This is a genomic window from Pseudundibacterium arcticum, assembly GCF_042646465.1.
GTDB lineage: Bacteria > Pseudomonadota > Gammaproteobacteria > Burkholderiales > Burkholderiaceae_D > Undibacterium_A > Undibacterium_A arcticum.
Map to the genome: position 1 here is coordinate 1 of NZ_JBHRTP010000109.1, position 50,059 is coordinate 50,059.

Below are 50,059 nucleotides of genomic sequence, written 5' to 3' on the forward strand. Positions count from 1 at the left end.
TGGCGTGGAATGCGTGTCCAGTTTGCGCTGGACCGCGTGTCCAGTTTGCGGCGGATTAGGCGTCCAGTTTGGCTGGATTACGCACATTGGCGCACAAACGGAATTTTGCTTGCACGTCGCCGTCAAGACAGCCAAAAACTGCAGCCACCTTAAATTCGCCACGATCATCCTTATCGTCCGTTGAAGAAAAGAAAGCACCTATCCGGCCGTGGGAGTGAATATCCACGATCAAATGTTCGCCTTCTTCGAGCGCCGGTCGATCGAACGCAACATAGTCGTTGCGCGCCACCTTCGGCGCCAACTTGACCAGCTTCCATTCGTCCGTCCGTTCGTTCCAGACGATCCACGCAGCGCACTCGAGCGGGCATTGCTGTTTTGCAAACTGCACAAAATCCAGCAATAGTGATTGCGCTGCAGGGCGGACCTGCAGCGCCTTCTCGACGACACCGTAAGGCATGGCTACCTTGGTCTGTTGCACCAAGGGCCAACGCATGTACAGCCACGGGCGCCGCGCTTCCAGCCACATCCCGTCAGCGGCCACCAGGAACCGATGCCCATTCGACTGCAAGGACTCCAGCTCCTGGAACTTTGGCACCATCAGTGTTGGCGAGACGCTTTGCAGCGCCGTATCGATAGGGTTAAGCATTGACTGACTCCTTTCCCCATTGAGCCAACATTGATTTCAACGTCCGTTTCGTACCCACCAAGCATTCAGTTGGGAACTCCTTGAACTTGCCGTCCAGCATGTCGCGCCAGAATGCAAACACGCCGGTTGGATACTTCACCAACCCATTCTTGGTTTGCACGTTTGGATGGGTAAATGCCGACTTGAAGAAGGCATTCGTCCATGCGTCCGGATTGGACGCTTGATTACCCTTAGGAAGGGCAGTCGATCCAGCGCAGATGTTTCCAGCTTCCCAGACGTTGAAATACGGCGCAACTGATATTGCTGCGTCGGCCGATGGGCGCTGGTTTTTGTCCAATGCGAACACAAACCACTTGTAGTTAATGATCGCGAACACCAGCGCCGGGTGTGGGACCACTGCAGCTCGTTTTCCCAATTCCTTGCAGGAAAACGAGATGCGACGCGACTGAGCCGGTACCCACCACACGAGACAGCGGTTATCTGCAGCCAAGATGTCGGGATGCAGGAGTTGCAGAGGTCTTGTGACATGCTGCTCGACGCCTTCAAACATCTGTAACAGCGCGTCCTTCGTGGCTGGTCGACCTTCCTTGATGATCGGCCCCGCTTTAGTAAGCGCGACGTCATGTATCGTGACCAAATCGGTCGACCCACGCCCTGAGCCGTACAGCAAAATGGCGTGATGCAGATCGTAGTTTGGGATTGATTGACGAATTGAAACTTCCATATGGACCTCCTTAGGTAAGTTGGCAGGAGAGGGCATCCAGCAAGGCATCGACTGTTTTGAGCAGTCGACATCCATCCAGAATCCCATCCCACCATTGATTGAATTTGTGCGTATCGCTCAGATCCACGAACTCCATATGCATGGCGTCCGTGTAGTGATCAGAGCATTGGTTGCACATGTCATAGTAGTCATCGAGAATGCGTGACATTTGGTCCTCTTCCGAGAACCGAATTGCCGCCGTGTGATAGGCAGGTTCCGCATCCGAGTAACTGAATTTCCCAAGTTTGTGGGCTCCCTTTGTCCAGGCATCAGCAGCCTGGAGCGTAGCGTTCAAGACCGTCTTGGCCCACTGTGGGATCGACGTCTGATTGCTAATGCGGGTCACATCCTCCGGCGTAAGCTTCAGTTCTGGTGATACAAACCAGCCGGGTATGTTGGCCAACAGGGTTGCTTTGGTGATCCGATCGTCCGACTCTTCGTCATCTTCATCACCAAGTTCGTCTTCGTCGTCTTCTTCCAGGCCGTATAAGTAGGGCAAGGAGTCAACGGCGTAATCGAATGTGAACAGTCCCATGCCAGCCCATGCTGCGGCCTTGAGAACCGAATACACAGTCTGGCCGAGGCCTTCGGCAATGTCTTCCAATGCGCATAAGACTTTGCCGATGGTAATTATTGGCGAATGATCCAGATGAATTTGAAAGGTAATGCTGGCATTTTCGTCCAGCTCAACGTTGCGCTCACACCCCTCACCGATTTCTCCATCCGATATTGCAATGTAAGGTGTCAGCACTTTCAGGTTTCCAACGGCAGCCGCAATTTCCCGGGCGACTACCCTCTGGATCACGTCATCGATACTTTTCTTGGATCTGAGATCGACTGGTTTCATGATCCCGGTTTGGAAAAGTTGCCTTGCCAACTGAACAATCGAAGGATGAGCACCCATCGAGTACCGTGAAGGTATCGTGGTGCTCAACTTCGGAAGCGTCAGAAGAAAGGCGGGAGAATCTGTGGATTGGGCATTAGTACTTTCCCTTTCCGCGATTCCAAAAGCGATTTCATCACCTTTGAACATAATTCCTGCTCCTTAATGTCCACATGAAAAAGGGGGGCTATTCGCCCCCCTTTCCTGGTCCCGCCACCTGGTTCATCTAGCTTCTTGCGAAGCCATTGCTCGATGTCGGGTCCCATGTCAGCCCTTCGCGCCTTCCGTTCGGGTGAACGCATAGACGAGTTTGTCGGCCTTAACTACCGGTCCTTCAATCGTTGCATTGTTAAGTTCCGGATAGACTGCGGCGTACGTGTCTTTCACTTGTTCAACGGTGAAATGGGTCCCCGGATCGGGCATTTCGGTTCCGTTGTAGGTGAAAACGCGGATTGCTGCGCTGATAGCAAGTGCTGTCACTTGTGCATTGACGGTGGTCATTGTGATCCTCCTTTACGACATTTCGAAAAGGTTGGTTTCTTTCGGGACCGACGACGTCGACGATACGGCCGGGTCTCCCTGAGGTGACCCCGAAGCTGTACTGTCAGGCTCCTCATCAAAAGCGGTCAAGTCGGCGCGCACCGGTTCCAAAGTTGTCGGTTCAACATCGGCGCCGACTGGATCGGATGACGCGTGCAGGAACCAGCACCAACAGACTCCGAGAACAGTGCGGTCTGCAAATCCGAATTATGCGGACACGCCGCACATTCAGTTTTGTCGAAAATCGCACCAGTCATGCTCTTGGATACTTGACCGAGCATTTGCTTGATCGAGGCGACCGGAACTTGATTCTTGATGATGGCTTCCAGTGCCTTATCTTGCTGTTCACGGGTGGTCGTGGCGAGAAGTTCGGCATGCCCCAACTGAATTTTGCGTTCATTCAGGGCAATGCGTACCAACTCCGAGCAGTTCATGAGAGCCAGACGACTGTCCAGCTTCTGGCGCTTCCAACCTAGGCGGCTTGCAGCCTCTTCCCGATCGCCTTTGTAGCGAGCAAGAATCTTGGCAGCTGCTACCGCTTCCTCGGTCGGGGACATGTCTGCACGCTGAATATTCTCGACCAGAGCCAGCTCGTCGGCTTCGGCATCCGTCATTTCCTTAAGGAGATAAGGAATTTCGTATGTCTCACCGAAAATATTGAGAGCCGCACGATAACGACGTTCGCCGGCGACGATCTGGAGCTTGCCCTCGAAAGGACGTACCAGGATCGGTTGAATGACACCATTAGCTTTGACCGACGCTTCCATGTCGGCCATTTCAATAGGGTCAAAATAGGTCCGTGGATTGCGACCTTGAACAATCGAACTTAGTGGAGCTGTTGGTTGTTGTGATGACATCGATGTCTCCAAATGAATACGGAGACTCGATCCCCATCGGGGACAAAGTCCCCGAGTGGGTAAGTGGATGCTGAGAGCTCAGCTGCATTTTTCCGCAAAACAGCCGGAGAAAATTCTGTCCGATACCTATAACGGCATGAAACAGGATTCTCAAACAGGCAAAAATTGGAAGCATAAGGAAACTGCTTTGGGCAGCGATGCCGGAGCCGGCAAAAGAATGTGCTGAATTAGCCGTCAGCTCGAATAATTTTGATCTTGCCCGATCGACAGAAAAAAGTCAAATTGACATGTGTAAGCACTCCTGGCTTATGGCCAGGAGTGTCGTGGGATGAATCAAGCAATAACGCTATTTGCGATAGTGCCGACGAGATCCGCTCCTTCCAAAGAAAAGCGGCGGATCGCGATGCGATGACAGGAAAATCGCGTGTCCTGATCACATACTTGACCATACACCTTGAAATAATGATCAAGATAGCGGTCAAGCCTTTCGATATTCCGATTTCCATAGCCTTGTGCGTCCAAATAATCAATTGCGCACTTAGCAGGTAATGGCAGATAAATATAGGGAGTGGGTACCATGATTTTCCTCGTTCAAGAGATCAAGGGCCCGACCCACAAGGGACGAGCCCCCGTGGGTGTGTGATTGCTATGGCAAGACGATCAATTGTTGCCGCGTTGATGAAACATGATCATGAGAGTTTCATGGAGTTTCCAGGAGCCGCCAGTGGCAGGGCGTGCCTGCTGCATATCCCGCAAGGAGATATTGACGCCTGAAACCCCGTCATTTTTTGGGGTTCCCGTGCGTACCTGGATCACGTTCAATGTTGCCGGGTCAGCGGTGCAAGAAAACTTGTTCAAGAATGACCCTACGGTTCGTCCTTCCCAACTGGGAAACTCGAAATCGCTGTGCATCGAGTTCAAACAATCTCCGACCATTGGTTCTGCATCGTACAACTCGCGCGAGATGACCGTGTTGGCCGGAAGCTGACTGAGAATTTCTTGCGCCACCAGATTGCGTCGAATGGATACGGTTTGACGCAGGGTAAGACTGGTTGAAATTGATTCGGCATGCAAGGCTTCCACAAAAATACTCCTAGCAACCGAGGATCCCTCCACCGATTCCGACTCGAACAATTCTCCTTCCTTGTCGAAATCTCGCCAAACGCCCCCGTCTTCTGAGAGCGAATCGTTGCCATGGATTCCGATATACCAAACATCGTCGAGAGGCGATGCAGAGTTACGAATCTCACCGCCGCAGGAATCGCAAACTACCTGGGCTATGGCAGTCATGAATCGTTGGTATGACTCACAGCCATCAAGTTCTCCGATCGATTCCGGTCTTGTCAGCAGTTTAGAAACAAGTTCGGCCAACTGTGCGGCAGATATTTGCTTACTCATGAAAATCTCCTTCGTAATGATTGAAGGAGCCAGCCCTATAGGGACATGGCCCCAAAGGTGGATGAATATGCTGAAGGCTCAGCGCTGGTTTCCCAGGTTGCCGTGATCACGCTGGATCTCGATACCGCTTACGATCGCATCGCGAAGAACGATAGGATCGAAGTCCCCTTCATCTTCCATGGTTGCATTGACCAAATAGCGGTGTTGAATCGTTTTTATATGCTCTCCTAAAATTTTAGGCAGCAGCATCCCAGGACGGGATGCAATCCCGCCTGGGTAAAATGAAGTTGAAAGTTAGCCCGATACTTTTGTGTTTGCTTGACTTGCCGGCGCCGTGTTTTACACGGGTGATGGCCAGTCATACTTTTGCGCTAGTTCATCGGCATAGCTATTGGCGCTCTCAATTTTGCTGAAATCGCCGACACAGTCGAGGCCGCCTTCCTTCAGGTGGACGTATACCGAGTGGAACTCCGGGTCTTCGTCTACGATTTCGCAAAATGTACCGTCTGTCCCATCGGGTAGAGCGAAATTGCGAACTCCGTGAATTTCCAGTCCGTCGTACTGATCGTGACGATCACCGATGATCGAATCTGCATAGCGATCGTCAAGGTCGATGCATTTCGGCGCCACGTCATGATCAAATACAGGCAGGCCATTCAGCACGCTGGCGTCAGGATCGAATTTGATCCAGATGATGCCTTCGGTACGCGCTTTGGCAACGACGACCGCCAGATCTACTTCAACAGGCAAAGCGTCTCCATGGTTGGCGCAATAAACGAAGCCCCCATACTCGTAAGCGTAGGTGACACTGCTACATTCGCCATCCGTGAGCCGCGTAAGTGTTGCCGGCGTCAGGTGGAGGGTTGAGATCGCTGCGAGTGGTTCAATTGCGAATGAAAATGTATTGCTCATGGTTCCTCCAATAAAAAAGGGAAACCATGACCCAGCAGGGAAATAGTTCCCCCAATGGGTTGCGCAGAGAATCTGCAAGGATGATGCTGGTTCACTCCAGCTAGATGCGTCGTACGCAGTACGACATGAAGCTGAGAAATCATAGCCGACATGATTCCATAGTGCAACTGTCGGTAATTTCTATTAACTTTCACCAGTGAAAGTTGGCGTTAATTTTCTGTACAGATCAATGTTAGCTCTGGCCACACGCGATAATGATATGAAAACTTAGTGCCGACGCTTGCATTTCAGTCAATATCAGAAGGTGACTCCACTTTATCGTTTTCCCATAGTTGGTGGCCTTGAGTCTGGTTATGTCGTGCTTGGTGTTCGACATGAACATATCGCATCGTGGTCGAAATATTGGCGTGCCGCAAATTCTTTGACACCATTTTAATGTCGGCCCCTGGAACATTCACCTGATCGGTCGCAGAGGTATGCCGCATCCAATGGGTCGAGGCTCGCCTCAAGTTGTTGGCAGCCTCCAAGTTGCCGGTTTTCTCGGTGTGGATTGCAGCATTATTGAGTACCTGTTTTACCAATTTGTAGAGCGCGGAAGCTGTGATGGGGCGAAGTTTTCCCGACACGTCCGACACCATCGGAGTTTCGTCATCAGGGGACGGCAGGGGGGCAAGGCCGAGAGATGTGCGATAGGACATCAATTCAGCCATCATTTCTTCGTTCACAGGGACGTTACCCGTGACGCCACCCTTACCCTTTACTTTCCACCACCATTTGCCCTTGACACGGCGAATGCTGTTCATTTTGGCATTGACGAATTCGGATCGACGAACACCTGATAGGTACAGCGCTGAGAATATCCATCGAACGCGATCGTAGTGCTTTTTGTCGATTTTATTGCCGTCCTGCATTGTCTCGATGTAGCGACGGAGCGCGTCCAACGCATCTCGCTCCAAGAACCGCTCGAAAAAATCCTCCTGCTCCTCCTCTGGGGGCGGCAATTTACCAAGAAGGCGCCAGGGGTTGCCCGGAACGTAACCGGCATTGCAAAGGAACTCATACAAGCCAAAGATCTGCGTGCACGTTTGGCGAATTGATGAGTCTTTGAGCGGTCCGACGAATGGCCGCCACTCTGGATTGTTCGAGCCGTCTTTCATGTGGCGAGGCTTGGATGGGCCGCACCAGTGTTCTGCCGGCTGCGGATCTCGAAGAAATTCCCGGTAATCCTCGCAATCGCTCTTCCGTACGGCACGAAGCGGAAGTCCACGTTCCGTAATCCACAAATAGAATCTTTCGGCATCTTTTCGGGCCGCGGCAACGGTGTTGGGACTGTGCGCATAGCGAGAGATCCATTCCTTGATGGCATCGACGTCATTCGTTGCGGAAATGAGTTGACCATCGACCGGCGCAGTGCCAAGGCTCAATGCGAAGTCTGGGGCCAATGGTAGCGAATTGCCAACTATTCCTGAAATCATATTTCCTTTCATTATCGCGACTCCTGACCATGGTTGATTCCGTCTGTCGTCGCATGAGTTACGCGTATGGCATCAAATATTGTCACTCCAGACATCAAAATGTTGTGAGGTGAGAATGTTTCACGCCGTTTTTTATCTCCTGACCACAATTATCGAAACTAATGCTGGTGCGGCTCGCAGCCCGGTTGTACACCCCTGAGACCGTGGAACATTTGGCGACACACGACATAGTGTAGGAGAAATTTTTCCATACGTCAAAATTATCACCATTATAAACATAATGGTGAAAAAAACAGGATTTACGATTATTTTAATATGATATTATTCATTCTTATTCATAGCCGCAAAAAAATTTGTCTTTCTGACATTGCATGCGTTCACACAATTGAGAGGCTTCTATGGCCAGAGAAACGAATACGCGCGAATTAGTTCGCGAAATCGCCGAGGCGGCACTGATACGAGGCGAAAAACCGACACAAGCCATGGTCAGGCGTCAGATCCTGGAGCAGCATGGACGGACGGCGAGTCCGAACGTTGTGACTGAAGAATTGAACAGCTTCCTAATCGATTCTGCGAGCGTCAACGCCAAACGCTTTTCTTTGCCGGGCCTGCCGGCCGCGGTTTCCGAATCGGTCACCGCCCTGTGGACGATCGCATGCGACCATGCAAACGATTTGGTAGCCGACAAAGTCCGCCTGGCCGAACAACGTGAAATTGCGGCCGAACAGGCTATTCAATCCGTTGAAAGTCAGCTCGTAATCGAAAGGATGAATTCTATCGGTCTGAAACACGATCTCGAACTTGTAGATCAGGCGCTCAATCAAAAGGCCCTCACCGTAACCGAGCTGCAAAACGAGTTGCATGAGACCCGTGCCAAGCTTGAAGCTGCCGTCGAGCGCAACAGTGATCTAGTGGCCGACAAAATCCGTGGTGAGGCATCTGCAGTCCAACGCATCACTGAAATTGAAACAAATTCGCGGCGTGAACTGGAGCGGGTACGTACTGAGCATGAAAAGGTGATCGAGCATTTGACCACCGCCCATCAACAAGAGGCACAGACCTGGGACGGCTTACGCAAGCACTTGCTGAATCAGACGGACCAAATCCGTCAAGCGGCAAAGAACGCGGATGAAAGCCAGCGTGCCAGGATCGCCGATTTGGAAGTTCGCACTGGCCTGCTCACCCGAAAAGCAAACGATGCACAGGACGAATCAAGTAAGCTGCGCGGCGCCCTTGAAGCTTTGCAAACGCAACTGGTCAAGGTGGAGTCTGGCGAGAAAGCTGCGCGTGAAGCCCTGCTTCGCGCCGAACTGTTTGGAAAAGGTCAGATCGCGGAAATCGGAAGATGGTTAGCTGGCGCATCGCCCGGGGTACAGCAGGCATTTTTAAATGAGTTTGAAAAGTGATGGTGATGGACCTTAATCCCTCTGGATACACCATAAAATTACTCGATCATCGGCGACATTGGTTGATTCCCGCCCTTGAGAAACCACGCCACGATCAAGGTCACGCGCATCGGTTCAATCTTCAGGAATTTGACTTGATGGCGCCATGCTTTAGCGCAAAGCCAAGGATCTCGCCATCGGAAGCGGGGCCCCAAACTTTATTTGCAAGCCACTTGTAGAAAGAAATCAGATGTCGATACGGTGGCATGGACGCGAAGTTGATGCGCTCTGATGGCTCTGTAACCCCGTCATTGAACTCTTCCACAAATCCCTTCTGCATGTCGGCCGGGACTTCATTAAAGTAGCCTTCCGCATCCTTGTTTCGCTGAGCGTTGAATTCTTCAAGGAGGCCAGCGATGATCGCATTTGTCTGTCCATCGTTCCTCGGTGAATCGCTCTTGACCTGATCCTTTGCGCGCTGATTCTCCAAGGCATTCTTGAAGTAAGCTCCGACGTTACGCAACTGCGGTAACGATGGGTCGCTTAAGCGCTTGACTGTATATTGGTAATGGGCCTCCAGGACATTATGCGAATACTTGGCCAATATCGCGACGCGTTCCTTTTCTTTGATGCCCCAGGCCTCCAGACGGGAGTCCCATTCCTCTGACTTTTTCCTATTCTCGTCGGTCACCAAGAAAATTGGCTTTTCCTGGACGATGAACTGCAGGTCTGCCACACGCCGCCCATCCTTGACTTCAATGAGCTCAATCGTTATGTCGCTACGAAGATTGATCTCCCTGATCGCGGGGAGTAGCTTATCTTTCTTGAAATATTTGTATTGATTCAGGGTCGACGTGGCATCGATGCTGCCGTAAATGGCCCATCGCCATTCGGTCCACGGCATCACCACGGTCTTTTTTACAGAGCGATAGCGAACGCACCACTCAAATAATGCCGTTGCGCAATCCAGACGGAGCTGACGCTGAATCCGCAGGTCGATTCGAGCGAAGATCTTCGGATCGAACAACATGGGCTTGATTTGAGGCGAGTATGAATAATAGACATGTTCCTTGTCCATCGCGACTGTCGGCAGCAGGATACACGACGCCCACATCTCGTTTCCGTCCTGGCTAAGAACATCCCACTGCACCGCGATCTTCTGCATTTGCATCAAGGTATCCTTGAAATGCTTGCGGTTCGGTGAGGTGTAATCGATCATATCCATCAATTCCGAACGACGGATCGAATACATACCATCCCGGCTGGTGCCGTCATGGGCATTCTTGAGCATGGCATTCCACATCAGCCGCTGCGTTCGCGTCATACTTCCATCGATGACGCCCATGTGTACAGCCTGAACCGGCTTTTTCAGGATCTGCGGTTTCAGCTGGAATATGTCCAGGGAAAACTGTTCCGAGTTCGCTTCTGGCTTCTTCGCCATGTCAGACCCTTAAAGGTGGAATTTTTATCGATTCTCCACCTATACATTTATTGCGTCAATCGAAACAAAATCGACCACCTTTGCCCATTCTGAGATCGCCACGGCGTAATCCACGAGCTGTAGTAGCTATCCACCAGGGTCTACGGCCGCCATCGGATCTACTTTCCTTTAGGTAGGCTCAAAATCCACCACCTATAGCAGAAGAAGAGCATATTTTTCGTGGTCCAAGACCGCCCCCCATCTAACTAAGGCTCAAAAACAACCACCTTTAGCGCTTTTTTACAAGATGCACTATCAAAAACCACCACTTTGCACGGGAGTTTTGCTCTATAACCCACACAAAAACGACCACCTATGAGCGGCGATCCATCGGCCACCGTGACACCGGAAAACGATAGGTTAGATTTAACCTATTAAATCAATTAGTTAGGCTAATTTTATCGTCGTTCTGACTGCTCAAAATCAACCACCTTTGACTTGAAAGCACCATCAAAATCGACCACCTTTCCCTGGTACAGACCCGCTCCGCCTATCAAAATCCACCACCTATGACGGTTTAAGCCCTACCTACCCTATCAAAAACTACCACCTAATTAAATTGTTCCGGACAAAATGCACCTCAAAAACCACCACCCTCGAATTTGGTGCCCGCTATCGCACAAAATCCACCACCTTTGGACTGTCTGAAGCAAATTAATTGCTTATTTATTAATTTAAAGGAGGGGTTTCTGGATAATTCCCGTCTATATTGATGCCGAGCAACCAGCAGAGGCTATCAAAAACCACCACCTTTCAGCGGAAAGCAGATGCGGAAACACGTACTTTTCCCGTGTTATTCGAGATAGAGTTAGATAAAATTTCCTGGAAGGAATTTTTAACCAGAAAAGTACCCGTTCAAGATCACTTATCCACAGGTGCAAACAAAAATGACCACCTAAAAACATATCAACTCACCTGTGTATACAAAAACGACCACCTCAAAACATATCCACCCACCATACCTATCAAAAAGCACCACCTTTCAAACAAAATCAACCACCTTACCCGGCTGGAACCCGCATGGGGATTACGTTTGCTCTGCGTAAATGTTGTTTAAACGAAGTAAAGGTTTACGTAAACTTTCTTAAACAACACGACGCTGTGTTGATAAAAAAAGCTTAACCAAACCACCACCTATAGCCACCGCTCGAACCAAGCGATCAGAAAAACCATCCTTGATCATCCTCCAGTGCATCGAACACAGGAGGTCATTTCTCAAATTTCTGCAAGCACCGGTGTTTTTAGACATTACCGAGAAAAAAAGGGGCGAAATGCCCCCTTTGTTGCCACTGTCTAACAACCCACGGTTTTATAGACGCCTTCTCTTAATGGGGGTGCATGATGCCGTGCGCTTCGGCGTAATCGCGCAGGGCGTCGTTCATGCGTGGCCTTGCATGCGTCGAGCACGTCGCTATCGAATCGGATATTGGTGGCAACCTGTTGCCACTTCCTGCAGGCCGTCCTCGCCCACCTCGCAACGTCAACCGCTTCCCATTCAGCGTCAGTCAATGGCCGCGCGTCCGGGTCGGACATTGCTGCCGCCGTGATGTCCACATCTTCTTTAGGGGTGGGGAGAATCGTCCCTGGTTTAAGTATCGGCATAGCGTCTTACCTCTCTATGTTCGTGGCATGGCGCAAGCGGTACCCACGATTGCTCCGCGGTGCAAGCGGTTGGATCTTCCGGAACGGATTCTGTGGCGTTCATGCCAAGTGGTCTGCCATTCACACTCAAGCGCATCATGGCCGGAGGTTATTTCTTGGCGAAGGGATTTGCGACAGTATCAGTCGGAACGATCTCGATCTGGCGTGGCAACGGACCGGACTGCAGTTCGGCCACTATGGCATCCAACAGCGCCTTCAGCTCCAGGGCGATCGCCAGTCCGGATTGATCTTTCGTGATCTGGGTCGAACCATAGATCGCGACCTGATCTACACGGTTTTCGATCTTCAGATCATCAATCTGCAAGGCTTCGGTTTCATTTTTGAATGGGGAAAAACCTTTCATGGGACTCCTTAAAATTAATCTAAAAACACGATTTATCTGTCGTTATTCGCGGAGAGGATGGAAATCTATCGCTCTCCAACCCAAATCCATATCTGCCCTTCCAGCATGATATTGCCAGCAAGCCGTTCTCGTTGTATCAGGCGCTCCGTGACGAGCATCGCCAGATCATCCTTGCGGGACACGCCCTGATCGTTAGCGATTCCTTCGAGTCCCGCCGCGTTAAACGGACTCTCTTGCATGCGCTCTCGGAGTTTGAGCAAGATCGAGGGAGAAATGCGGCTTCCAAGCACTTGCATGACGAATTCGGGTTAGGTGAAGGTGTGAGAGGTAATGACCCGACCGCTGGCGTCAGCAAGCTGGATCACCGCGCCGGCGGCAAATGCAACATTCCGGTCGGGGAAAGCGTCTGCTGCACTCTTTCCCATCATCGCTAGATAATCGGCATGCGTTCACAAGCGCCATGCCGGTTCGTTCTGGAAATTTTTGCAGTCGAGATTTTGGAAGATGATCGCCATCGAGCCTTCGTCGCCTTTCCAGATCCATTCACCGTTAAGGAGGACCTGGTGTGTATGTTGTGTTGACATCGTTATCTTTGTGCTAGCGCAGCAAGTGTTTGGCCAAGCGGTACGCGGTATAGCCGGCCGGCAGATATCCAGCGTGGTGTCGGCCCGAACCGTATTGGGAAACGTGCTCGGCCTGCGTGTTATAGCCATGCGGCGTTGGCTCGGGCAACGGCATCTTGCTGCGTTTGACCGATTCTGGCAATGAAGGAAACAGATTGATACCAATGCGCTGCTCTAGTTCCGCAATCGACACGGTTTGATAAGCCATCCCAGGGGCGTTGGGCGTGATGTAGGCGGCAGCCTGTCGATGGTGCGGGTCGTAGATCGCCTTGAAGATGCTGGTCGGTACGAACACGCGTCCATTGATGCGCTGGAGTGAATTGCCTTCGAATATTGGGCCGGTGATCACGTACAGATCCCGGCTTTCCGCCATAGTGCGCGTACTCGATTCGATGCCCTCCCAAAGGTGCCGGTTGTTGTCGGCGTTTTGAGGGATCATATTGGCGAGGGTAAAACTCTCGTTCTGCGCGCGAGCGGACGGCATGTCGCCGGACGGACTCATGTGGCCACGGTCATAGCCAGAACGTGAATAATCTCTCAGTTCGGCGCCAAACCCGCCCGGCAACGATTCTTCTGGATGGAAGGAATTGACGCGTTTTAACGATCGCGCCTGATACAGATTCGACCTGGTGAGGTGTTCGGCCGACCACAACGGGGTGCGGGTGACGCCCGAATGCATTACAGCGAACGCTTCAAAGCACAGCGGGGTCGTTTTGTCGGCCATGCCACGGTTCAGGATCTGTGGCACGGTGCCGTCGAAATATTGGGCATGGCATTGCGCTTGGGCGACGTTGGCCAGTCCGGCCAGTAGAAACAATGCAATGACGAGTAGTCGTAAATTCAATTGGTGCCTCCGTGAGTAAGTGAATCAACGGTATCAAGTAAATTTCGGTTGTCTAGTCGACTAACAATTTCGCATCCCTTTGACATGGCAGGCACGCCGGCCATGTCAAAGCAATCAAAATGAGGATCTGCCATTCGTGGGTTCACGAATGGCAAATCGGAAGTAACTGCGTCAGCGCAGGACACAGCAATTACAGTCCCATCCTGGACAGTGCGCGAGCAATGTCCGTTCGTGACGCTCCCCTGTCGTTGATATCGTGGATGGCCACCAACAGCGGTGTCGACGGCATCCCGAAGTTCATGCCCGCTCGGAAAATAGCTTGGCAGAATAGCCGGTTTCCTTCAGAGCTGGAAAGCGGCCGAGCAGCATGCCATCGAGACGTTTGTCGGCCTCAGCACATGGCTTGTAGTCATGAACCGCGAACTCTGCAAACTCAGACAAGGCTGCGGCGCCGTGGGTACAGCAAGCAAGCACCTGTTTCGAAAGATCAAGATTGAAATAAGTGCCGTAACACATTTCCAGCCCATTCCCGCCGCGCCGGATTGCCGACGACAGCGGACTTCGAGTGATGAGGTTGGTATGCATATTGGGCTCCTGTGGAAAAACGGAGCCCAGACCTCATCCGAGGTCTTTGCCCCGCGAAGGTTAATGAAAGGTGGTTGATTTTGATAGGCGAATCAGGCCGGAATCAGGCCGTGTTTTTCTTTCACGGAGCGGGCCATCGGTCCGTATTCCTGAAAGGAGATTTCCTTGCCGTTGAGACGACGAAGCAGGTCCAATATCTCGGTGCCTGCCGCCCATCGAGCCGTTGTGCTCATCCGGTCGAGTGCGCCGCGGTCTTCGCAGACATACCCGTTCTTGATCAGCGCTTCAACGGCGTCGATGAGAGACGAATACGATGAGTGACCGGTGAAACCGTCCTCATCAAACGTCTGCAACCGATATTTGCCCGGTTCGCTAGCATCGGGCAATACGAAGGCCCACAGCGTTGCAGCCCGATTGTGATACTCGACGCCAGAAGGGTCACCGGCATTGCGGGTCATGACCACGTTGTAGGGCCGGTTGAACTTGCTCGCAATTTGGTACAAGTGCTGCACGAACGGATCTGGATCTTGGGCGCCCAACGGATATTCGCGGCGCAACGACTGCATGTGTTGAGTGAAATACATAGCTGCTCCTGGAAGGATCGAGGAACATGCCCCTTCGGGGATGTCCCCGAAGGATTGAGAAAATGCTGGATGCCCAGCTGCATTTACCGTGCGAACGCACGAGAAAATCCTGTCCGATGCGTCGACGCATGGGGCATGACATTCAAAAAAAAACAGTGGAGTGATGCGGGAACTACTGGAGATCGGGCCGAAGGCTCGAAGGTGATAGGCTGAAATAGTCGTCAGCTCGACTGAGTGGATCATAGCACCACTCTTTTGACTCGCGCAAGCGGGACGGTACCGCTATTTCCGTGTCAGATAAATGTTGATCGACTTCTGTTTGTGCAAACCCAGGAATTCCGTTACCTCCTCAGGCGGGGTGCCGCCTTCGAGCTCGTTGACAGCGAATGCATTGCGCAAGGTTCGGCCGCCGTGACGCGCGACGTCGATGCCGGCGCGAGCAAAGGTTTTTTTCGCCTGACGATACAGCGTGGCCTTGTCCAGCCTGACGCCTTTCTCGTTGGCCGGGAACAGCATTTGGTCAGGCATGTCCATGCGCTTGCGTTCCTCAACCCAGGCCAGCACATCGGGCGCGGCAAAGGCACGCAATTGCGTCTGGTGCCAGCGGCTGGTGCCGTCATTTGACGCCGCTGACACTGTGACCCGGATCGAGCCGTTATCGTTTGGCAGGCCGATGTTTTCGATATACATGCCGATCACCTCGGACACCCGCAGGCCTGCGCCTAGCATCAGACAAAGCATGGCGCGATCGCGCCGGCGCTTCCAGTTCTTCGGGAAGTCATTGATCTCGGGCAGTGCCGCCATGAAGGCCGCGATCTGTTCCGGCGACAAGCTGACCAGGTGGGCGTCCCTCCCTAACCCGCCGTCCTGTTTGGACGCATGAAACATGGCGTCCTTGGCCGGATTCGGCACCAGCTTCAGGTGTTCATACATTCGCTCCAGCAAACGAAGGTAGGACTTGCGAATCGATCTACTACTGAGATCGCGTGCCTTGCCGCGCTTTCCGGACATGCGCTCTTCCATGAAGGCGTCGATATCGCTGGCTTTCACGTCCAGCAGATGCAGCTGCCGGTGTTCCAGCCAGCGCAGGTATTTGCCAAACATGGACAGATAGACCTTCACGGACGATTCGCGGATTGGGCGCGGTGCTTCCTTGACATCGGGATCGGTGTCGACATCGTTTTCTGGCTTCGTCTTGGGCGCCTGATTGCGGCGCCCAAGTTCCACAAAAGCCGTTGATTCGACAAATTCCTTGAAGCTGGCCAGCGGCGCGTTGCGCCATAGTTCGTGCAAATTGGGGTCGACAGCGGTCATGATCAGTTGTCCAGGTTCAAAGCGACATCGGTTGCGCGGTTTTGCCGAGGTTGCGGTAGAGCGCGGCCTTTTGTTCAAAAGTGAGGTTACCAACGGCGTCGAGGATCTTACCAACCGGACGCAGCGCCGGATCGGGCAAGAACACATTAGGTATCTCGCGCCGTTCAGCCGGCACCAAATCCTTCAGCGCGTCGAGTGCTTCCGGCCGCGGCAGGGTGGCCACCAGATCGATGATCCGGTCGACGTTCGCCGGCGTTGCGATATCGGCGGCAGAGGCCAGCACCCGCATGCTGGCATGACCAATGCGGCGCAGTTCCGCTACCGGCAGCTGCAGCTGCAGCACGAACACGCGCGCCACCCGCATGTATTGGCTGGCCGCTTTCGGCTCGATCCCCTCTTCGACCAGGAATCGTCGGAAACTGCTGCCATCGGTGCGTCCGGCCCATTCGCCGCTGTCTTCCAGCACGCAAAGTAAGGCGCCAAGCCGCAGCCGCTGCAGGCCCATCGAGCGCTGTACGGCTTTCAGTGCGTCGTAGGCCGAAGCAGCCGGATCGGGCGCGGTGGCGGGATGGTTAAGGCAAGGATCGGCAACGGTCATGGCATTCATACGCATATCAAATGGGCTTTCAGGATGACGTGGAATTTTCCTCTGTCAAGCGGCAAGGGTCGGCACCGTTCCGTATAGGACGCATTGGGTGCCTGATGTCCTCTATGGACATCAACTGCCCTGTGCGCCACTTGAAAAAGCAACTTCCCCTATTCTGGCAGTGGCACGGCAAGCACAAACAGGATTTCGTGCGCGATCGCGAACGGCAAAACCTGCTATGTGTCCACGGCTGGCGCATCCTGCGCTTTTCGGCCGGCATGATCTATCAGCAATTGCCTGAACAGCTCGAGCATGTTGCGCTGGCACTGGCTACCGGTCCCGCGCCGATCTTGCCAGATCGGGTCGACTGAATGGGTCACGACCGTACTTTACATCAAAATGCAATTAACGATCCAGCCGTCAGTGTCCTCCCCGGTCGTTTTACCGTCCCGATTTTTCCGACCCCTCCTTGATTGGCGGTTTTGATTTACCGCCTCGACTCTGATCCACCTTCCATCAGGATCACCGATCCGATCGATTTCTTTGGGCATCACCGTGTCGCCTCTTGTTGCGCGGTCCTAGAAGGCATAGAAAGCTAAGAAAACCCAGAAAGCGCTGTGGGTTCCGGTAACCGCAGGTTGCCGGTTAGAAAGACCAGAAAGCTTAGAAAACATAGAAAGCGCAGAAAGCGTTGGGCGGGGTCGATGTCGGCGGGACGGTCGCCGGAGGGAGGATGGGGTTGTTGTTGGTTAAAATCGACTAGATCGTTAATTGCATTTCGTTTTATTGTAATCATTTTGCCTTTTTGATCTTCTTGGCTTTCTTGTTACAGGGGTGGCGCTGCGCGCCTGGCCAGCTGGATGATTGGAGGTGATGTTCTATAGGGAAGCGAGGACTCTGCGTTGTCCCATTGAAACGATGTCGGCAAACCCCATCTGTCAAGACAGGGGGTCCCGGTGCGCTCTTTAATCAACGGGGCGGGAATGACCCCGCGATCGGGATGAACCAAGCTATTTGTGGCCATCCCCCCCAAAAAAAACCAATCTTCGCTCTCACAGTGCCTAATTGACAATTCGCGGTTTTAGTCAAAAACACCTATTAATGGCGGTGCATGATGCCATGCGCCTTGGCATATTCACGCAGAGCGTCGTTCATGCGTGTCTGCCAGCCTTCACCGGTGGCCTTGAATGCTTCGAGTACGTCTCGGTCATACCGCACATTGACTGCCACCTTGTTGTTGTCCCCAAGGGGACGGCCGCGCCCCCGCATTGGCTTAAATTGCGCCAACTGTTCATCGCTCAACGGCAGCGCATCTGGATCACTCAGCGCGGCGGCCGTGATCGCCGCATCCTCTTCCTCGGTCGGCATCACAATTTTACGTTTGCTCGACATAATATTTCGCCTCTCTCAAATTGGCCTTTCTCAGACTAATAATTCTGCGCGCCTCTTCCCGATCAACAAAGACAACGCAATAAACGCGATCACCAATCATGCCCAAAGCGCACTCGCGCACCTCGCCGTACTCGCGGCGGTCATCACGCCAAACCAGCGCGGTTTCCCAATCAATGATTCGGGCTTCCAAGAGCGATACCCCGTGCTTTTTGAGATTCACCTGGTTCTTGAGCGGGTCGAACGTAATTTCCATTTATATTATTGTATCCACATAAAATAATCGGATCAACTTTTTTTTGTATCCACATAAATTAGTTTTTGGGGGCAATGGAACAGTGAACTGACTTAAGGATTTTGAGGTTTTTGGGCTAATTTTGCATTTTTGGGGGATTGGCACAAGTAGCCAAGCAGTGAAAGGAGAACAGGGCAGAACGTCGAGTGATATTGCGACACTACAAAATAGGCAACATCCTCAACATCACAATCTAAACACGCATCCCCGCAGCTGGTAGGCGCTTTTGTACCATGCCCCTGTGTGCGGCTTGCTCGCGCTATCTGTAGCGGCTCGCGTTTGAAACCGGCCGTGCTCGCATTCGACGCCGATTTCGGCTCGAATTAACTGCAAATGACGGCAGGCCCGTGCTCACGCTATCTGCAAATAAGCTTGCATTCAACGGCGCCGGCTCGCATTCCATGGTCGTCGGCTCACGCTAATTGCAAATGACAGCTCATATCGGCAAGCCAGCCGTCAGCATGCGTTCGCGGATCTCGGCCGTACGTTTCGGTTCGAGTTGGTTGTTGAACAGCGCGCGAATCTCGGCGGCCTTGGCGTCGAATTGCTCGGTCATGTCCTTGAGCCGGTAGCCGTGGCGCGCCAGCGTCGGCTCCAGGTCGTCGAGCTGGCGCGACAATATCGTCTCCACTAATTCCGCCGTAACCGGATTCTCGCCAGTCTGGTAGCCAGCTTCGAGCGCCAATGTCAGGTGCAACTGAACTTGCAGTGGCGTGCGCAGCTTGGTGGCCAGCAAGTCGATAGCCTCGGTCGTCAGAATCGTCTCGGACTCGGTCTCGGTCTTGTTGCCGGTACAAGCACCGAGCAGCCAATGGATGTAGTCACGTTGACTGCCGGTGACGCCATCGAGCGTGAAGATGTCGGTACGATAGCCGATTTCCTCCATCGTCGGACGGCGCAAGTCGTTGCGCAATTTTGGATGGCCCGCCAGGATCACCGACAGCCGGCCACCGACATCTTCCGCGAGCTCCATCAAGCGTTTCAAGCCAATGAGCGTGTGTCCGTTCAGGTCGTGCGCTTCGTCGATGAACAGTGCCACCGGACGCTTCCCTTTTTTAAGAAGCTCTTGCAATTCCCTGTCTCGCCGCTCATTTTGCTTGGGAATCTGGACCAGCTTGTCCTGCGCCAGGTCGTAGTAAAGCGCCGTAATCAGGGTGGCGAGCTTGATGCTGTGCTTCTCCACCGAAATCGATTTTGCGACGATCACGCGATTTTCCTCTTTTAGGATTTGCTGCAAGCGGCGCAGCGTGACGGTCTTGCCGCTGCCCACGACACCACAGACTGCGATCAGGCGTCCTTGCATGATCGCGCCCTTGATATCCTTGATGAGCTGCTGGTGATGCTCGGTTTCGTAGTAGCCCGCCTGGCTAAATGCTTGCGTCAATCCGTAGTGCTCCATTACTTCAACTCGCATGTTCCCCTCCTGTTTTTTTATTACGGAAATAATCTCGTATACGCGCCAGTACGACGCTGCGGGTTAGGGTTTCGCCCAGCACTTGGTCAATGAAGGCCCGATCTGCCGGCGCGATCTTGGCCAGAGGCTGTGCCAGGTCGTCGGCGATAGCGAGTTTGGCTGCGATGACACTGACGAAATGGTATTCATGTGCTTCGGCGTCAAAAGGTTGATGCGGAAGCGATATGGCGGTCGCCGATGGCGAGAGACGCATATCGCTTCCAGCTAAAGCGCTGATTGGCAGGTCCAGTTGGTCGGCGAGCGCGCGGATGCGGTCGGCCCGCTCGTCCGCCTTGCCGCGCTTGAACGCGCGGTAGCGGTGTAGCGGGACCGGCCCGGACACAGGGCGGTACGGTCCGAATTTCTCGGCATCGAACTCGACATACATTTCGTCGTCGAACAAGCCCCACAGCAGAACGACGGTCTCACCGGCCATGTCCGGCTCCACCTGGTAGGCGGTGCCGCCGATGGCAATGCGCGCGTCGACGCCGACCTTGCGGCGCTCCGGTTCGCGCGCGAAGCGGCAGAACTGCTCCCACGCGCACATGTCGCGTACGCCCTCGGCCGGCAGGTTGGCCAGCCAATCGTCCAGTCGGGATGCTTCTCCGAACGATGGCTCTGGTCGTTGTAACGCAGCAGGTAGCGCATCAGCCACTCGTTGGCCTGGCGTTCCGTTTCCGGCTTGTGGAAATGGTAAAGCGTTTCGTGCGCCTCCTTCACCGTCCTGAATGGGCGCTCGACCTTGCCTTTCGAACGGGCCGTCGTGCGTGTTCCATCCGTCCAACCTCATCACCCGCCAGACCCTCGGCTGGGAACCCGCTCAGCCCAGCCTGCTCGCCGATTTGGACAACGGCCATTACTTCCCTGCCGGCTGATGAGCTGAGGCAGGGAGCCGAGTCGCAACGAGCCCGGCGGACAGCAATGTCGCGATGCCGTGATCCGTTCGACCAAAGGCTCTGTCCGACCCGGGGATGGCATGAGGGATGACGCACGCGGCTCGGCACACACGAAATATTAACCGGGGGATGCCCCGTTTAGAGACTACTAGCAATACCCCAACTCACGAGGAAACTGCACATGAACACTATCAGCATCATCGGCTCAGGAAGCATGGCCGCGGCGATCGGCGGCCGTATCGCCAAGGCTGGACACACCGTCGAGGTGGTCAGCCGCGACCCCGCCAAGGCGCAGGCGTTGGCCGACCAGCTTGCAGCCGGAGCGATCACGTACGGCGCCGCGCCAGCGGGCGACATCGTCATCCTCGCCGTGCCGTACAGCAGTGCGGCGTCGGCGGTGGCCGATTACGGGGACGCGCTCGACGGCAAGGTGATCATCGACATCACCAACCCGGTCGCCCCCGACCTCTCGGGCCTCGTTACCCCCAGCGGCAGTTCTGGTGCGCAGGAGATTGCCAAGGGCGCGCCCGCCGGCGCGCATGTCGTGAAGGCGTTCAACACCATCTTCGGCCACGTACTTGCCAAGGGTGGACGCCTCGACGCGTTCATCGCAGCCGACGATCCGGAGGCCAAGGCGCGCGTCTCAACGTTCCTCGATAGTCTCGGGCTGCGTCCGTTGGATGTCGGCGGCCTGCACATGGCCCAGACGCTCGAGGCGCTCGGCCTCCTGATGATCGGCCTGGCCAAAAACGGCGCCGGCACTTGGGACATCGCCATGAAAGTCGATATCGGCTGAATCACTGACACCACGTCCTCACCGGCAGGTCCACAACATACAACGATCAGATCGGACACGATCCGATGTAAGGAAAAGGAGAGATTTCAATGAACACAGGCGAGAATGTTCAGATTGTGAAGGATTTCTTCGCAGCAATCGGCCGCAGCGATAGGCAAGCTGTACGGGCGTTGTCTGCCGAAGATATTGAGTGGATCATTCCGGGCGAAGACTGGCCGCTGGCCGGCACTCGCCGCGGGCACGCGGGATTGGCGAATTTGCTTCAGACGTCATCCGAGACGATGGAAACTTCATTCATGGAGCCCCGCGAATTCGTAGCGCAGGGAGATCGGGTTCTGGTCGTCGGCTTCGCTAGGGGGAAAATCAAAGCCACGAATAGGACGTGGGAGGACCATTGGGTCTTCGCCATTACCGTTCGAAATGGCAAACTGACGAACATCCGGGAGTATATCGACACGCAAGCACTGGCGCGGGCCTCAGAGATGGCCGCAAGCCCCAGGCCCTGACCCATCGAGACCGATACCACACGAAACGATTCGTAAAGTCAGCGAAAACGTTGAACAGCGGCAACGCCTTGCCGAAGCACCGAATGGTCGGTAACCGACTGCGCAAAGGATTGATGATGCTTAATAATGAAGAAACCGTCAGAGAACTCTACGCCGCCGCGGAAGGGAGCGGGAGAGACATCGCGAAGTTTGTCTCCTTCTTCTCCGATGAAGAATATATGTACGACATTCCTTCCGGATTGAAGTTGCACGGGCAGGCTATTGGCGACGCTATCGACGCCTTCGCAAATGCATTTCCTGATGTTCACCGTGAGCTATTCAACATCTATGTCGCGGAGAACATCGTAGTCGTCGAGCTCGCAACTCGGGGGACGCATAAAGGTGAGCTCAGACTTGCCTCAGGGACTGTCGCTCCAACGGGCAAGGCAATAGATGTCCCGAGCTGCGATGTCTTTCACCTTGAGCGTGGAAAGGTCATATCCTTTAACTGCTACAACGCGGCTTCCGTACTGCAGCAGCAACTTGGCCTTGCCAGCAGCTGAGGGACTGTCCCAGCGGCCCCAGGGATATGCCCCGGCCGGCACCGATCTAAGCGCACTTTCGCGCTGGATGCCTGGTCAGGGAAATTCGGTTGTTGCCTCGCCCGAGGAGAGCGCACGAGACGAGTTTTCAAGGGCATTGCGCGAAGCCGGTTTGCAGGTAAGCGGCGCTCCCGTCATGGATGGTGTGAATTTTCGGCGTATAGGAGCCATTTCATTGTCTGCGTTAAGGCGCCACTAGATTGTCGGCGTAATGGTGCCACCAGATTTCCGGCGTAATGGCGCCACCGCATTGTCGGCGTAATGGCGCCAGCAGATCGTCGGCGTTAAGGCGCCACTTTGCCCGCCCTGAGCATTTTCAGCAGTCATCGTCCGACTCCTTCGCTTGGGCCAAATCACCAATTTCAGCGGGGACAAGGGAAGCACCATAGCCGAGGATTTCGACGAAGGTGACGACAGAGCGCTCGTAGGTCACCGGTTTATCCTGTTGCGAAAGCGGGTCCGGGTCCGCGGCAAGCCGGATCAGCCGCCGTCCTCCCCGAGGATGCCTTCGGCGGCGTCGCGGTCGACGAAACGCACTCGGACACCCGCCGCGCTCCCGCCGACAGGTCGAGAGGCGACAAGCGTGCCTTCGCGTCGGTCAGGTCGCACCAGTCGCCACCGGCACCTGTCAGGGCTTCACGAACCGATAGGCGAAGCGATCGGTCTCGCCCTTGATCGAGGGATCGAACACCTTGATCGAGTGCGGATCGTCCTTGTTCGCGAGCATGGTGCTTTCCGCGTCCAGTACGAAGCCGGCCGCCTCCACCTCCTCGCGAACGGATGCAGGCTCAATCCGATGCAGCGACTGGGCGTCGCTCGTGCCCGCCCCGACGGCGGCGGCGTGGTCTACGATGACGTAGGACCCACCGGGCTTTAGCCGCTCGTAGACAGCTCGATTGAAGTGGGCCGCCGTTGCGCCCCTGGCCTGGATCAGCGCGGTGTGGAGATCGTGGTAGAACAGGTGCAGCCATAGGACATCAGCAAGTTGGGTGGCCTCCGGCATCGCTACGAGGTCCGCCGAGACGACTTCGACGTTCTCTCGGCCCGGCTCCTTCGCGAGCGTCCGCATGCGGCCGACCGAATCGTTCTTCACGTGGGCGATCTCGGCCGGCACGAAGCTGTAGACCCGTCCTTCGGGTCCCACGATGTCGGAGAAGAGACGGGTCCAGTCGCCGTCGCCTGGGTAAACGTCGATGACGGTGGAGCCCGCATCGACTCGTGCGAATCGGATCAACTCGGATAGCTTGGATTGGTCGTACATCGGGATCTCCTTTACGGTTGGGCATTCGACGAGCGCGCGGCGTTTGGGGGGGGCAATCTGCGGCTTATCCACCGTCTACCCCGATCCGATCCAGGCCGCGTGACTGGAATGACTGAGGCGGTCGATGACGCCCCGCCCGGCTCGGCCGGACGGGGCGTCCGCGCTTATTCAGACGGCCGAGAGACCGCCGTCGACGGCCAGGTCGACCCGGTTCACGAAGCTCGAGTCGCCGAGGCGAGGAACACCGCCGCCGCGATCTCCTCGGGCCGGACCATCTGCCCAGCTGTTGAAGGTGCGAGCGGAGCGAAAAATCTGATCAAGCAACTGGTCGTTTAAAGCGGAAGTCATAGATAGACCCCATTCAGATCAAAGGATATTAGGCGGGATAACATCATGATATGCCATCACAATTCATCCGTCGAACTTGACCAGGTCCTTAAAGATCAGTTGACCCCAGCTATTTCCGCGCGCCTGCACAAGCAGTCCACCTTCCGAAAGCCCGCCAAGTTTGATCGGCGCGAAACCAAGTTTTTCCGCAAGCGCACCAATCTCCGCTGCGGCGCCGTCATCGTCGCTCGCCAGGAACACGACTCGCCTACCACCATGTACGGCCGGATCTTGGTCAAGGACGGCAGCGACCAAATGGTTGAAGCCCTTCACCAGTCTTGCACCAGTGAAGGCCTGCGCGACGACCTTGGCAGAAGAAGGTTGTCCACCCAGTTGCTCAGGGGACACGCCGTAGGCATTGGTCACATCGATGATGGTCTTTCCCTTCCAGGTCGGCAGCGCCTTCGCGACATCCTTGTGCGACTCGAAACGGACAGCCAAGAAGACGATGTCCGCCTTGACGGCTTCCGCCAGTGTTTTGGGAATGATCTCGGGTCCGATTGCGGCCGCGGCGGATGCAAAGCTTTCCGGGTCGCGCGTGGTTGCAACGGATACTTCCATGCCGTTGCGGGCAAACGCCTTGGCCAGGGCCTGGCCGATATTGCCGAAGCCGATAATTGCGTAGCTCATATATTCTCCTTGGGTTTAGCACGCCCTACGGGCTCCGAATATCGAATGGAGCGCCGTAGGGCGAAGCACGTCAGAGTTGCGCTAGGCCGCCGTCGACGGCGACCTCGCTGGCGGTCATGAAGCTGCTGTCCGACGACGCGAGAAAGGCAGCCGCCGCCCCGACCTCCGCCGGATCGCCCATGCGCTGGAGCGCAGTCATCGAGCCGTAGGCCTTCAGGCCCTCCTCGCCTAGCGCTTCCTTCGCGAGTTCGGTCGCAGTCGCCCCGGGCGACAGCACGTTTACTCGGATGCCGGTGCCCTTCAGGTCCTCCGCCCAGGTCCGCGCGAGGTTGCGCACTGCCGCCTTGCTCGCGCTGTAGGCGGTGAACGCCGGGGCGCCCGTGGTGCCGGCGCTCGATCCGGTCAGGATGATCGAACCGCCCTTGCCCATCAGCGGCAACGCCTTCTGGACCGTGAAGATCGTACCCTTCACATTGATGTCGAAGGTTTCATCAATGTGCTTGGCGGTGATCTCGCCGAGCCGAAGCTGGCTTCCTACCCCGGCATTGGCGAAGACGATGTCGAGGGTTCCGCGCTCGGCCTTCACCGCCGCGTAGAGTCGGTCGAGGTCGGCCTCATCCGAGACCGAACCCTTCACCGCGCGGGCATTGGGCCCGAGCTCAGCCACAGCGGCGTCGAGCGCTTCCTGCCGGCGGCCGAAGATGAAGACGAAGGCGCCCTCCTCGATGAAGCGCTTTGCTGCGGCGCGGCCGATGCCAGTAGCGCCGCCGGTGATCACGGCGGTCTTTCCATTCAGTCTGTTCATGTCATGCATCCTTCGTTGGAGTTGTACGGAAGCAGGGATCTGCTTACTTGAAACCAAGTATGGACTTGTGATATCCTAAGGTAAAGTATGCACCTTTTGGTAAGTATCAAAGAAAGAAAAGAATGACGACGCCTTCTCAAACCTGCGGTACCGGCGGCTTCTCCTGCGGGCTCGACGCCACGCTCCGCATCATCTCGGGCAAGTGGAAACCGCTGGTCCTGTTTTTCCTGCGCGACGGCCCGAAGCGCTACGGCGAGCTCAAGCGCTTGATCCAGGGAGTCAGCGACAAGGTGCTGATCCAGCAATTGAAGGATCTGGAGGCCGATCACGTGCTGGTGCGGACCGACTACAAGGAGGTGCCGCCGCGCGTGGACTACGCGCTGACCCCGCTCGGTCGCAGCTTGGCCGACGCGATCGTCCCGCTGTGCACCTGGGGAACCGAGAACATGGCGGAAATGGCAAGCATCTTCGCCAAGCGCGACACTTTGCCCTAGCAGGATGCTGAAGAACCGCTGAGTCGGACGACCCTCCGCATTCGTGGGAGGGCGGCAGGTCGAATTCTTCCGATCAGACTGTCAGGATGCGCGGTTTGGGCGCTCTTGCCCATGTTTTGTGGCAGCGATCTCTTCAGGCATCCCTAGACGCACGACGCCATGCCAAGTAGCTCCGTTTAAACGACCTCCGCCAGTTCTAAAAAACCTCCGTTGGACTCACGTTCTCCAGCACGACCATCGTGGCCAAGCGCTCGAGCAACGTCGACCAGGAGACACTTCGGCTGGTCGGCGAGGGAGTGGCGAGATACCGGCTCAAGGACATGACCGAGCAGTTTGACGCCAAAGCGGCCGAAATCCGCGCGATGTTCAGCAACCAGCTCAAACCGAAGCGGACGGCCGAAATCCGCGAGCGCATGCTGGCGGCGGGCTTGCCGATGTCATTTGCAGTTAGCTTGAGCCGGTAGGCATGGAATGCGAGCCAGCGCCGTCGATTGCAAGCTCATTTGCAGATAGTGTGAGCACAAGCCCTCCGTCATTTGCAGTTAATTCGAGCCGAAATCGGCGTCCAATGCGAGCACGGCCATTTTCGAACGCGAGCCGCTACAGCTATCGGCATAGCGCGCCTCGACGTCGGCTAGCTGCTGCTCGAACATTTCACCGTCCGGCGCATCGGCACGCAAATCTGGCGCTCGCCAAATCTGGTTTTTGCAGCGCCAACGCGAGCATCATTTCGTGATCACGATCGGCCCCCAGGCTGAGCATGTCGGCATCGCGCTCTTTGGGGTCCTTTTAATTCCCATGCGTAACCACGAGCTCGGGGTTATGCAACGGAAAACGAGTGGACCCCGTCATCCATTGAAAGTTTTACTACCCCGACCTGGGCATTGAATACGCTACACTGCCAATCCTGCTATTTTGTAGTCCGAGCCATTTCTAGTGACGCTGCTCCAACCAACGATCACGAGAATCCCGGCAAGCCGCTACCCTGCGTCAAAAACGAAACGGTAGTCAAAGCGTCAATTGACGCTGGTCGCAACTTCGCACATGAGAGGACCTAAAGTGGGGGATAAATTCATCATCTGGACATCGGAGGACTGGACGACCTTTGCAAAAGCATTCATGAAAACGTTCCCGGACAGAGATGCTAGTGATGCTCGTTTCAGGGTAAAACGAGCAGAATTCGACATGATCCAGAAAAAGATCTTTACCGCGGACAAACAGCGCGCGATTTTCAGCAGCGTCCTCGGTAAAGCCACCAAGCGCATTAAGCCGATCATTGAAGCGCTCAAAGTGGGCGAGCCGGTTGCCAAGGCGTCCCAATTGATCCGCATAATCTGGACTGACGCCGATTACCGGGCCGTTGCCAACAAGCTCCATCTGATGCGCCCAGACCTGAATTTGCTCTTTGCCGAGACGCCATCCGGCTTTTCTATCGCCGAATTCGACGAGGCCCAGACTGCGCTGCCACTGGAAAAAAGACGCCCTTCGTTGAGTTCGTCTTACTACGCAGCGAAGTTGAAAAAGGCGTATAAGCAGATCCAGGAAGGCACTGATGCGACCACCATCACCCGTATCGGCGCGCGAAGCGAATTCCTGACGATACAAGCAGAAGAGCAGAAAGAGGCCACGAAAAGCACGAAGATATTCTGGAATGAGGCCGATTGGGACAAGCTGGCTGCGACCATCCATCGGCGCAATCCGCATGCACAATACCTTGCTTCGGAAACCTTGATTGGACTGACGGCCGATGAACTCACCGATGCACAGCGCCATGGCCTGTCTGCAGACCGCCGCCGCTCTCCGAAGGCGATCTACAAGAGCATGACGAAAAACCGGGCCGAACTTATTGCGGCGTTCAGCAAGCTTCGAACCCGCCTCGAGACGGAAAAAACTTCGGTAGCGACGACAATCGAGGAAAAAGAAGAGAAAACGCCACAAGAGTTGGTACAAGCGGTTGCCACCCAACCAACCACCGCACCCAATCAACCCCAAGCCATGCTCCAGTCACAGCCCGCCGTTGCTGCGCAGCCGGCCACGCCGGTCGCATCATCCGCACCGTTGGCGACGCCGCCGCAACTGCAGGCCGCCAATCCCCTGGTGGAGGCGGCTCGTCCTTTCGTGGCAATGGTCGCGCAGGAATTGTCCAAGGCGCTGGCTGAGACATTTGGCGCCAAACTCTTTGAAATGATGCTGCAGGGCGAATTGACCGGAAAACTCCCCGCGCCCATTTCTGCGCCGGCCGCGGCACCCACATCATCGGGTCAGACCGTAGCCGATCCGGATGGCTCTGCCGTCAGTATCAAGAAAGGCGGCGTGCCGCCCTCCGGCGGTGCCACACCGGCAGCGGAAAATCATAAGCTGAATGAGCAAGCCTCGCACGCGGATTCAGACGACGAAGACGAGGATGACGACCGCCAGCCGCCGTTTGATCCGCGCCTGCCAGATCCTGCGCTGCAAACGCGAAGCTCCTTGTTTATCGAGCCGAACGAGGCACGGCCGCATTTTCACCGCCAAAAGTGGCCGCATAAAAAAGGGCGTTTCAAGAAACATTCTTAGGATCAGTGGCGTATTGTCTCGACATGCATAACGGAGAAAGAGTGATGGAAAAAGAGCAGCCAATTCCTCTCGAAAACTTAAAAGAAACACTTCGGGAGAAGCACATCCTTGCGGCCAATTCGATCCTTGCCCTTGCCCGCAACGAAATCAGCGCGACAGATGCGAGTGCAATAGCGGAGGACCTGAACTCTTTCATCAGAAAAGTAGAATTGGCGATTTCAAGCAAGTCTGCAAAATGAATACGGGAAATTCGGCCGCGATAAAGGTCAGCCGGCGGCGCGCCGGCGATGCTAAATATGTTTTGGTGAGGTCATGGAGCGTGCATCCCTGGCGCGCAGTATGACATGTGCACGCGCCAGTTCCTCGATGGTGGGTACCGCCCGCCGGAGTGCTGATGGCGCCGTGCGTTCGGACGATTTTCGGGGTTCTGCCAGACGCTCTCCGCTAACCACGCCTCAACGTAAAGTGATGCCGTTGGCGCGCAGCCAAAGGTTATTTAAATAGTTTATTCGGCCTTCGGTTTGCGTGACGCCCGTTGGGGTTTAACCGACTCTCGTAGCTCGGCAGCTATCCGCTGGTATTCTTCGGCCTGATGACGCCAATTTTCCGCCTCGCTGCGCATCATCGATGCTTGCGCGGTAGCATCTGCCAATTGCACTTGGGCGGCCTTGAGTTCACTCACGATCAAATCCCTATTTGCCGTGACGGCTTGCAGATTGCCTTCCAGCATACCGATTTTTTGCCGAAGACCACCAAGTTGGTCCTGGATCGCCGCCGTTTCCGAGCGGTGGCGCTCTGCGGCTTGATTGGCGGCCGCACGGACAGTATCCAACTCTTTCTGCAGCTTGGTGCCAGCACTTCGTTCACGATCGATCTCCAGCAGTGCCCGCGTTTCGGCTGCCCTGAAACGCTCATCGGCCAGTTGCGCCGCCGCGCGCAGCTTGTCCAGTTCTGCCGTGAAGTCCCGGCGCGCATCTTCGAGCCTCTGCTGATGCGCCGCATTTTCTGCCTTCGCCTGCTGCACTTGCGATTCGAGGGCGGCATTGGTGGCGCCATCGGCCGCTAGTTGTTGGCCAAGCGCTGCAATTCGCTCATTCGCCTGGTCGAGCGCCTGTTGTACCTTTTGGAACGTCTGGTGGGCCTTATCGCGATCGGCCTCGACTGCCGCAAGCGCCGCTTTCGCCTCAAACACCGCAACCTGCGCTTCACCTTGGAAGGAAGCCAAGGTTTCACGAGCCTGAGCCTGTGCCGCCGACCACAACGTCGCAATTAAGTCACCAGCTGCAGTTTTGAGCGCTTCGGGCAGATCCGGATGCTCGATCCGCACGCGGCTCTTTTCCCTGAGATCCTCCCAAAATTTATTGAGTGCTTCGGCCGGCGCGGTCATACTTCCCTTGCGCACGAGTTGATACAGCTTATTTGCCGTTGGCGTCATCCCATAGCGGAAGAACAGCAACACGCAGACCTCGCGATACAGATCCTGCGTCTGCGTAAACTCCTCGCGCAAGCGATCGATGTCTGCAAGAAGCTGTTTTTCAGTGGCGGCGGCGGTATCCATGGCGCGTTTTCGGCAAGTTGTATTGATAAATACTACTACGTATTACGTTAAATATACAACTTCCATTCCTGTAAATATGACATTACTGTTATAATGTCGAACATTATCGGAATGTGCCAATTCCAGATGCGTCAGCGCTCGTCATGCCTTCTGCCAATTTACATCCCGCTATGCTTCCCGCGCTCGCGACGATCGAAAGCATACAACTGCCCTCCCACACCGATGGCCGCGATGGCACCACCGGGCTACCGGCAATCGCCCGCAAATCGCTGCCAACCACGATGTCGATGCGATCAAGGCATGGCTCGCGCGCTTCCTCGATACCAAGACCACGTTCGACAATTACCGCAAGGAAGCTGAACGCCTGCTGCTCTGGTCGACCATCCAGCTGAGCAAGCCGCTATCGTCACTCACGCATGAGGATCTGCTGGTCTATCAACAGTTTCTGTCCGATCCGCAACCGGCGACGCAGTGGGTGATGCGCGATGGCCGCAAGTTCGCGCGCGCACATCCAGAGTGGCGGCCGTTTGCCGGCCCGCTCTCCCCTGCCAGCCAGCGCCAGGCGATCATCATTCTCAATACGCTGTTCTCGTGGCTGGTCAATGCCGGTTACCTGGCCGGCAACCCACTGTCGCTGTCGCGTCAGCGCGCCCGCAAGGCAAAACCACGCATCACCCGTTACCTCGATGAGGACTTATGGAACGAAGTAAAAATGACGATTGATTTGATGCCGAAGGAATCGGTTCGGGAACGCGAACATTACTATCGCGCACGGTGGCTGTTTTCTTTGCTGTACCTGTGTGGCTTGCGCATCTCGGAAGTCGTCGGTAACAACATGGGCGGTTTTTTCTGCCGTCGCGACAAGGATGGCGAGGAACGCTGGTGGCTCGAAATCCTGGGCAATGGCGATAAACTGAGGATCGTGCCAGCAACCAATGAGCTGATGGTCGAACTGGCGCGCTATCGCAGAGAAAAAGGCCTTGCACCTTTTCCATTACTTGGCGAACAGATTCCCCTTCTGTTACCGATCGGCGGCAAGCACCGCTCGATGACCCGAGGAGCGGTGCATTCAATCGTGAAGCAAGTTTTCGAAAATACAGCCGGCAGGCTCAGGCAGCGAGGACCGGAATGTGATGCGATTGCTGATCGGGTAGAACAAGCATCGGCGCATTGCGGCGTACGGCTGGATCCCACATGGCCAACAGCGACGTCGATCTGCGCCATGTTCGCGACAATCTGGGCCACGAATCGATCAGCACAACGAGCAATTACTTGCATTCATCCGATGACGAGCGGCACCGGGAGACCGAATTGCGACATAAGATTAAATGGTAGGACATGAACAACGATCAGCTCTACTGAGCACTGACAAGAGGATATCCACATGGACATAGCACTCCTTCTGGTTCGCTCCGCAGTTGCCATCCTCATCGCTACGGCGATCGCGCCGGCCGAGGCCGCCGGCGACCCGGCGCGGGGCGCCCACGCGTTCCAAGCCTGCGCCGCCTGCCATTCGGTCGAGCCTGGAGAGCACATGACGGGCCCCAGCCTTGCCCACGTGTGGGGCCGCAAGGCCGGCACGGCCGAAGGCTTTCCGCGCTTTTCCGACGCGCTCAAACGCTCCGGGGTCGTCTGGAACGCAGCGGCCCTCGACGCATGGCCGCGCAATCCAGCCGGCTTTATCCCGGGCAATCAGATGACGTTTCAGGGACTCCCGAACGGCCAAACGCGCAGCGAACTGATTGCCTATCTCAGGCTCATGTCCGAGGGCAAAGGCGCTGCTCCAAGCGGCGCGACGCCGGCGCTGCCGAACCTTAAAGCGGCGGACCCGAAGCGCCGCATCGCCGCCATGCGCTACTGCGGCGACACCTACTACGTCACGACAGCCTCCGGCCAGAAAATCGCCTTCTGGGAGTACAACCTGCGCTTCAAGACCGACTCGACCAAACACGGCCCAGCGCGCGGCCAATATCCTTGATGCGAGGCTGATCACGCGTCATAGCCGTGCATCACCTTAAGTTCCAAAAAAACGAAGCATGTCACTAGCCTATGTGTTGGTAACTCATAGGTTAGCTCCCTCAAACGATTTAGAAATGGATGAGCTTATTGTTTTCCATTTAGCCAAGGATAACGTGCTGTGTCGCTCCCCTCATAGTCGGGGTCAAGATAAATGAAGCAACGCTGGATCTTGAAATTTCGAATCTCGAAAACATCGCACCAACGACCCGCATGCGTCACGCCAGCACGCCAATCAACACCCGACTGGGTTTTGCCATAGCTTGTCCCCTCAACGACAACTAAGTCTCCCTGCTGGATGACATTCAGATATGCCATGTCATGTTTAAACTTGGCAACGACCAGCCCAAGATCCATAAACAATTTTTCAAACTGCAGACGGCCGCTAGCTATTCCCCATTTTGGGAAATAGACTTCGGCATTGTCGTCGAACAGATCGAAAACCCCCTCACCGCGATCCAGTCGCTTGAGATACTCGAATGCAACGGCCTTGCGCTGCTCATCAGTCATATTTGCGATTTCCATTTTTATCATCTCTCAATTAGTCAATCCGTAGTTACAACAAGAACTATGCAGTGGTGCCATGTCCGTCAAAAAATATTGCTTCACTCGTGTTCAGTCGCTCATTGTCATCGTTCCTATTGGAGCGACGACAGGAAGCGGATTAACTTTTTCCGCTTGGATGCATCATCCTGCGAATAAACCATGCCGCTTCCTGGAGCGACGACCTGGGTATCCGTGAGCCAGCGATCCAGCAATTTTTCGTCCCAGGTCTGTCCCTCCATCGCTTTCTTGAAACGTTCGGAGTAATTGAAGGCAACGGCTGTGCCCGCCTTGCGACCGATAATCCCGAACAGGTTAGGGCCTTGGCCGGGTGGCTCCCCTTTTCCAAAGGTATGGCACGAGCCGCAGTGGTTGACTGCCATCGCCTTTGCTGCAGCCAGATCATCTGCACCAAGTGCGTTGGAGTTGTATGAAATGGCACCCAAAGTCATTAATACGATCGCATACTGTTGAATCCTCTGGTACATACACGGCTCTCTAAAATTGGCAAACGCAATTTGCGCTGCATTTTGACAAAAATTGAAACTATGCTGATAGTGCCGATACGTCCCCCCGTACCAACACCCCCAGCGAAGTGGGTAAAACTACTTTTTGATCGGTTCAGCGTTTGCTGCATTCGCCGCGCGGTAAGCAAACGCCAGGATCGGCCCCAGTGTTGCGCCACCGGCCCAGTACGCACCGCCTGAAGCGGATGCCACACAGTTCCCGACGCCATAAAGACCGGGGATAGGTTTATCCTGATTGTCCAGAACCTTGCCGTCAGTGCTCGTCTTCGGTCCGCCCTTGGTATCGAGTGTGCCTCCGGTAACCAAGGCAGCATAGTACGGGCCGCTGTCGCTGAGCGGCCACATGGTCGCGTTCTTCCTGCTTGGCTCGTCTTTCACGTCGCCGTTAAAAAGCTGCTCCACGACCCTATCGCCGCGATGGAAATCGAGATCTTTACCGGTTTTGGCGAAATCGTTGAAACGGGTAATGCTTGCCTTGATATTCGAAACGAAGTCATCCGATAAGCGCATTCCGCCAATCACTCCCTGATATTTCTTCAGACGCGCGCTGATGCCGACTACAAGTTCCTCAATGGTGTTGCCCTTGATCACATGGCGATCGTCGGCCCCAGGTGGTACGATCAGCCGTCCATATTCGGAACTCGCGGAATGATCCTGGGAACGCTGGTCCCAGATCGACATGAGGACTAGATTCGGATATTCGGCTTTTTGCCCATCCCACTCAAAAAATTTTTGGGCCAACTCATTGTATTGAAGCTTTTCATCGACAACCCGCTTACCGTACTTGTTGACAAGGATCATCGAATCGCCCGCATTCGAGAACATACCGGACATGGAGCCATCGCGAGCGACCGCCTTCTCTAATGAGATCGGACACATCCAGGCATGGTTCATATTTCTCAGTTGAACCCCGAGTGTGCTGGAAATGCGAATAAAGTCGCCCTCATTTGATAGGGCAGCACATCCGCCATAGAGCGGGAAATTGAGGAAATTCTTGCGCAACTCAGGGTCATGTGTGAAACCACCTGTCGCAAAGATTACCCCCTTGCGCGCGCGTACTCTTAATATGCCTCCTTCGTCGGTCAGTGCTTCGACGCCAATCACCGCACCTTTGGCGTTTTGAATCACGCGCTGCACACGGTGGCCGGTCTTGATGACCACGCCATCGCGCTTCGCTGCAGCCGACAACGTGCGGGTGGCAACCTGACCGCCATCCGACATGCTTGCGGCGCCATCCTTCGGGAACAGCACACGACCGGTCTTTGCCTTGTCCTCCAGTTCAGCAAAATAATCGGGTACCGGGGCCACATGGCGGTACGGCAGCGCTCCTTTCTGGGAAAGCAATTCCGCTGCCGGCGAGGCACTGTCATAAATCGCCTCGCACATTGCGTATTCCCACTCCGTCAGGCCAAAGCGCGGATGGCTGGGATCGTAGTACTGTGGTGCGGTGAGGCGCGCCACATAACGCAGAAAATCCGGTTTCGGATCTTCCATACCCGCTGCCTTCATGGCCGCGTTGTTCGGCACCCAATACCAGTAGGCCGCCTTGAATGAGGTACCGCCGAGCGAAGCGGCTTTTTCCAGGACCATTACTTTATTGCCATGCCAGCGTGAAAAGAGCGCTGCAGGCAAGCCCCCGCCCCCGCCTCCGACTACTACGATGTCGTATTCAGCGTCGAAAGTTGCAGCTTGCGCCTCCGCAGCGCCGAGCGTCAGGCCCACGGCGGCGGTACCGACTCCGGCAGCCAGTCCCACTCCGCCTTTTTTAAGAAAATTGCGGCGCGAATTCTTGATAGCCTTCTCATCCATTTCAATGCTCCTTTTCTATTTTTAAAAATACCCATTCGTTGGCAACAATGAGGCAGTCCTGTCACCAGTAATGCCAGTACTGCACAAACAGGCCATCGGTCAAGGAGGTATTTTTTCCGTTCACGCTTTTTGCGTAATGCACAGACAACTGATCGTAGGTTTTTTGCTGGCGCCAGATGGAAGTCATCCCCGGCTTGAGTTGAAACAAGACACCGGCGCCAAGCGCAAGCTCCCTGCTGTCGGAGCCTCCGATTTCAACGCGCGTCAATTTATCGACTGTCCTTGTTGTCTTCTGGTAATCCATCGAGACGAACGGAATCGCAAACGGATCTGACGGTGGAGATATGCTGTAACCCAGTCTCAAATTGGCGTGCGTCGTATTGCCGGGCGCCAGATCGTCGACTCCCGTCTTGTGCGTTGTCCCGCGCAGGATGCCTCCGATCAGCAAATCAAGGTTCACGTTCCCCATCCACTGGTTGACGAATACAGAAGGCCAGAACGACCAGGTGTTGGTTGACACCTGCGAAGCGCCGATTGGCGCCTGAACATAGGCCTGCATCCCGACGGTAGTATTCGGCGCCGGGTTAGTCCAGGCGAGTCCGCCCACCAACGGATCCCCAATACCGCTAGCCGAGAATCCCGGCCCCTGAACGCGAATTTCAGGAACGGTAGCGCTAACAACAAATCCCCAATTGGGAAGAGCATCCAGCTTGAAGTAGTGCAGTCTTGACGACAGGCCGACAAAAGTATCGCCACCGGTTCCCGCTGCTTTTTTTCCGGAACTATCGAATACTTTCCTATCGTTGTTCCATTCAGCCTCCTGGCCGAACGAATCGTAGGGATCTTTAAAATCGGTACTAAATTGAAAACTCTGCGGGCGATTTCCCGCAAATGGGATACCGCCGGCGCTTGCATCCGTCGCTGCGCCGACAAATCCGAGGGTGGCCAAGGCAGCTGAAATGGCCGTGTACCTAACTCCTAATTGTCTGTCCCGTGATCGAGCATGCGATACCTGTGTTTGTGAGGTCGAAGAAAAATAGCTCATGTGTGTCTCCATGGTTTTATATTTAATTTTTAGTGCTTATTGAATTGGCCGCAATCTCACGAATATTTAGCAACGCCCTCCCTTCTCCATTTATTACAATTAAAGATAGCTGGATTACATTTCAAATATAAGAGTCGGTCATATCAGCGCTCTTTGATCCGAAGTCGGCGTTGTACCGGGAAAAACCTGACATCGTATTTTCTTTGTACGAACCCCCACAATCCTTCCTTGAACAGAAGCGTAATAACGATCGCAAGCAGCCCCAGTTCGACCAGATACCAGGTGCCATAGTCGGATAAGAATTTATTGAGTGCCCAGAAAATCACGGCACCGAGAATTGGTCCTTCGATCGTGCCAAGTCCGCCAATCATCACAATAAAAATCGAGAATGCGGTCCAATTCACGGAAAATGCAGCGTCTGGCGAAATCCGCAAATTGCCAAGAAAGTACAAAGCGCCAGCGAGACCTGCGCCGAACGCGGCGACAATATATACCGCAAGCTTGGTCGACTTGACGTCAATTCCTTGAGATTCGGACGCCGTTTCCGAGTCGCGGATTGCCAGCAAGGCTAAGCCTTGTTTGCTGCGTAAAAACCAATACGTCAGCCCTATCGTCGCCACCACGGCAGCCAGCGTCATCCAAAAGGTGACAGATTCACGCGTTGCTTTTTCAATGTCCTGTAATGCGGTCAGGCTCGTGCCAGACCCACCGCCAATGGCAGAAGCATTGGCAAACGAAAGCCGAAATACTTCCGCAATAACCCATGTACCGATCGCGAAATAGCCGCCCTGCAAACGAAATGCAAGCCTCGATACCGGGACGGCGATGAGCGCGGTAAGGACTGCTGCAAGCGGAACCGCAACGAACGGATTGACCGCCATCTTATTCGCCATGATGACCAGCATATAACCGCCGAATCCAAGGAAAGCCTGTTGACCGATCGAAACCATCCCACCGTAACCAGCCAACAGGTTCCACATGCTCGCAAAAATGAAATAGCACGCAATCTGGGTGAATTCGCGCATCCAACTTGGGTCAGCCCACCACGGCATGGAGCATGCGACCACAATCAGAATGACAGCAAAGCCTGCGCCAAGTTGACTAGCGCGCGTCTTTCGTTGAACCAAAAAATCGAATGTATTCATAGCGCTTCAATTACCTTGTAGTTATGCGTCTTCGCTATCACGGGTTTAATTCCATCAGCGTGTTTTAGGAAATAGCCCTTGCGGGCGAAAAACCAACATCAGCAAAAATGCGATATGGCCGAACCAGATTCCCCATCCCGGATCGATGCGAAATCCGATACCCTGCGTGGCGCCCAAGATAAGGCCTCCGGCAAACGTTCCCCAGAACGAGCCCATGCCGCCGATGATCACGGACTCGAACGCGTATAGCAATAATGCCGGACCGTCTGTCGGTGAAAAGGTCGTCCGCATGCCTTGCAAAGTGCCGGCAATGGCAATCAACACAAAGGCGATAGCAGTAGCCAGCGCATAAACGTGCTTTGAATCCAATCCCATCAGTTGCGCAATGTCTTTATCGTCCGAAGTGGCGCGAAACGCACGGCCGACGGCGGTTTTATCAAACAGCCATTGCATGCCGAATGCAATAATGATCGCCATCACAAAAATCATGAGCGGCAATACGCCAACCACCAAACCGCCAGCAAGCTGAATACTTTCGGTACTGAGCCCACCGGTCTCAATGGCGCGGGGATCGGAGGTGAACATCTCCGTGAGCACGTTTTGAATGACGATAGAAATGCCGAACGTCACGACCAGCGAGGGCAACGGATCTTTTCCCAATGTTCCGTTCAAAACAAATCGTTGCAATCCGTAACCAAATGCGAACGCGCACGGCAATAGCAGCAACATGGCAAGCCAGGGTGTCGAAGCGGTGTTGACACCAAAAATCGACAGCAGCGCGAAAGCAGAAAATGCTCCAAAAATAATGAAGTCGCCATGCGCCGTATTGGTGATTCGCATAACGCCGAACATCAGCGATTGGCCCATCGCGAACAATGCGTAGAGGCCGCCAAGCATGATGCCTTGCAGAAGAGTGTCGATCCAACTAATCATGTCGATTCTTTCCCATGCTTATATCCCGAAATACGCTTTTGAAAGCTGATCGTGGGTGAGCTGATCCGACTTACCGGTCAGCGATATTTTTCCTTCCTGCATGCAGTACAAGCGGTTCGACACTTGCTTTGCCGTGCCAACATCCTGCTCCACCACAATGACGCTTAATCCACCTGCCGTAATCGAAGGCATTGCATCGTAGATTTCCTTGACCACGATAGGGGCCAATCCTAGCGAAATCTCATCACAGATGAGTAACGTTGGATTGCTCATCAATGCCCGGCCTATTGCAACCATTTGCTGCTGTCCGCCAGATAACGCGGTGCTGGGGCTATTACGACGCTCTTTCAGGATCGGGAATAACTTGCACACCGTTTGCAGATTCCAGGGACCCGGCCGCTTGGCATATCCGCCGATCAGCAAGTTTTCTTCCACAGATAAGCTGGGGAAAAGACGACGTCCCTCCGGCACCATCGCAATGCCTCTTTTTACAATTTTCCCGGGTGCCATTCCGCCGATCGGCTCGCTGCCGAACTGCACAGCGTCTTTCGACGCCTTCAGCAGGCCCGTAATCGATTTCAAAAACGTCGATTTTCCTGCCCCATTCGCACCGATGACGGCAATCGTTTCACCGGCATGTATCTCAAAATCGACGCCAAAAAGCGCCTGAAAATCTCCATAGAATGCCGTCAGATCATTCGTCTTAAGAAGCGCGCTCATACTTCCAGCCCCATATACACGCGTTTGACGTCCGCATCGTTCATCACGGCATCCGGCAGCCCTTCCGCCAGCCTCGCCCCAAAATTGATGACGAGCAGACGATCGGCTACAGCGAGCAATGCATGCACCACATGTTCAATCCAGATCATGGTGATGCCTTGCGCCTTGATCTTCCTGATCTCGTCGACCAGCTGTTTCGCTTCATGCTCGGTCAGGCCTCCCGCAATCTCATCAAGCAACAAGAGTTTTGGTTGGGTCGACAATGCGCGTGCAAGCTCCAGCCGTTTGCGGTCCAGTAGTGTCAGACTGCCCGCCAATTGATTCGCCTTCTTCAATAGTCCGGTTTTTTCCAGGACGTCAACGCATACTGGATAAGCATCTTTCTCAGCCAGTCCGCCCCCAAATGTCGCCGCCACTAAACAATTCTCAAAGACCGTCATTGCGCCGTAGGGTTGGGGAATTTGATACGATCGGCCGATCCCTAAGCAGCAGCGTTTATGCGCAGGCAGCACAGAAATGTCTTGACCGCCGAACGTCACGCGTCCTCTATCTGCACGTACGTCGCCGGAGATGAGATTGAATAACGTCGTCTTGCCGGCGCCATTCGGCCCCAGAATGCCGAGCGTCTCGCCCTGCGCCACAGACAATGTAATGTTATCGGTGACGGTCAGCGCGCCGTAGCGCTTGCTGACGCCATCAAGTGTAAGGAGTGTCTTCATGTTGTAAATAATTAGCCGATTTATACGCTCGGCTTTATCTCTGTCCTGAAACTTCCAGGAAGAACGCCAGCTCGCTTGCTATGTTCCTCGCTACGAACTGGCGCGATATACCTACAAAGTCCTACGAAATCAGCTTCATTTTCCCGTTCGTTGGAATCGTCGGTGCCGCTGCATTATTGACAATAACCAATTCGTACTTATGCTTCTTTCCTTTGACCCATTGACCCAGCACCAACGGCGTCTTGGAAACATTTTTGAACGGGCCCTGGCCACCCCACTTAACCGGGCCGACGATGGTATTGATGCTGGTCGCGGCAATGGCGTCACGAATGGCCGGCTTGCTGGTATCTTTCGAGCGCTTCAATGCATCGACTGCCACCTCGAACAACGCGTGGGAAAAACCGATCGGCTGCGTCCACTGCTTCTTGCTTTGTTCTTCATACGCGCCACACAATTCCTTGGCGGACATACCGGTGAATGTCGACTTGAACGGATGCCATGGCGACCACCATACTTCTGTCGTCAAGCCATCGCCCAAGTCTCCCAGCGCGTCAATGGCACCAGGAAATAGCAACGCCTTGCCGAGCGTAATGACCTTCGGCTTGAATCCTTGCTGCTTCGCCTGCGTCAGAAATGTCTTGGCATCCGGCGGAATCATGACGCCAGTGACAATCTCGACGCCGTCCTTCTTGAACGCTGCAATCTGCGCGGAAAAATCCTGGTTCATATTCTGGTAGCGACCGGTGTCGGTCAACGAAAAGCCCATCTCGGCGAGCGGTTTGGGAAAGCCTAGATACTTGTCACCCCATGCGTTGCCGTCACCGTCGTTCGGGAACAAGCCACCAACTTTCTTATTGGTCTGAACCGATTTCCACCCGTTGGTAAAATTGGCGATGACATCTTCCAGTCCCCAGAACATGTGATAGGTCCACTTGAATGCCGTTTGCGGCTTGCCGCCTCGGCCAAAAAACCACGGTTGCCACGGTACGACGGTCGAGATGCAAGGCACTTCATTTAATTCGCAGGCATCTGATACCGGATTCGCGGTTTCCGGTGTCGACGACACCAGCATCAAGTCGATTTTTTCCTTCAGGATCAGGTCATTGGCTACTTCACCGGCACGATTCGGCGAGGATTGGCTATCTTTCAGGATTATTCTGACGGGTAATTTCTTGCCGGCGATCTCGATACCGCCTTTGAACTTTTCCTGCAAACTGGAGATTACCCATTTATCGGCTTCGCCGAATGCGGCCAACGGACCGGTTTGCGGCGATACGTAGCCGACCTTGATTTCTCTTGATTGCGCGAAAGCGGGAATCCTACCCAGAGCAGTAATTGCTGCGGCTGCACCTGCACTTTTCAGTACCGTACGGCGATGTTGATTAAATTTATTCATGGCTCCTCCTGGTGGGACTGAAAATTCTGCTTCGTACCTTGGCCGGTGCGCTAATCCTGGTGGACGACGGCGCAAAAAATCGCGCCGTGGCGACAGCCAGGCAAAGTGCCAGGCGCGAGATCGCCCACACCGGATGTCCGCTGGCTTTGACCAGCCACGCTGACATCGCGGTTTACGTGCGACCAGGCACGACGCAACTACATTGGTTCTTATGCTGAAATAAAAGGGGAAGGCGCGGCGTTAAACATAGCGTTTTCGCGTCCCCACGGCCGAGTCGATCGGCGGCTCTCAGTGGCATACGCGACTGGTGACATCAGTGCACATGCAGCAGCTACCATTGAGGTAGACAACGTATTTCTTATTTTCACGTCTCGCTCCAATTGATTTTAGTTTTGGTGCTTATTACACCTTTTTATTTGGTCAAATTGCTTGCTGCTTGCTCTATGCTGCCGGACGTTTCCCGTAATAGGCGTTCTCCAACAGAGCGCGAATTGCCGTCTTCTCAATGGGTCGGGGATTCCAGTACGCATTCTGGGTGGCGATGTCGGCACAACGATCCAGTTCACCCACCGCCATGCCGATGTCTGCCAGTGCGGTCGGCGCCCCCAATAGCGTCGCCAGGTCATACATGCCCTGCGCCGCGTCTGGTGTACCCAGTGCCTTTGCAATACGCCGCATCGCATCGGGTGCCGCTGATGTGTTATATGCAAGCGCATGCGGCAGCACGATGGTGTGCGTTTCCGCGTGTGGCAGGTTGTAGCTGCCGCCCAGCGTATGGCACAGCTTGTGATGTAATGCCATGCCGACGCTCCCCAGCACAGCGCCACACAGCCATGCCCCATACAGGCAATCACTGCGCGCATCGATATCTGCCGGATTAGCGATGACCTTCGGCAACCCCTGCGCCAGGGCGCGAATGCCCTCTTCCGCAAAGAGCGACATAATCGGATTGGCGTCCTGCGCGTAGAGTCCTTCCGCTGCGTGTGCGATTGCGTTAATGCCACTGGTGACTGACAAGCTCTTGGGAAGGCTGATAGTCAACTCAGGATCGTAAATCACCGTTTTTGGCAACACGCGGAAGTCGCGACCTGTTTTTTTCAAGCCTGCTTCGGTGATGCCGTAAATCGGCGTCATTTCGCTGCCCGCATACGTCGTTGGAATCGCGAGGATAGGCAGGGAAGATTCCAATACAATCGCCTTGCCCAAGCCTGTGGTCGAACCACCGCCGATGGCAATGGCACAATCCGCATTCAATTGCTGCGCGACTTCCCGTGCTTCCCTGGCGGTTTCGATCGGCACATGCATCACTGCACCGTCGAAGATACCGGCACAACGCGCGCCGATAATGTTTGCCACGCGCTCCGCATCGGCACGCTGCCCCGGTGTGCAAAGTATCAGAGCACGCTGCGCCCCCAGTAGATCGATTTCGCGTACTAAGTGTTGCAGACTGCCGGCGCCAAACACGACGCGCGGGATTTGGCCGTTGAAAACAAATTCCCGTAGAGACGATGTCATACCTGCTCCTTGTCGCCGAACATATTTATCGTGGATAGTACGGCGGCAGGTTCGCGTCGACATTGACCCATACCGACTTCGCTTGCGTGTATTCGCGCATCACTTCGAAACCCATCTCGCGTCCGTAGCCGGACTGCCCCACCCCGCCGAAGGGAGATCCAGGATGAACCCGTTTGTAGCAGTTGATCCAGACCATGCCAGACTTCATGTCACGGGCGATCTTGTGCGCGCGCTGTAAATTGTTGGTCCATAAACCTCCACCGAGACCGTATTCGGTACCATTTGCGATCGCCAGCGCTTCCTCATCGGTCTCGAACGTCGAGATGGTGACAAATGGGCCGAACACCTCTTCCTGACTGACACGATCAGTTGGTTTTGCGCGCACAATGGTGGGCTCGATGTAGCAGCCGTTTGCGAGATCCGGATTGGAAGGTGCCTTACCTCCTAGCAGAATCTCGCCACCTTCGGAACGTGCAACATCGCAGTAAGAGAGCACACGATCGCGCTGCTGTTGAGAGGTAAGCGGCCCCATCTCGGTATTTATATCGAGCGGATTGCCAAGTTTGATGGATGCAGCCAGCTTGGCGAATTTCTCAATGAATTCATCCTCAATGGATTTGTGCAAAACCAGCCGCGAACCGGCAATGCACGCTTGCCCCTGATTATGGAAAATCGCGAAGGCCGAACCATTGACAGCTGCTGTGAGGTTGGCATCGCCGAACACGATGTTCGCACCCTTGCCGCCGAGTTCAAGTTGTACCTTCTTCAAGTTACCGGCCGATGCTTGCACAATGCGACGACCAGTTGCGGTGGAGCCGGTGAAAGCAATTTTCGAAATATCCTCATGCTCAGCGATATACTGGCCAGCGATGTGGCCTAAGCCCGGCACGATATTGACCACGCCGGCAGGGAAGCCGACTTCGGCCATCAATTCCGCGATACGCAAAGTGGACAATGGAGTCAATTCCGCTGGTTTCATCACGATGCAGTTGCCGGCTGCCAGTGCCGGTGCCATTTTCCAGCTGGTAAACATCAGTGGAAAATTCCATGGCACCACTTGGCCGACAACACCGATCGGCTCGCGCAGCATATAGTTTAAGAAGCCTTCCTCGACCGGAATCACGGTGCCTTCGAGCTTGTCGGCCATGCCGCCAAAGTAGCGGAAGGTGATCGCGGTGCGCGGCACATCCAATCCTCTGGTATCGCGCAATGGATGCCCGGTATCGAGCGACTCTAACCTGGCGAGCTCGTCCGCGTTCGCTTCAATCGCGTCTGCGAGCTTCAACAGCAGGCGGCCACGATCCATCGCCGCCATGCGTGACCATTTCGGAAAAGCAGCTTTGGCCGCCGCCACGGCCTTGTCGATGTCGGCCTTACCCGCCATCGCGACCTGTGCGATGACCGAATTGTCATGCGGATTGAGGGTGGCGAGTGTCGCGCCGTCTTCGGCAGAAACGAACCTGCCGTTGATAAAAAGTTGGGTCTGCATTTGTTCTCCGTACACGTACTCGTTTTAAACAGGCAAAAGGGGGCCACGGATGGGCATACACCCATCCATTGTCTTAACTATGTTTAAGGATTAGCTTGCGCCGGCTTTAGAATGACACCGGATAGACAGGCGACTTGCCTTCCAAAATGTCGTGGACCACCTGCGGCGATCCATTTTCCCAAACGAGCAGCATGGAGCGTTTCGGCGAGAAGCCCTGGTGCCGGCAATCCGCCGGCATGGCAGCCATGTCGCCGGCCTTCATGACCACACGGGCGCGTGGTTCGGCGGTCATCTTGTCGCCGCAATCCCAAGTGATCTCATCGCACATCTGGAAGAACCATTCAACGCGATCGTTGCCATGAATGATAGGCAAGATGTACTCTTCGGTGGTCGGGCACATGTAGCTATGCTTGACGACCGAAGTAAATGAAGGATTCCAGACCACGTCGGAACGCGAAAGATACGCAAACAGGTTGAACGCGTGCACTTGATTTTCGAAGCCAGGCTCTGGATGCAGCTCTGGAGCATCTTGCGGCACGTCGGCAAAGGCACGATTAATTGGATAGCCCGTATTATCCGTGCGCATCCCGAGGTCGTCTTTTAAACCTACGCAACGTTCCGCCAATTGCCGCACACGTCGTACAGCGGCATTATTATTGCCATTCTTCCGACCATATGGCATGCCGGTTTCCTGGGGGGCGGCATACGGATCAAAACAGGCATTCGTCCAGTCTTCCAACATGTCGACGAAAGTCACACGAACCTGTTCCGTTGGAAAGTTCTGGAGCAGATCCACGTTCGCTTTTTTGTAATTCGCATTGTAAGTTCCCGCGAATACATCGACCGTCTTGTAGTGATTCGTGGTGCCAAAGACGTTGTCGAAATTAACCCACCCATAAAAAAATCCCCAGCCCACATCGCGCATTAGCGCACGCAGAAAATTTCCAACATCCAAGGTATGGGAGGCAGGCTTACCGTCCAGGGTGATCCATTTTATGTGCGCAAAGTATTCATCGCGTTCGAAGGTAAAGTCTCCCAATGTAAAGGCTTTATAGCCATATACCGGGTGCACGTCAGATGCCACTGTATTGAATTTAATCGGCGCATTCATCTCAAATTTCCTCAGGGATTAGTCAAAATCAAGCGGCCTGGCAGATATCGGCCCACTTCTCAACCGACAAGTCGCCCTTACATGTTTGCAGGACAATGACAGCAGGCTTTGCAGCACGGAATTGATACGCCACATTGGCCGGCAATAGCGCCTGGTGGCCACGTTTAATTTTCATCCATCCCATCGGCTGACCTGAAGGCTCGCCACCAACCGGCACCGCCCCGTTTTTTTCCTTGTCCTGTACCTGCTGAGTCGGATCGAGCTTGACTAAATAGATATCGACTTCCTTATCCATACACAAAGCGAACTCATCATGTGCGCAGGTATACCAAGGCGAAACCCCTTCAGCACGGATCGTTTCAAGCACATAGATTTGGTTGATACCGAAAACAATTTTTTCGTACGGTTTGGATTTCCCCGCGATCTCGAAGCAATTCGAAAATGCGTAATTCTTGGCGCTGTCATTGATGACTTGCACGCCACCCTTTTCGTAGTTCTCCAGTGCGCCAAACTTAGTTGTGTACTGCGTCATGATGCCTCCATTATTTCTTCTAAGAGCCTATAGTGTCCCGAGTTCGAAATTCGTCGAACCTCTAACTCAGGACACTCGGTATCCTTACTGGATAGCTTGCAGTCTAGGCAAAATAAGGGCGGCTGGGTAGCATGAGAAACGCAATCAGATTGTTTGCGATTTCAGAACAGTCGTAAGGATGAGAGGCGCTTCACTCCACAAGAGAGCGAGGCATTAGGCCTTGTTCTATCAAAGCCAAATCCCATGGCTGTTCGCTGGAAAATTTAGCCAGCAGACTTTCAATAAACAACTTGAGTTTGGCCCCGCCGCGATGCGTGCGAGGATAGACGACCGAGAGCCAGAACGAAGATAGCTGCCAATCGGGAAGAATAAGTTTGAGACTGCCGCTCAGTATCGGAGCTGCGGCTACCAGAGTCGGTATGCACACGATGCCGGCGTGCTCACAGGCGTATTCTTCCAGCAAATGAACGCTGTTGCTTAACAACACGGGTTTCAGATCGAGAACCACTTTTTCATTTGCGCCGTGAAACACCCATCGGTCGCGCGTTGGGTAGCCGGAATATAACCCGAGGCGATGCTCATAAAGATCGCGCGGATGCTGCGGAGTGCCATGGTGTTTCAGGTAGTCGGGTGATGCACAAAATATGCGGCGCACCGGGAACAACTGGCGCCCGATCAGCTCCTCGGATGAGGGGTTGAAAATCTGCAGCGCACAATCCACTCCTGCCTTGATAGGGTCGACCACGGCGTCGTTCACAAACAGTTCAAGAACAATATCCGGATATTTTTCCTGAAACTCACGCAGGTGTGCAGCCATATGACCTAGAACAAAACCCGGTAGCGCATGTACCTTCAAGCGGCCAACAAGAGACCCCTTCAGTTCGCGCATCTGATCGACCAGTTCGTCAGTCCTGTTGACCAGGTCGACGCAATCGCGCAGGTAGGCTTGTCCTACTTCGGAGAGTTGCACATTACGGGTACTGCGGTGAAACAGGGGCGCGCCGACATATTCTTCCAACTGCTGGATGCGCGTGGTGATTACAGACTTTGATATCCGCATCTGGCGCGCCGCTTCCGCAAAGCTTTGCGTCTCTGCAACGGTAACGAAAGCCTCTATTGAAAGAAATCTGTCCATAGATAAATAATAGTCTAGACAGGATTCAGTACGAAATCAAAATCCAGCGTGAAGAACGGCACATCGAGGCAGGTGCCATCCGGAGCAGTACCAGCTTTGTGCCGTACCCAATCGCCGATCAGGGAAGAGCGCACTCCAAAGACGGCATCGGAATCAAGATACTTGTCACCGTTGCGGAATACATGGGTAATCAGTGTCTGATAGTTCTCCGCCTTGATCAGGAAGTGCAAATGCGCAGGTCGCCACGGATGCCGCCCGAGCGCTTCGAGCATGCGCCCTACCGTGCCATCGTGTGGAATCGGATACGCTTCTGCACCAATGGTGCGAAAATAATATTCACCTTGTGGGCCGCTGTGGAAAGTTCCCCTGCCACGATGACTATCCTGATCCGCATATTGCACGTCGTACAAGCCGTCTGCATCCGCCTGCCAGACTTCCATCGAAGCGTTCGGAACCGATTTTCCGTCGATATCGCGCACGACGCCGCGTACGAAACACGGATCACCCTTGGCGCCATTGGCGATATCGTCACCAAGCGCATATTGCGGCGATCCTTCTACATGGAAAGGGCCGAATACGGTAGATTCGGTGCAACCTTCCGGTTTCCGGTTGTTAAGGGCTGTCACCAGCATCGACAGCCCTAGCGTGTCAGACAGCAGGATGAATTCCTGGCGCTTATCCGAACACATGTGTCCGGTATCGGTAAGGAACTGGATGCCGGCAAACCACTCTGCTTCGGTCAGTTTTACTTCGCGCGCAAAGGAATGCAGGTGCTGAACCAGGGAGCTCATGATTTCTCGCAGCCTCACATCCGGCATTGCGGCATGGCGCGCCAGGACCGCTTGGGTGATGTTGTCTTCGTTTAGATTGCGCATTGTCTCTTGCTCCTCTCCAGGCGTTATTTTTTTAACTCGGATCTCATATGGGCTGCCAAATAATGAAAAAAGATCGCAATGAAGTATGCGCCGTCAAAAATCAGACGGAAAACGGAAAATTTACCACTGTATGATCGAAATTTTCGAAGATCAGGCTTGGAAGCCCTGCAGATCATTGACGCCATCGACCTTCGCGGCTCGTTTTCGGCGGCCGGTAAAGAATTGCACCGGGCGTTGGTGCACGGATAGTTCGTTGAGTAATGTGTGACTAGAATGCGGCTATCCCATCACATGACGTTGTTGCACGGATATCCAGAAGACGAGTTGAGGCGTCAGCCACTGGCCGTTATGTCGCTTTGCGCTCACTTCGGACGGATGTCGGGCGTGCGGCCGCCAGCATGCGGTGGAGCACGGCGACCCCGATGGCCATTTCAGTAAGTTGCGCTGCTAGGCAACGCGAGCGCAGACAAGGCTCGGTGATTGCCTTGACACGCCCCATCGCGGTTTCCGCGAGTGCCCGGCGGCCGTAGCCGGTGTCTCCTGTATGCCGCTGGCCATGTCGCAAACTCTGGTCGAGAAGATTCCGCAGGCACGCCTGGCGGTGCTGAAACACGCCTCGCATCTGAGTGCAATGGAACGGCCGCAATCGTTTGCCCAGGCGGTCACGCAGTTCATACTGGCGTTGAGACGCCGATAGCCGAACCTCACTGTTGCGCGCGTACCAGCACATTGATTTTCTCCGCTGCGGCCAGCAACTTGGGTAGGCAGTTTTCCAGCATGCTGGCGGGGCTCGGATTGTTGACTTGACCGCTGATGTTGATTGCCGCCACGACCTTGCCGTTACGATCGACAATCGGTGCGGCCAGCGATACCAGGCCCAGTTCCAGTTCCTCGCTCACCAGGCACCAGCCCTGGATCCGTACCTGTTCGATCGCTTCTTGCAAGCGCTCCGAATCGACGATCGTGTGCGGTGTCAGCGGCGCCAACGACATGCCGGCCAGGCGCTCCCTGAGCGTCGCCGGTGGCAAGCCGGCCAGCAATACTCTCCCCATCGACGTGCAATAAGCTGGCAGGCGACTGCCAACGCCGAGGTTGATCGACATAATCTTGCGGGCCGGCACCCGCAATACGTAGACGATCTCCTCGCCATCCAGCACCGCGGCGGAACAGGATTGCCGCAAGCTCTCCACCAGATCTTCCATCACCGGCTGCGCCTGGGTCCATATCGGCAGCGATGACAGGTAGGCGAAACCCAGCTCCAGCACTTTGGGTGTCAAACGAAACAGGCGCCCTTCTGCCGCGACATACCCGAGGTGCAACAAGGTCAGCAAGATGCGGCGCGCGCCGGCGCGGGTCAGCTCGGCCCGTTCGGCGACTTCAGACAGCGTTTGGGCAGGGGCGTCGGCGCCGAAACTGCGCAGCACAGCGAGCCCGCGGGCGAAAGACTGCACATAGCTGTCGCCCGGCTTGGGGCCGGACGCCGCAGCCACCTCGCCTTCAGCCATATCTGATAACGGAACACGATTCGACATTGATAGCACTCTCCAGTTGCTGATACACACCAACGACATACCACCAAAACATGAGAACAACGGCATTGACAACACCTTGTCCGCTGACTATTCTTACCAAATAAGTTCTAAATACGAATATTTGTTCATTATAAGAACTTTACTAGTCACTTTCAACCAATTGTTCGTATCAAAAACATGATTAACAAAATTGCCCCCTCTGTAACACAAGCACTGGCAAATATTCACGATGGCGCGACCGTCATGATCGGTGGCTTTGGCGGCGCTGGGCAGCCAGCCGAATTGATCGACGGCCTGATTGCACAAGGCGCGAAAGACCTGGTCATCGTCAACAACAATGCCGGCAATGGCGATACCGGCCTGGCAGCACTGCTCAAGGCTGGGCAGGTACGCAAAATCATTTGCTCTTTCCCGCGTCAGGCCGACTCGTATGTTTTCGATGCTTTATATCGCGCCGGCAAACTGGAACTGGAACTGGTCCCGCAAGGTAATCTGGCCGAAAGAATCCGTGCCGCCGGGGCTGGCATCGG

57 protein-coding genes and 2 pseudogenes are annotated in these 50,059 nt (G+C 54.7%); 14 read left to right on the forward strand and 45 right to left on the reverse strand.

The features are described 5' to 3' along the window. Positions 1-55: 55 nt before the first annotated feature. From ACFOFO_RS25555 to ACFOFO_RS25575, 5 genes are all read right to left on the reverse strand, one after another. Positions 56-646 carry a PRTRC system protein A gene (locus tag ACFOFO_RS25555; protein ID WP_390328694.1) on the reverse strand — a complete coding sequence of 197 codons (591 nt, stop codon included), beginning with the start codon at positions 644-646 and terminating at the stop codon, positions 56-58. Then, positions 639-1,370: a PRTRC system protein B gene (locus ACFOFO_RS25560; RefSeq protein ID WP_390328696.1), complete on the reverse strand. Its 732-nt coding sequence runs from the start codon at positions 1,368-1,370 to the stop codon at positions 639-641. The genes ACFOFO_RS25555 and ACFOFO_RS25560 overlap by 8 nt, the downstream gene beginning before the upstream one ends. Before the next feature lie 10 nt (positions 1,371-1,380). Continuing rightward, positions 1,381-2,442: a PRTRC system protein F gene (locus tag ACFOFO_RS25565; RefSeq protein WP_390328697.1), complete on the reverse strand. Its 1,062-nt coding sequence runs from the start codon at positions 2,440-2,442 to the stop codon at positions 1,381-1,383. 117 nt (positions 2,443-2,559) lie between these two features. Beyond that, positions 2,560-2,793 (reverse strand): PRTRC system protein C, encoded by a 234-nt coding sequence (locus ACFOFO_RS25570; RefSeq protein ID WP_390328700.1) that lies wholly within the window; start codon positions 2,791-2,793, stop codon positions 2,560-2,562. Between the two features lie 125 nt (positions 2,794-2,918). Next, the gene (locus ACFOFO_RS25575; RefSeq protein ID WP_390328702.1) at positions 2,919-3,689 is read right to left on the reverse strand and encodes a PRTRC system ParB family protein; all 771 of its coding nucleotides are present in this window, start codon (positions 3,687-3,689) and stop codon (positions 2,919-2,921) included. 67 nt (positions 3,690-3,756) lie between these two features. Between ACFOFO_RS25575 and ACFOFO_RS25580 the strand changes: the two genes are divergently transcribed. Then, positions 3,757-3,915, forward strand: a complete 159-nt coding sequence (locus ACFOFO_RS25580; RefSeq protein WP_390333417.1) for a hypothetical protein — start codon at positions 3,757-3,759, stop codon at positions 3,913-3,915. A 107-nt stretch (positions 3,916-4,022) separates the two neighbouring features. On the opposite strand, the gene ACFOFO_RS25585 is transcribed toward ACFOFO_RS25580, so the two are convergent. The 5 genes from ACFOFO_RS25585 to ACFOFO_RS25605 all read right to left on the reverse strand — a co-directional run bounded on the left by ACFOFO_RS25585 (position 4,023) and on the right by ACFOFO_RS25605 (position 7,486). After that, positions 4,023-4,268, reverse strand: a complete 246-nt coding sequence (locus tag ACFOFO_RS25585) for a hypothetical protein (RefSeq protein WP_390328704.1) — start codon at positions 4,266-4,268, stop codon at positions 4,023-4,025. Positions 4,269-4,349: 81 nt separating this feature from the next. Further along, positions 4,350-5,087 carry a hypothetical protein gene (locus tag ACFOFO_RS25590; protein ID WP_390328707.1) on the reverse strand — a complete coding sequence of 246 codons (738 nt, stop codon included), beginning with the start codon at positions 5,085-5,087 and terminating at the stop codon, positions 4,350-4,352. Between the two features lie 78 nt (positions 5,088-5,165). Beyond that, positions 5,166-5,336, reverse strand: a complete 171-nt coding sequence (locus ACFOFO_RS25595) for a hypothetical protein (protein ID WP_390333420.1) — start codon at positions 5,334-5,336, stop codon at positions 5,166-5,168. Positions 5,337-5,426: 90 nt separating this feature from the next. Beyond that, positions 5,427-5,999 (reverse strand): DUF5983 family protein, encoded by a 573-nt coding sequence (locus ACFOFO_RS25600; protein WP_390328709.1) that lies wholly within the window; start codon positions 5,997-5,999, stop codon positions 5,427-5,429. A 287-nt stretch (positions 6,000-6,286) separates the two neighbouring features. Further along, positions 6,287-7,486, reverse strand: coding sequence for a tyrosine-type recombinase/integrase (locus ACFOFO_RS25605; protein ID WP_390333423.1), 1,200 nt, complete (start codon positions 7,484-7,486; stop codon positions 6,287-6,289). A gap of 386 nt (positions 7,487-7,872) precedes the next feature. Between ACFOFO_RS25605 and ACFOFO_RS25610 the strand changes: the two genes are divergently transcribed. Next, complete coding sequence (locus ACFOFO_RS25610) at positions 7,873-8,880, forward strand: DNA-binding protein (protein ID WP_390328717.1); 1,008 nt, start codon at positions 7,873-7,875, stop codon at positions 8,878-8,880. 121 nt (positions 8,881-9,001) lie between these two features. Here the strand turns inward: ACFOFO_RS25610 and ACFOFO_RS25615 are convergent, their stop codons facing one another. The 8 genes from ACFOFO_RS25615 to ACFOFO_RS25650 form a co-directional block, all read right to left on the reverse strand. Beyond that, on the reverse strand, positions 9,002-10,300 hold the full coding sequence (locus ACFOFO_RS25615) for a replication initiation protein (RefSeq protein WP_390333425.1): 1,299 nt from the start codon (positions 10,298-10,300) through the stop codon (positions 9,002-9,004). Between the two features lie 1,789 nt (positions 10,301-12,089). Further along, the gene (locus tag ACFOFO_RS25620; RefSeq protein ID WP_390333427.1) at positions 12,090-12,344 is read right to left on the reverse strand and encodes a hypothetical protein; all 255 of its coding nucleotides are present in this window, start codon (positions 12,342-12,344) and stop codon (positions 12,090-12,092) included. 65 nt (positions 12,345-12,409) lie between these two features. Next, positions 12,410-12,583 (reverse strand): hypothetical protein, encoded by a 174-nt coding sequence (locus ACFOFO_RS25625; protein WP_390333430.1) that lies wholly within the window; start codon positions 12,581-12,583, stop codon positions 12,410-12,412. Positions 12,584-12,941: 358 nt separating this feature from the next. Then, positions 12,942-13,811, reverse strand: coding sequence for a DNA/RNA non-specific endonuclease (locus ACFOFO_RS25630; RefSeq protein ID WP_390328726.1), 870 nt, complete (start codon positions 13,809-13,811; stop codon positions 12,942-12,944). Between the two features lie 297 nt (positions 13,812-14,108). Beyond that, on the reverse strand, positions 14,109-14,396 hold the full coding sequence (locus tag ACFOFO_RS25635) for a hypothetical protein (protein WP_390328729.1): 288 nt from the start codon (positions 14,394-14,396) through the stop codon (positions 14,109-14,111). 92 nt (positions 14,397-14,488) lie between these two features. Then, a complete protein-coding gene (locus ACFOFO_RS25640) occupies positions 14,489-15,223 on the reverse strand; it encodes a hypothetical protein (RefSeq protein WP_390328732.1) in 735 nt (244 codons plus the stop codon). 39 nt (positions 15,224-15,262) lie between these two features. Next, on the reverse strand, positions 15,263-16,294 hold the full coding sequence (locus tag ACFOFO_RS25645) for a tyrosine-type recombinase/integrase (RefSeq protein ID WP_390328735.1): 1,032 nt from the start codon (positions 16,292-16,294) through the stop codon (positions 15,263-15,265). A gap of 16 nt (positions 16,295-16,310) precedes the next feature. Continuing rightward, entirely contained in the window at positions 16,311-16,901 is a 591-nt protein-coding gene (locus ACFOFO_RS25650; RefSeq protein ID WP_390328738.1) for a hypothetical protein, read from the reverse strand. 131 nt (positions 16,902-17,032) lie between these two features. Here ACFOFO_RS25650 and ACFOFO_RS25655 point away from each other — a divergent pair, with 131 nt between their 5' ends. Continuing rightward, positions 17,033-17,251: a hypothetical protein gene (locus ACFOFO_RS25655; protein ID WP_390333431.1), complete on the forward strand. Its 219-nt coding sequence runs from the start codon at positions 17,033-17,035 to the stop codon at positions 17,249-17,251. Between the two features lie 727 nt (positions 17,252-17,978). On the opposite strand, the gene ACFOFO_RS25660 is transcribed toward ACFOFO_RS25655, so the two are convergent. From ACFOFO_RS25660 to ACFOFO_RS25675, 4 genes are all read right to left on the reverse strand, one after another. After that, positions 17,979-18,272 carry a BrnA antitoxin family protein gene (locus ACFOFO_RS25660; RefSeq protein WP_390333433.1) on the reverse strand — a complete coding sequence of 98 codons (294 nt, stop codon included), beginning with the start codon at positions 18,270-18,272 and terminating at the stop codon, positions 17,979-17,981. Beyond that, a complete protein-coding gene (locus ACFOFO_RS25665) occupies positions 18,256-18,525 on the reverse strand; it encodes a BrnT family toxin (RefSeq protein WP_390328744.1) in 270 nt (89 codons plus the stop codon). The genes ACFOFO_RS25660 and ACFOFO_RS25665 overlap by 17 nt, the downstream gene beginning before the upstream one ends. A 475-nt stretch (positions 18,526-19,000) precedes the next feature. Then, positions 19,001-19,978: an ExeA family protein gene (locus ACFOFO_RS25670; RefSeq protein WP_390328746.1), complete on the reverse strand. Its 978-nt coding sequence runs from the start codon at positions 19,976-19,978 to the stop codon at positions 19,001-19,003. Further along, positions 19,968-20,672, reverse strand: a complete 705-nt coding sequence (locus ACFOFO_RS25675; protein ID WP_390328749.1) for a hypothetical protein — start codon at positions 20,670-20,672, stop codon at positions 19,968-19,970. Before ACFOFO_RS25675 ends, ACFOFO_RS25670 begins: the two co-directional genes overlap by 11 nt. 416 nt (positions 20,673-21,088) lie before the next feature. On the opposite strand from ACFOFO_RS25675, the gene ACFOFO_RS25680 reads away from it, so the two are divergent. The 3 genes from ACFOFO_RS25680 to ACFOFO_RS25690 all read left to right on the forward strand — a co-directional run bounded on the left by ACFOFO_RS25680 (position 21,089) and on the right by ACFOFO_RS25690 (position 22,757). Beyond that, positions 21,089-21,709, forward strand: a complete 621-nt coding sequence (locus tag ACFOFO_RS25680) for an NADPH-dependent F420 reductase (RefSeq protein WP_390329407.1) — start codon at positions 21,089-21,091, stop codon at positions 21,707-21,709. Between the two features lie 89 nt (positions 21,710-21,798). Next, positions 21,799-22,215 (forward strand): nuclear transport factor 2 family protein, encoded by a 417-nt coding sequence (locus ACFOFO_RS25685; RefSeq protein ID WP_390328752.1) that lies wholly within the window; start codon positions 21,799-21,801, stop codon positions 22,213-22,215. A gap of 50 nt (positions 22,216-22,265) precedes the next feature. Continuing rightward, entirely contained in the window at positions 22,266-22,757 is a 492-nt protein-coding gene (locus ACFOFO_RS25690) for an ester cyclase (protein WP_390328755.1), read from the forward strand. A gap of 234 nt (positions 22,758-22,991) precedes the next feature. On the opposite strand, the gene ACFOFO_RS25695 is transcribed toward ACFOFO_RS25690, so the two are convergent. The 5 genes from ACFOFO_RS25695 to ACFOFO_RS25715 all read right to left on the reverse strand — a co-directional run bounded on the left by ACFOFO_RS25695 (position 22,992) and on the right by ACFOFO_RS25715 (position 25,879). Continuing rightward, entirely contained in the window at positions 22,992-23,123 is a 132-nt protein-coding gene (locus ACFOFO_RS25695; RefSeq protein WP_390328758.1) for a hypothetical protein, read from the reverse strand. Positions 23,124-23,424: 301 nt separating this feature from the next. Beyond that, positions 23,425-24,057, reverse strand: coding sequence for a class I SAM-dependent methyltransferase (locus ACFOFO_RS25700; protein ID WP_390328761.1), 633 nt, complete (start codon positions 24,055-24,057; stop codon positions 23,425-23,427). Between the two features lie 168 nt (positions 24,058-24,225). Beyond that, complete coding sequence (locus tag ACFOFO_RS25705) at positions 24,226-24,405, reverse strand: hypothetical protein (protein WP_390333435.1); 180 nt, start codon at positions 24,403-24,405, stop codon at positions 24,226-24,228. Positions 24,406-24,468: 63 nt separating this feature from the next. Next, positions 24,469-25,074, reverse strand: coding sequence for an NADPH-dependent F420 reductase (locus ACFOFO_RS25710; RefSeq protein ID WP_390328766.1), 606 nt, complete (start codon positions 25,072-25,074; stop codon positions 24,469-24,471). A 70-nt stretch (positions 25,075-25,144) separates the two neighbouring features. Further along, positions 25,145-25,879: an SDR family NAD(P)-dependent oxidoreductase gene (locus tag ACFOFO_RS25715; RefSeq protein ID WP_390328768.1), complete on the reverse strand. Its 735-nt coding sequence runs from the start codon at positions 25,877-25,879 to the stop codon at positions 25,145-25,147. A gap of 122 nt (positions 25,880-26,001) precedes the next feature. Here ACFOFO_RS25715 and ACFOFO_RS25720 point away from each other — a divergent pair, with 122 nt between their 5' ends. The 4 genes from ACFOFO_RS25720 (at position 26,002) to ACFOFO_RS25735 (ending at position 29,168) form a co-directional block, all read left to right on the forward strand. Next, positions 26,002-26,373 (forward strand): winged helix-turn-helix transcriptional regulator, encoded by a 372-nt coding sequence (locus ACFOFO_RS25720; RefSeq protein WP_390328770.1) that lies wholly within the window; start codon positions 26,002-26,004, stop codon positions 26,371-26,373. Between the two features lie 239 nt (positions 26,374-26,612). Beyond that, positions 26,613-26,837 (forward strand): hypothetical protein, encoded by a 225-nt coding sequence (locus tag ACFOFO_RS25725; protein ID WP_390328772.1) that lies wholly within the window; start codon positions 26,613-26,615, stop codon positions 26,835-26,837. 595 nt (positions 26,838-27,432) lie between these two features. Next, entirely contained in the window at positions 27,433-28,929 is a 1,497-nt protein-coding gene (locus tag ACFOFO_RS25730; RefSeq protein ID WP_390328778.1) for a hypothetical protein, read from the forward strand. A 44-nt stretch (positions 28,930-28,973) separates the two neighbouring features. Next, positions 28,974-29,168, forward strand: a complete 195-nt coding sequence (locus ACFOFO_RS25735) for a hypothetical protein (RefSeq protein WP_390328780.1) — start codon at positions 28,974-28,976, stop codon at positions 29,166-29,168. A gap of 266 nt (positions 29,169-29,434) precedes the next feature. Here the strand turns inward: ACFOFO_RS25735 and ACFOFO_RS25740 are convergent, their stop codons facing one another. Continuing rightward, entirely contained in the window at positions 29,435-30,487 is a 1,053-nt protein-coding gene (locus ACFOFO_RS25740) for a DNA-binding protein (protein WP_390333437.1), read from the reverse strand. 170 nt (positions 30,488-30,657) lie between these two features. Between ACFOFO_RS25740 and ACFOFO_RS25745 the strand changes: the two are divergent. Together ACFOFO_RS25745 and ACFOFO_RS25750 are read left to right on the forward strand one after the other, a co-directional pair. Continuing rightward, positions 30,658-31,822 (forward strand): annotated as a pseudogene (locus tag ACFOFO_RS25745) (tyrosine-type recombinase/integrase). A gap of 49 nt (positions 31,823-31,871) precedes the next feature. Beyond that, entirely contained in the window at positions 31,872-32,465 is a 594-nt protein-coding gene (locus ACFOFO_RS25750; protein ID WP_390328789.1) for a c-type cytochrome, read from the forward strand. 125 nt (positions 32,466-32,590) lie between these two features. On the opposite strand, the gene ACFOFO_RS25755 is transcribed toward ACFOFO_RS25750, so the two are convergent. The 16 genes and pseudogenes from ACFOFO_RS25755 to ACFOFO_RS25830 all read right to left on the reverse strand — a co-directional run. Further along, the gene (locus ACFOFO_RS25755; protein ID WP_390328792.1) at positions 32,591-33,028 is read right to left on the reverse strand and encodes a nuclear transport factor 2 family protein; all 438 of its coding nucleotides are present in this window, start codon (positions 33,026-33,028) and stop codon (positions 32,591-32,593) included. Positions 33,029-33,141: 113 nt separating this feature from the next. Beyond that, positions 33,142-33,534, reverse strand: coding sequence for a c-type cytochrome (locus ACFOFO_RS25760; protein WP_390333440.1), 393 nt, complete (start codon positions 33,532-33,534; stop codon positions 33,142-33,144). A gap of 117 nt (positions 33,535-33,651) precedes the next feature. Then, positions 33,652-35,382 (reverse strand): FAD-dependent oxidoreductase, encoded by a 1,731-nt coding sequence (locus tag ACFOFO_RS25765; protein ID WP_390333441.1) that lies wholly within the window; start codon positions 35,380-35,382, stop codon positions 33,652-33,654. A 61-nt stretch (positions 35,383-35,443) separates the two neighbouring features. Beyond that, the gene (locus tag ACFOFO_RS25770) at positions 35,444-36,427 is read right to left on the reverse strand and encodes a transporter (protein WP_390333444.1); all 984 of its coding nucleotides are present in this window, start codon (positions 36,425-36,427) and stop codon (positions 35,444-35,446) included. Between the two features lie 143 nt (positions 36,428-36,570). Then, positions 36,571-37,572, reverse strand: coding sequence for a branched-chain amino acid ABC transporter permease (locus tag ACFOFO_RS25775; RefSeq protein WP_390328800.1), 1,002 nt, complete (start codon positions 37,570-37,572; stop codon positions 36,571-36,573). A 54-nt stretch (positions 37,573-37,626) separates the two neighbouring features. After that, positions 37,627-38,505, reverse strand: coding sequence for a branched-chain amino acid ABC transporter permease (locus ACFOFO_RS25780; protein WP_390333445.1), 879 nt, complete (start codon positions 38,503-38,505; stop codon positions 37,627-37,629). Between the two features lie 18 nt (positions 38,506-38,523). After that, positions 38,524-39,225: an ABC transporter ATP-binding protein gene (locus ACFOFO_RS25785; protein ID WP_390328806.1), complete on the reverse strand. Its 702-nt coding sequence runs from the start codon at positions 39,223-39,225 to the stop codon at positions 38,524-38,526. Beyond that, complete coding sequence (locus ACFOFO_RS25790; RefSeq protein ID WP_390328808.1) at positions 39,222-39,944, reverse strand: ABC transporter ATP-binding protein; 723 nt, start codon at positions 39,942-39,944, stop codon at positions 39,222-39,224. Before ACFOFO_RS25790 ends, ACFOFO_RS25785 begins: the two co-directional genes overlap by 4 nt. A gap of 121 nt (positions 39,945-40,065) precedes the next feature. Next, positions 40,066-41,340 carry an ABC transporter substrate-binding protein gene (locus ACFOFO_RS25795; RefSeq protein WP_390333447.1) on the reverse strand — a complete coding sequence of 425 codons (1,275 nt, stop codon included), beginning with the start codon at positions 41,338-41,340 and terminating at the stop codon, positions 40,066-40,068. A 441-nt stretch (positions 41,341-41,781) separates the two neighbouring features. Continuing rightward, positions 41,782-42,855 (reverse strand): maleylacetate reductase, encoded by a 1,074-nt coding sequence (locus ACFOFO_RS25800; protein ID WP_390328810.1) that lies wholly within the window; start codon positions 42,853-42,855, stop codon positions 41,782-41,784. A 25-nt stretch (positions 42,856-42,880) separates the two neighbouring features. Continuing rightward, positions 42,881-44,344, reverse strand: a complete 1,464-nt coding sequence (locus ACFOFO_RS25805; protein ID WP_390328812.1) for an aldehyde dehydrogenase family protein — start codon at positions 44,342-44,344, stop codon at positions 42,881-42,883. Positions 44,345-44,450: 106 nt separating this feature from the next. Next, positions 44,451-45,455 carry a hydroxyquinol 1,2-dioxygenase gene (locus ACFOFO_RS25810; RefSeq protein ID WP_390328814.1) on the reverse strand — a complete coding sequence of 335 codons (1,005 nt, stop codon included), beginning with the start codon at positions 45,453-45,455 and terminating at the stop codon, positions 44,451-44,453. Positions 45,456-45,483: 28 nt separating this feature from the next. Continuing rightward, positions 45,484-45,987, reverse strand: a complete 504-nt coding sequence (locus ACFOFO_RS25815) for a cupin domain-containing protein (RefSeq protein ID WP_390328815.1) — start codon at positions 45,985-45,987, stop codon at positions 45,484-45,486. Positions 45,988-46,177: 190 nt separating this feature from the next. Continuing rightward, positions 46,178-47,122 carry a LysR family transcriptional regulator gene (locus ACFOFO_RS25820; protein ID WP_390333449.1) on the reverse strand — a complete coding sequence of 315 codons (945 nt, stop codon included), beginning with the start codon at positions 47,120-47,122 and terminating at the stop codon, positions 46,178-46,180. 14 nt (positions 47,123-47,136) lie between these two features. Continuing rightward, entirely contained in the window at positions 47,137-47,997 is an 861-nt protein-coding gene (locus ACFOFO_RS25825; RefSeq protein ID WP_390329412.1) for an intradiol ring-cleavage dioxygenase, read from the reverse strand. A 346-nt stretch (positions 47,998-48,343) separates the two neighbouring features. After that, positions 48,344-48,529 (reverse strand): annotated as a pseudogene (locus ACFOFO_RS25830) (IS5/IS1182 family transposase); the annotation flags it as partial. A gap of 24 nt (positions 48,530-48,553) precedes the next feature. On the opposite strand from ACFOFO_RS25830, the gene ACFOFO_RS25835 reads away from it, so the two are divergent. After that, positions 48,554-48,694 (forward strand): alpha/beta fold hydrolase, encoded by a 141-nt coding sequence (locus ACFOFO_RS25835; protein ID WP_390329465.1) that lies wholly within the window; start codon positions 48,554-48,556, stop codon positions 48,692-48,694. A 7-nt stretch (positions 48,695-48,701) separates the two neighbouring features. On the opposite strand, the gene ACFOFO_RS25840 is transcribed toward ACFOFO_RS25835, so the two are convergent. Continuing rightward, positions 48,702-49,529 carry an IclR family transcriptional regulator domain-containing protein gene (locus ACFOFO_RS25840; protein WP_390328817.1) on the reverse strand — a complete coding sequence of 276 codons (828 nt, stop codon included), beginning with the start codon at positions 49,527-49,529 and terminating at the stop codon, positions 48,702-48,704. 177 nt (positions 49,530-49,706) lie between these two features. Here ACFOFO_RS25840 and ACFOFO_RS25845 point away from each other — a divergent pair. Next, a partial coding sequence (locus tag ACFOFO_RS25845) for a 3-oxoacid CoA-transferase subunit A (RefSeq protein ID WP_390333451.1) occupies positions 49,707-50,059 on the forward strand: 353 nt, incomplete at its 3' end.

Bases quoted from the DNA above. Each gene is read 5' to 3' on its own strand.
- ACFOFO_RS25765 (WP_390333441.1), bottom strand. From the start codon at position 35,382: ATGGATGAGAAGGCTATCAAGAATTCGCGCCGCAATTTTCTTAAAAAA.
- ACFOFO_RS25720 (WP_390328770.1), top strand. From the start codon at position 26,002: ATGACGACGCCTTCTCAAACCTGCGGTACCGGCGGCTTCTCCTGCGGG.
- ACFOFO_RS25780 (WP_390333445.1), bottom strand. From the start codon at position 38,505: ATGATTAGTTGGATCGACACTCTTCTGCAAGGCATCATGCTTGGCGGC.
- ACFOFO_RS25835 (WP_390329465.1), top strand. From the start codon at position 48,554: ATGTCGCAAACTCTGGTCGAGAAGATTCCGCAGGCACGCCTGGCGGTG.
- ACFOFO_RS25735 (WP_390328780.1), top strand. From the start codon at position 28,974: ATGGAAAAAGAGCAGCCAATTCCTCTCGAAAACTTAAAAGAAACACTT.
- ACFOFO_RS25560 (WP_390328696.1), bottom strand. From the start codon at position 1,370: ATGGAAGTTTCAATTCGTCAATCAATCCCAAACTACGATCTGCATCAC.
- ACFOFO_RS25785 (WP_390328806.1), bottom strand. From the start codon at position 39,225: ATGAGCGCGCTTCTTAAGACGAATGATCTGACGGCATTCTATGGAGAT.
- ACFOFO_RS25570 (WP_390328700.1), bottom strand. From the start codon at position 2,793: ATGACCACCGTCAATGCACAAGTGACAGCACTTGCTATCAGCGCAGCA.
- ACFOFO_RS25695 (WP_390328758.1), bottom strand. From the start codon at position 23,123: ATGACTGCTGAAAATGCTCAGGGCGGGCAAAGTGGCGCCTTAACGCCG.
- ACFOFO_RS25740 (WP_390333437.1), bottom strand. From the start codon at position 30,487: ATGGATACCGCCGCCGCCACTGAAAAACAGCTTCTTGCAGACATCGAT.
- ACFOFO_RS25810 (WP_390328814.1), bottom strand. From the start codon at position 45,455: ATGAATGCGCCGATTAAATTCAATACAGTGGCATCTGACGTGCACCCG.
- ACFOFO_RS25565 (WP_390328697.1), bottom strand. From the start codon at position 2,442: ATGTTCAAAGGTGATGAAATCGCTTTTGGAATCGCGGAAAGGGAAAGT.
- ACFOFO_RS25760 (WP_390333440.1), bottom strand. From the start codon at position 33,534: ATGTACCAGAGGATTCAACAGTATGCGATCGTATTAATGACTTTGGGT.
- ACFOFO_RS25700 (WP_390328761.1), bottom strand. From the start codon at position 24,057: ATGTACGACCAATCCAAGCTATCCGAGTTGATCCGATTCGCACGAGTC.
- ACFOFO_RS25625 (WP_390333430.1), bottom strand. From the start codon at position 12,583: ATGCAAGAGAGTCCGTTTAACGCGGCGGGACTCGAAGGAATCGCTAAC.
- ACFOFO_RS25715 (WP_390328768.1), bottom strand. From the start codon at position 25,879: ATGAACAGACTGAATGGAAAGACCGCCGTGATCACCGGCGGCGCTACT.
- ACFOFO_RS25610 (WP_390328717.1), top strand. From the start codon at position 7,873: ATGGCCAGAGAAACGAATACGCGCGAATTAGTTCGCGAAATCGCCGAG.
- ACFOFO_RS25665 (WP_390328744.1), bottom strand. From the start codon at position 18,525: ATGGAAATTACGTTCGACCCGCTCAAGAACCAGGTGAATCTCAAAAAG.
- ACFOFO_RS25600 (WP_390328709.1), bottom strand. From the start codon at position 5,999: ATGAGCAATACATTTTCATTCGCAATTGAACCACTCGCAGCGATCTCA.
- ACFOFO_RS25585 (WP_390328704.1), bottom strand. From the start codon at position 4,268: ATGGTACCCACTCCCTATATTTATCTGCCATTACCTGCTAAGTGCGCA.
- ACFOFO_RS25820 (WP_390333449.1), bottom strand. From the start codon at position 47,122: ATGGACAGATTTCTTTCAATAGAGGCTTTCGTTACCGTTGCAGAGACG.
- ACFOFO_RS25775 (WP_390328800.1), bottom strand. From the start codon at position 37,572: ATGAATACATTCGATTTTTTGGTTCAACGAAAGACGCGCGCTAGTCAA.
- ACFOFO_RS25670 (WP_390328746.1), bottom strand. From the start codon at position 19,978: ATGCGAGTTGAAGTAATGGAGCACTACGGATTGACGCAAGCATTTAGC.
- ACFOFO_RS25710 (WP_390328766.1), bottom strand. From the start codon at position 25,074: ATGAGCTACGCAATTATCGGCTTCGGCAATATCGGCCAGGCCCTGGCC.
- ACFOFO_RS25750 (WP_390328789.1), top strand. From the start codon at position 31,872: ATGGACATAGCACTCCTTCTGGTTCGCTCCGCAGTTGCCATCCTCATC.
- ACFOFO_RS25795 (WP_390333447.1), bottom strand. From the start codon at position 41,340: ATGAATAAATTTAATCAACATCGCCGTACGGTACTGAAAAGTGCAGGT.
- ACFOFO_RS25660 (WP_390333433.1), bottom strand. From the start codon at position 18,272: ATGTCGAGCAAACGTAAAATTGTGATGCCGACCGAGGAAGAGGATGCG.
- ACFOFO_RS25840 (WP_390328817.1), bottom strand. From the start codon at position 49,529: ATGTCGAATCGTGTTCCGTTATCAGATATGGCTGAAGGCGAGGTGGCT.
- ACFOFO_RS25640 (WP_390328732.1), bottom strand. From the start codon at position 15,223: ATGATCCACTCAGTCGAGCTGACGACTATTTCAGCCTATCACCTTCGA.
- ACFOFO_RS25705 (WP_390333435.1), bottom strand. From the start codon at position 24,405: ATGACTTCCGCTTTAAACGACCAGTTGCTTGATCAGATTTTTCGCTCC.
- ACFOFO_RS25555 (WP_390328694.1), bottom strand. From the start codon at position 646: ATGCTTAACCCTATCGATACGGCGCTGCAAAGCGTCTCGCCAACACTG.
- ACFOFO_RS25685 (WP_390328752.1), top strand. From the start codon at position 21,799: ATGAACACAGGCGAGAATGTTCAGATTGTGAAGGATTTCTTCGCAGCA.
- ACFOFO_RS25800 (WP_390328810.1), bottom strand. From the start codon at position 42,855: ATGACATCGTCTCTACGGGAATTTGTTTTCAACGGCCAAATCCCGCGC.
- ACFOFO_RS25790 (WP_390328808.1), bottom strand. From the start codon at position 39,944: ATGAAGACACTCCTTACACTTGATGGCGTCAGCAAGCGCTACGGCGCG.
- ACFOFO_RS25595 (WP_390333420.1), bottom strand. From the start codon at position 5,336: ATGCTGCTGCCTAAAATTTTAGGAGAGCATATAAAAACGATTCAACAC.
- ACFOFO_RS25590 (WP_390328707.1), bottom strand. From the start codon at position 5,087: ATGAGTAAGCAAATATCTGCCGCACAGTTGGCCGAACTTGTTTCTAAA.
- ACFOFO_RS25650 (WP_390328738.1), bottom strand. From the start codon at position 16,901: ATGAATGCCATGACCGTTGCCGATCCTTGCCTTAACCATCCCGCCACC.
- ACFOFO_RS25645 (WP_390328735.1), bottom strand. From the start codon at position 16,294: ATGACCGCTGTCGACCCCAATTTGCACGAACTATGGCGCAACGCGCCG.
- ACFOFO_RS25615 (WP_390333425.1), bottom strand. From the start codon at position 10,300: ATGGCGAAGAAGCCAGAAGCGAACTCGGAACAGTTTTCCCTGGACATA.
- ACFOFO_RS25620 (WP_390333427.1), bottom strand. From the start codon at position 12,344: ATGAAAGGTTTTTCCCCATTCAAAAATGAAACCGAAGCCTTGCAGATT.
- ACFOFO_RS25635 (WP_390328729.1), bottom strand. From the start codon at position 14,396: ATGCATACCAACCTCATCACTCGAAGTCCGCTGTCGTCGGCAATCCGG.
- ACFOFO_RS25815 (WP_390328815.1), bottom strand. From the start codon at position 45,987: ATGACGCAGTACACAACTAAGTTTGGCGCACTGGAGAACTACGAAAAG.
- ACFOFO_RS25825 (WP_390329412.1), bottom strand. From the start codon at position 47,997: ATGCGCAATCTAAACGAAGACAACATCACCCAAGCGGTCCTGGCGCGC.
- ACFOFO_RS25755 (WP_390328792.1), bottom strand. From the start codon at position 33,028: ATGGAAATCGCAAATATGACTGATGAGCAGCGCAAGGCCGTTGCATTC.
- ACFOFO_RS25575 (WP_390328702.1), bottom strand. From the start codon at position 3,689: ATGTCATCACAACAACCAACAGCTCCACTAAGTTCGATTGTTCAAGGT.
- ACFOFO_RS25770 (WP_390333444.1), bottom strand. From the start codon at position 36,427: ATGAGCTATTTTTCTTCGACCTCACAAACACAGGTATCGCATGCTCGA.
- ACFOFO_RS25605 (WP_390333423.1), bottom strand. From the start codon at position 7,486: ATGAAAGGAAATATGATTTCAGGAATAGTTGGCAATTCGCTACCATTG.
- ACFOFO_RS25805 (WP_390328812.1), bottom strand. From the start codon at position 44,344: ATGCAGACCCAACTTTTTATCAACGGCAGGTTCGTTTCTGCCGAAGAC.
- ACFOFO_RS25580 (WP_390333417.1), top strand. From the start codon at position 3,757: ATGCTGAGAGCTCAGCTGCATTTTTCCGCAAAACAGCCGGAGAAAATT.